This is a genomic window from Chitinophagales bacterium, from assembly GCA_020636495.1.
GTDB lineage: Bacteria > Bacteroidota > Bacteroidia > Chitinophagales > Chitinophagaceae > UBA5543.
The window spans coordinates 2,825,095-2,882,765 of sequence record JACJXQ010000008.1 but is presented as its reverse complement, the minus strand read 5'-3'; the positions used below and the strand labels follow the sequence as shown (position 1 = coordinate 2,882,765).

At 44.1% G+C, this 57,671-nt stretch carries 45 protein-coding genes (2 of these 45 only partly in view); 19 read left to right on the top strand and 26 right to left on the bottom strand.

The window, feature by feature from the left end; genetic code table 11:
- Positions 1 to 164, bottom strand: the beginning of a protein-coding gene (locus H6550_12815) for an ABC transporter permease (protein ID MCB9047007.1). Its footprint begins 580 nt before the window's first position; the window shows 164 of its 744 coding nt (coding positions 1-164); its start codon is at positions 162 to 164; its stop codon lies off the left edge, out of view.
- An 88-nt stretch (positions 165 to 252) separates the two neighbouring features.
- Entirely contained in the window at positions 253 to 3,360 is a 3,108-nt protein-coding gene (gene secDF, locus H6550_12810) for a protein translocase subunit SecDF (GenBank protein ID MCB9047006.1), read from the bottom strand.
- 218 nt (positions 3,361 to 3,578) lie between these two features.
- Between secDF and H6550_12805 the strand changes: the two genes are divergently transcribed.
- Entirely contained in the window at positions 3,579 to 7,007 is a 3,429-nt protein-coding gene (locus H6550_12805) for a T9SS type A sorting domain-containing protein (GenBank protein ID MCB9047005.1), read from the top strand.
- A gap of 130 nt (positions 7,008 to 7,137) precedes the next feature.
- Here the strand turns inward: H6550_12805 and H6550_12800 are convergent, their stop codons facing one another.
- From H6550_12800 to H6550_12785, 4 genes are all read right to left on the bottom strand, one after another.
- On the bottom strand, positions 7,138 to 9,531 hold the full coding sequence (locus H6550_12800) for a transketolase (GenBank protein ID MCB9047004.1): 2,394 nt from the start codon (positions 9,529 to 9,531) through the stop codon (positions 7,138 to 7,140).
- A 567-nt stretch (positions 9,532 to 10,098) separates the two neighbouring features.
- Positions 10,099 to 12,261 carry a TonB-dependent receptor gene (locus H6550_12795; GenBank protein ID MCB9047003.1) on the bottom strand — a complete coding sequence of 721 codons (2,163 nt, stop codon included), beginning with the start codon at positions 12,259 to 12,261 and terminating at the stop codon, positions 10,099 to 10,101.
- An 89-nt stretch (positions 12,262 to 12,350) separates the two neighbouring features.
- Positions 12,351 to 12,773, bottom strand: coding sequence for a PepSY-like domain-containing protein (locus H6550_12790; protein MCB9047002.1), 423 nt, complete (start codon positions 12,771 to 12,773; stop codon positions 12,351 to 12,353).
- A gap of 69 nt (positions 12,774 to 12,842) precedes the next feature.
- The gene (locus tag H6550_12785; GenBank protein MCB9047001.1) at positions 12,843 to 13,256 is read right to left on the bottom strand and encodes a hypothetical protein; all 414 of its coding nucleotides are present in this window, start codon (positions 13,254 to 13,256) and stop codon (positions 12,843 to 12,845) included.
- 246 nt (positions 13,257 to 13,502) lie between these two features.
- Between H6550_12785 and H6550_12780 the strand changes: the two genes are divergently transcribed.
- A complete protein-coding gene (locus tag H6550_12780; GenBank protein ID MCB9047000.1) occupies positions 13,503 to 13,931 on the top strand; it encodes a VOC family protein in 429 nt (142 codons plus the stop codon).
- Positions 13,932 to 13,948: 17 nt separating this feature from the next.
- Here the strand turns inward: H6550_12780 and H6550_12775 are convergent, their stop codons facing one another.
- The 4 genes from H6550_12775 to H6550_12760 all read right to left on the bottom strand — a co-directional run bounded on the left by H6550_12775 (position 13,949) and on the right by H6550_12760 (position 16,676).
- Entirely contained in the window at positions 13,949 to 14,542 is a 594-nt protein-coding gene (locus H6550_12775; protein MCB9046999.1) for a hypothetical protein, read from the bottom strand.
- Between the two features lie 88 nt (positions 14,543 to 14,630).
- On the bottom strand, positions 14,631 to 14,843 hold the full coding sequence (locus H6550_12770; GenBank protein ID MCB9046998.1) for a hypothetical protein: 213 nt from the start codon (positions 14,841 to 14,843) through the stop codon (positions 14,631 to 14,633).
- Between the two features lie 59 nt (positions 14,844 to 14,902).
- On the bottom strand, positions 14,903 to 15,739 hold the full coding sequence (locus tag H6550_12765) for a hypothetical protein (protein MCB9046997.1): 837 nt from the start codon (positions 15,737 to 15,739) through the stop codon (positions 14,903 to 14,905).
- A gap of 28 nt (positions 15,740 to 15,767) precedes the next feature.
- A complete protein-coding gene (locus H6550_12760) occupies positions 15,768 to 16,676 on the bottom strand; it encodes a DMT family transporter (GenBank protein ID MCB9046996.1) in 909 nt (302 codons plus the stop codon).
- A gap of 156 nt (positions 16,677 to 16,832) precedes the next feature.
- Here H6550_12760 and H6550_12755 point away from each other — a divergent pair, with 156 nt between their 5' ends.
- Positions 16,833 to 18,245, top strand: coding sequence for an arginine decarboxylase (locus H6550_12755; GenBank protein MCB9046995.1), 1,413 nt, complete (start codon positions 16,833 to 16,835; stop codon positions 18,243 to 18,245).
- A gap of 10 nt (positions 18,246 to 18,255) precedes the next feature.
- Here H6550_12755 and H6550_12750 read toward each other — a convergent pair whose 3' ends face one another.
- Positions 18,256 to 18,693, bottom strand: a complete 438-nt coding sequence (locus H6550_12750) for a hypothetical protein (GenBank protein MCB9046994.1) — start codon at positions 18,691 to 18,693, stop codon at positions 18,256 to 18,258.
- Between the two features lie 9 nt (positions 18,694 to 18,702).
- Positions 18,703 to 19,209, bottom strand: a complete 507-nt coding sequence (locus tag H6550_12745; GenBank protein MCB9046993.1) for a YdcF family protein — start codon at positions 19,207 to 19,209, stop codon at positions 18,703 to 18,705.
- A gap of 326 nt (positions 19,210 to 19,535) precedes the next feature.
- On the opposite strand from H6550_12745, the gene H6550_12740 reads away from it, so the two are divergent.
- The 5 genes from H6550_12740 to H6550_12720 all read left to right on the top strand — a co-directional run bounded on the left by H6550_12740 (position 19,536) and on the right by H6550_12720 (position 22,916).
- Entirely contained in the window at positions 19,536 to 19,718 is a 183-nt protein-coding gene (locus H6550_12740) for a hypothetical protein (protein ID MCB9046992.1), read from the top strand.
- A gap of 115 nt (positions 19,719 to 19,833) precedes the next feature.
- A complete protein-coding gene (gene carA, locus H6550_12735) occupies positions 19,834 to 20,943 on the top strand; it encodes a glutamine-hydrolyzing carbamoyl-phosphate synthase small subunit (protein ID MCB9046991.1) in 1,110 nt (369 codons plus the stop codon).
- A gap of 54 nt (positions 20,944 to 20,997) precedes the next feature.
- On the top strand, positions 20,998 to 21,957 hold the full coding sequence (locus H6550_12730; GenBank protein ID MCB9046990.1) for an NAD-dependent epimerase/dehydratase family protein: 960 nt from the start codon (positions 20,998 to 21,000) through the stop codon (positions 21,955 to 21,957).
- Between the two features lie 97 nt (positions 21,958 to 22,054).
- Positions 22,055 to 22,195, top strand: coding sequence for a hypothetical protein (locus H6550_12725; protein ID MCB9046989.1), 141 nt, complete (start codon positions 22,055 to 22,057; stop codon positions 22,193 to 22,195).
- A gap of 34 nt (positions 22,196 to 22,229) precedes the next feature.
- Positions 22,230 to 22,916, top strand: a complete 687-nt coding sequence (locus H6550_12720; GenBank protein ID MCB9046988.1) for an NAD-dependent deacylase — start codon at positions 22,230 to 22,232, stop codon at positions 22,914 to 22,916.
- Here the strand turns inward: H6550_12720 and ftsY are convergent.
- The 7 genes from ftsY to mtaB form a co-directional block, all read right to left on the bottom strand.
- Entirely contained in the window at positions 22,913 to 23,890 is a 978-nt protein-coding gene (ftsY, locus tag H6550_12715; protein MCB9046987.1) for a signal recognition particle-docking protein FtsY, read from the bottom strand. The two genes, H6550_12720 and ftsY, sit on opposite strands and share 4 nt — an antisense overlap.
- Positions 23,891 to 24,019: 129 nt before the next feature.
- Complete coding sequence (locus H6550_12710; GenBank protein MCB9046986.1) at positions 24,020 to 25,249, bottom strand: NADP-dependent isocitrate dehydrogenase; 1,230 nt, start codon at positions 25,247 to 25,249, stop codon at positions 24,020 to 24,022.
- Positions 25,250 to 25,411: 162 nt separating this feature from the next.
- On the bottom strand, positions 25,412 to 30,358 hold the full coding sequence (locus tag H6550_12705; GenBank protein ID MCB9046985.1) for a T9SS type A sorting domain-containing protein: 4,947 nt from the start codon (positions 30,356 to 30,358) through the stop codon (positions 25,412 to 25,414).
- A gap of 92 nt (positions 30,359 to 30,450) precedes the next feature.
- A complete protein-coding gene (locus tag H6550_12700) occupies positions 30,451 to 31,953 on the bottom strand; it encodes an aryl-sulfate sulfotransferase (GenBank protein MCB9046984.1) in 1,503 nt (500 codons plus the stop codon).
- 180 nt (positions 31,954 to 32,133) lie between these two features.
- Positions 32,134 to 33,846, bottom strand: coding sequence for a T9SS type A sorting domain-containing protein (locus tag H6550_12695; GenBank protein MCB9046983.1), 1,713 nt, complete (start codon positions 33,844 to 33,846; stop codon positions 32,134 to 32,136).
- A 52-nt stretch (positions 33,847 to 33,898) separates the two neighbouring features.
- Positions 33,899 to 35,425, bottom strand: coding sequence for an aryl-sulfate sulfotransferase (locus tag H6550_12690; GenBank protein MCB9046982.1), 1,527 nt, complete (start codon positions 35,423 to 35,425; stop codon positions 33,899 to 33,901).
- A gap of 89 nt (positions 35,426 to 35,514) precedes the next feature.
- On the bottom strand, positions 35,515 to 36,795 hold the full coding sequence (gene mtaB, locus H6550_12685; protein ID MCB9046981.1) for a tRNA (N(6)-L-threonylcarbamoyladenosine(37)-C(2))-methylthiotransferase MtaB: 1,281 nt from the start codon (positions 36,793 to 36,795) through the stop codon (positions 35,515 to 35,517).
- 87 nt (positions 36,796 to 36,882) lie between these two features.
- On the opposite strand from mtaB, the gene H6550_12680 reads away from it, so the two are divergent.
- The 4 genes from H6550_12680 to H6550_12665 all read left to right on the top strand — a co-directional run bounded on the left by H6550_12680 (position 36,883) and on the right by H6550_12665 (position 41,686).
- Positions 36,883 to 37,437, top strand: a complete 555-nt coding sequence (locus H6550_12680) for a hypothetical protein (GenBank protein ID MCB9046980.1) — start codon at positions 36,883 to 36,885, stop codon at positions 37,435 to 37,437.
- A 282-nt stretch (positions 37,438 to 37,719) separates the two neighbouring features.
- Positions 37,720 to 38,283, top strand: coding sequence for a hypothetical protein (locus H6550_12675; protein ID MCB9046979.1), 564 nt, complete (start codon positions 37,720 to 37,722; stop codon positions 38,281 to 38,283).
- 296 nt (positions 38,284 to 38,579) lie between these two features.
- Positions 38,580 to 41,198, top strand: a complete 2,619-nt coding sequence (gene clpB, locus H6550_12670; GenBank protein ID MCB9046978.1) for an ATP-dependent chaperone ClpB — start codon at positions 38,580 to 38,582, stop codon at positions 41,196 to 41,198.
- A gap of 128 nt (positions 41,199 to 41,326) precedes the next feature.
- On the top strand, positions 41,327 to 41,686 hold the full coding sequence (locus H6550_12665; protein MCB9046977.1) for a hypothetical protein: 360 nt from the start codon (positions 41,327 to 41,329) through the stop codon (positions 41,684 to 41,686).
- A 2-nt stretch (positions 41,687 to 41,688) separates the two neighbouring features.
- Here the strand turns inward: H6550_12665 and H6550_12660 are convergent, their stop codons facing one another.
- On the bottom strand, positions 41,689 to 41,964 hold the full coding sequence (locus tag H6550_12660) for a hypothetical protein (protein ID MCB9046976.1): 276 nt from the start codon (positions 41,962 to 41,964) through the stop codon (positions 41,689 to 41,691).
- A 17-nt stretch (positions 41,965 to 41,981) separates the two neighbouring features.
- Between H6550_12660 and H6550_12655 the strand changes: the two genes are divergently transcribed.
- The 3 genes from H6550_12655 (at position 41,982) to H6550_12645 (ending at position 43,844) form a co-directional block, all read left to right on the top strand.
- The gene (locus H6550_12655; GenBank protein MCB9046975.1) at positions 41,982 to 42,914 is read left to right on the top strand and encodes a hypothetical protein; all 933 of its coding nucleotides are present in this window, start codon (positions 41,982 to 41,984) and stop codon (positions 42,912 to 42,914) included.
- Positions 42,915 to 42,928: 14 nt separating this feature from the next.
- Positions 42,929 to 43,324, top strand: a complete 396-nt coding sequence (locus H6550_12650) for a hypothetical protein (protein MCB9046974.1) — start codon at positions 42,929 to 42,931, stop codon at positions 43,322 to 43,324.
- Positions 43,325 to 43,625: 301 nt separating this feature from the next.
- Positions 43,626 to 43,844 (top strand): hypothetical protein, encoded by a 219-nt coding sequence (locus H6550_12645; GenBank protein MCB9046973.1) that lies wholly within the window; start codon positions 43,626 to 43,628, stop codon positions 43,842 to 43,844.
- A 233-nt stretch (positions 43,845 to 44,077) separates the two neighbouring features.
- Here the strand turns inward: H6550_12645 and H6550_12640 are convergent, their stop codons facing one another.
- Positions 44,078 to 45,130, bottom strand: coding sequence for a T9SS type A sorting domain-containing protein (locus H6550_12640; protein ID MCB9046972.1), 1,053 nt, complete (start codon positions 45,128 to 45,130; stop codon positions 44,078 to 44,080).
- Positions 45,131 to 45,591: 461 nt separating this feature from the next.
- Between H6550_12640 and H6550_12635 the strand changes: the two genes are divergently transcribed.
- Together H6550_12635 and htpG are read left to right on the top strand one after the other, a co-directional pair.
- The gene (locus tag H6550_12635; protein MCB9046971.1) at positions 45,592 to 46,590 is read left to right on the top strand and encodes a hypothetical protein; all 999 of its coding nucleotides are present in this window, start codon (positions 45,592 to 45,594) and stop codon (positions 46,588 to 46,590) included.
- A gap of 533 nt (positions 46,591 to 47,123) precedes the next feature.
- The gene (gene htpG, locus H6550_12630; protein MCB9046970.1) at positions 47,124 to 49,010 is read left to right on the top strand and encodes a molecular chaperone HtpG; all 1,887 of its coding nucleotides are present in this window, start codon (positions 47,124 to 47,126) and stop codon (positions 49,008 to 49,010) included.
- 69 nt (positions 49,011 to 49,079) lie between these two features.
- On the opposite strand, the gene H6550_12625 is transcribed toward htpG, so the two are convergent.
- The 5 genes from H6550_12625 to H6550_12605 form a co-directional block, all read right to left on the bottom strand.
- On the bottom strand, positions 49,080 to 51,614 hold the full coding sequence (locus tag H6550_12625) for a bifunctional UDP-N-acetylmuramoyl-tripeptide:D-alanyl-D-alanine ligase/alanine racemase (protein ID MCB9046969.1): 2,535 nt from the start codon (positions 51,612 to 51,614) through the stop codon (positions 49,080 to 49,082).
- Between the two features lie 97 nt (positions 51,615 to 51,711).
- The gene (locus H6550_12620; protein ID MCB9046968.1) at positions 51,712 to 52,740 is read right to left on the bottom strand and encodes a DUF4340 domain-containing protein; all 1,029 of its coding nucleotides are present in this window, start codon (positions 52,738 to 52,740) and stop codon (positions 51,712 to 51,714) included.
- Between the two features lie 12 nt (positions 52,741 to 52,752).
- Positions 52,753 to 54,501, bottom strand: a complete 1,749-nt coding sequence (gene gldG / locus H6550_12615; GenBank protein ID MCB9046967.1) for a gliding motility-associated ABC transporter substrate-binding protein GldG — start codon at positions 54,499 to 54,501, stop codon at positions 52,753 to 52,755.
- 7 nt (positions 54,502 to 54,508) lie between these two features.
- Positions 54,509 to 55,258 carry a gliding motility-associated ABC transporter permease subunit GldF gene (gene gldF, locus H6550_12610; protein ID MCB9046966.1) on the bottom strand — a complete coding sequence of 250 codons (750 nt, stop codon included), beginning with the start codon at positions 55,256 to 55,258 and terminating at the stop codon, positions 54,509 to 54,511.
- A gap of 91 nt (positions 55,259 to 55,349) precedes the next feature.
- Positions 55,350 to 55,682 carry a hypothetical protein gene (locus tag H6550_12605; GenBank protein ID MCB9046965.1) on the bottom strand — a complete coding sequence of 111 codons (333 nt, stop codon included), beginning with the start codon at positions 55,680 to 55,682 and terminating at the stop codon, positions 55,350 to 55,352.
- Positions 55,683 to 56,208: 526 nt separating this feature from the next.
- Here H6550_12605 and H6550_12600 point away from each other — a divergent pair.
- Together H6550_12600 and H6550_12595 are read left to right on the top strand one after the other, a co-directional pair.
- Positions 56,209 to 57,183, top strand: a complete 975-nt coding sequence (locus tag H6550_12600; GenBank protein ID MCB9046964.1) for a M23 family metallopeptidase — start codon at positions 56,209 to 56,211, stop codon at positions 57,181 to 57,183.
- A 110-nt stretch (positions 57,184 to 57,293) separates the two neighbouring features.
- Positions 57,294 to 57,671, top strand: partial view of a mechanosensitive ion channel family protein gene (locus tag H6550_12595; protein ID MCB9046963.1) — the 5' end (the start) only. The gene runs 537 nt beyond the window's last position; only the first 378 of its 915 coding nucleotides appear in the window; it begins with the start codon at positions 57,294 to 57,296; its stop codon lies beyond the right edge, outside the window.

The window sequence follows — 57,671 nt, the reverse complement described above, 5'->3', positions numbered from 1 at the left end:
AGGAAAAATGATATGATAATTACGATGGGTAACGACCGGATGCCAATGTCATTGCATTGCTCCATAAATTCCTTCCAGTACACCCTGGTGTTTTCAGGTCTGCTCCAGGAGCCCTTCAGCATCAGGGCCATTCTGCCCATATGTTCAAAAAATCTTTCCAGCATAGTACAGATGCAAATGTAGTTATTTGAAATAATAAAAAAGCCCGGAGTAAAATAACTCCGGGCTTTAACTTATAAAGAAGATATTGTATTACGCCATATTCTTCAGCTCTTCTATCTGAGCCTCACGGTCTACTTCATTCTTAAGCTTGTCTTTTTTATCCATGTCTACCAGTACAGGGGCAGCTACGAATATAGAAGAGTAAGTACCTGTGAAAATACCTATCAGCATAGCGAATGCGAAGCCACGGGTTACTTCACCACCGAAAATAAATAATATCAGGATAGTGATAAATACAGTAAGTGATGTCATAACAGTACGGCTCAACGTATCATTGATAGAACGGTTGATCACTGATTTTTTATCCTCGTTCGGCGACTTCCGGAAGTTTTCACGGATACGGTCGAATACGATAACGGTATCGTTCATTGAGAAACCTATTACCGTTAGTATTGCCGCAATAAAGTGTTGGTCTATCTCTAATGAGAAAGGCACGACATTTTTAAAGAATGAGAATACCGCCAGGGTAACACAAACATCGTGGAATAACGCTACGAGTGTACCCAGAGAATACTGCCACCTGCGGAAACGCATCAGAATGTATATTGAAATGGCTATCAGCGAAAGCACAGTTGCCCATTTAGCCCCATTCACAAGGTCGTCAGATATGGTAGGCAATACTGTTTGAGAGCTCTGCATATACTCGCTGGTAAACTGTTCGAAAGACACATCTGAAGGTATCAGACCAGCGTTTTTCAAACCCTCATATAGCTTATCCTGTACTTTTGCTTCTACGTCCTGCCCTGGTTCTTCTATCAGGTAGGCTGTAGTAATGTTCAGTTGGTTGTCAGTACCTATTGTTTTTACGATCGGGAATTCACCAAAAGCAGGTTCCAGCTTCTGGCGTACCTCGCTTACCTGGTGCGCTTCGTCAAACCTGATTGTATAGCTACGACCACCAGCAAATTCAACACCATAGTTGAAACCATTAAATACTGATCCGATACCGGCCAGTAATACGATAACTGACACTACATAAGCGTACTTACGAACACCGATGAAGTCGAAATTGGCTTTACGGAAGATCGTTTTAGACAGTTTAGTGAAATAGTTGAAGTGACGCTGGCGGTTGGTCCAGATATCAGTAACAACACGTGATACCAGGATACCACAGAACATTGATAGCAATAAACCTATTATCTGTGTAGTGGCGAAACCAAGTACCGGACCCAAACCAAATATGAACAGGATCACAGCTGTTATCAATGTCGTGATGTGACCGTCAAGAACAGGTGCGTATGAGCGCTTGTAACCGTCTGTAACGGCTTGCTGATAGCTTTTACCACCTGCAAGTTCCTCTTTGATACGTTCAAATATGATAACATTCGTATCCACGGCCATACCAATAGTCAGCACAAGACCGGCAATGCCTGGCATGGTAAGTGTGGCATGCAGTGCTGACAGAATACCTATAGTAAACAACAGGTTCAGTATCAGCGCAATATTTGCAACAATACCTGCAGTGTTGTAATACACCAGCATCAGCAGGAATATGATAATGAACGAAATGATTATTGAGTTAGTACCGGCTGCAATAGATTCAGCACCTAATGTAGGTCCTACTACCTGCTCTTGTACGATATGTGCCGGTGCAGGCAGTTTACCTGATTTCAGGATATTGGCAAGGTCAGTAGCTTCTTCAGCAGTAAAGTTACCGCTGATAGATGTATTACCACCGGAGATCTCTCCTTCAACGCGCGGTGCTGAATATACTTTGTCATCCAGTACAACAGCAACAAATCTGCCTACGTTGTCGCCCGTCATTTTCTTCCATGTGCGGCTACCTAACACATCCATAGACATAACCACTTCAGGCTTACCTGTAAGCGGGTTAAAGTCCATGTGAGCTTCAGTTACACGGTCGCCTTCCAGTTTAGACTCATTAGCACCCGGCTCTGTTTTTAATGCATATAAGTACAAAGGAGCGTTAGGGTTGTGGGCAGCTTCTTTTCCTTCTGCACCATAAACAAATTTTACGTTGTTAGGGAACTTGTTACGAACGATATCTAACCTGAGGTAGGCATTCAGCTTGGCAGTATCCCTCTTAGATACAATACCTACCACCGGGCCGTTGTTAACGTTACCCTCCTGGGTAATGTTCGGATACCATACAGCAAACAGCGGATTCTTCTTCCGTGCTTCTTCCTGGCTCATTTTAGTAGAATCGTTCGAAGCAACTGCATTTGAATCGGTTGTGCTGCTGCCAAGTAATGATGCAAGGCTTGCAGTATCGGCACTGTTGCTCTCTGCAGCTGCAGTATTCTCTGTTGTTTCTGTTGTAGCTGCAGAATCATCGGGTAGCTCTTCTCCTGACAGGTATGCTGCAAGAGCATCATTCGCAGGTTGCAGTGTATTGATCAACTCCTCATTTGAGTAAAGCTCAAAGAATTGCAGTTTGGCAGTAGACTGCAGGTAAGTACGAACGCGTTCAGGGTTACGCACACCGGCCAGTTCTACAGTGATGATACCTTTATTCTCATCAAGGTTTACGTTAGGCTGTGCAACACCAAACTTGTCGATACGAGTAAGCAGTACCCTGTACGTACGGCCTACTGCATCTTTTGCTTCTTTGTTGATCTTGGCCAGTACCTCTTCATCTGTAGAGTTCAGCGTTATTTCTTTTTCTGAAGCTTTGGTAAAGTGCTGTGCCAGCTTTCGTCCCGGGTTGTTCTGTTTGAAGGCTTCTCCAAACAACGTTACGAAGTTTTCCTGGCTGTTAGCTTTTGCCTTATTGGCATCAGCTATGGCCTTATTCAGTATCGGGTCCGTTGGCCTGTTTGACATAGAACGTACTAACTCGTCAAGGCTCACCTCAAGTGTTACGTTCATACCGCCCTGCAGGTCAAGACCCAGGTTCAGCTCCTGCTCTTTTACTTCCGAATACGTATATTTTTTCAGAAGTGGAATGTTCATCACGGTTTCACCCTGCATGCTGTCGGTGATATCCTCAAAATATTTTCCTGTCAGGTCTTCTAACTGTTTGCCTTTGGCATCCGGTTGTTCGAAGCTGGCCCTTTTTGCTGCTTTGGCCATCGCTTTCTTCTCTATGTTGCGCGCTACGTATGTAAACGACAACTGATAAAGCGAAATCAGGATAAGTGCTACGGTAAAGAATTTTACCAACCCTTTTAATTGCATAGGTCTGCTAAATTATGAATTTGTATTATATGTTATCAAAAAACAGAGTGGGCAAAGATAGGATTTAATATAAAAAAACGAAGAATTCATAAGATGAGAGAAAAGTTTTGTTTGGGGCTTGAACAAATGATTAATAAAGGCAAAAATCTTTTAGTATTTTATTAACGAAAACCTTATTTTTACCCAACTGTACAAATATCATTAAATTAATACTAAGCATGATACGTAAAATTACGCTATTGTTTTTGTCGTGTATTGGCATATTGGGAGCTTCCTATGCTCAGCCAAGATGTGGATTCGATGGTGCGCACCAGCAAATGATGAGTCAGGACCCGTCGTATGCGCAACACGTGGCACAATTCAATTCTCAGTTGGCTCAGTGGTTGAGTACCAACAACAATATGAACTCTCTTTTGACCACTAACTCAGCCGGCGATACTATTTACGAGGTGCCGTTAGTAGTTCACGTAATGCATACCGGTGGTTCTATCGGTTCAAATTATAATATATCTGATGCTCAGATCATTAACACAGTTGATTATGTGAATCAGACCTTTGCTGCCACATGGTCTGGTTATGCCCCTGTGGGTAGCGGAGGAACCAAATTCCCATTCCGCTTCAAACTGGCTCAAAGGGCTCCTAACTGTACAGCTACCAGCGGTATTGTCCGTGTTAACGCCTCGGCTACCTACTCAAATTACACCACAGATGGTGTGAACAGAAGCTCAAGTGGTGGTGTGAGTGATCCGGCTCTTAAAGCCTTGAGTGTATGGCCTAATGACAGGTATTACAATATCTGGGTGGTGAACAAGATAGATGGTGTGGATGGTTATCCCGGTACAAGTGGTTCATTCGTTGCGGGATATGCTTATTTCCCGGGCGCATCCGCAGGTGTGGATGGTACCATCATGCTGGCATCTCAGATGAATACAGGTAAAACTACCTTACCTCACGAATTGGGTCACGCTTTCTTCCTTTACCATACTTTTGAAGCAAGTAATCCCTCTACAAACACATGCCCTACCAACACAAATTGTGCTACACAGGGCGACCGTTGTTGCGATACCGAGCCTCACTACCAGTATGGCCCCGGCACTTGTTACTCAGGACAGTCCAACGCGTGTACCAGCACTACATTTGGTGACGCTACTGCAAAAAATATCATGAACTACGCTAACTGTACAGATAGGTTTACACCTGATCAGCGTGACAGGTTCATAGGAGCAATAATAAATGATCGTTCTACATTGATATCTTCATCTGCCTCTCTACCGCTGCCAACTACTTCTCTGCCATCGGTTTGCGTTCCGGGTATTACCAATTCTTCAAATAACCGTCAATCTGGACCTCGCGAGGTATCTATAACAGATGCCAGCCCTGGTACAAGGGTATACATGGATGTTCAAGGTGATGGCTATGGTGATTATAATGCAGACGGTAATATCAGTTACAGGGACTATACATGTCAGCACAGGGTTTCCCTGGTTGCCGGTAAAAGCTATACCCTGACCATCAGATCGAACTTTAATGATAAAGGTGCTGCGTTCATAGATTATAATAATGATGGTATACTAGGTAATTCTTCCGGCGAAAGGTTGGCCATTCAAGACCTGTCTGGCGGTTCGGTGCACACAGTTACTTTTACAGTGCCCTATACAGCTACCAGTTGTACGCCTATACGTATGCGCGTAATTTCTGATAACACATCAGGTTATATAGACTCTTGCAGCAACAGACTGTATGGACAGACTGAAGATTATGAAGTGTTGATATATGGTACAAGCTCTTCAACAGCGTCTGTATCAATAGGCAACCCACCTACCGGTGGTAACCCTTCATGCTATGGTACTACACTTACATTCCATGCAAGTCCATCTTCAGGCACTACTGTGATAGGGTATCAATGGTTCATCAACCATACACTGTTATCAGGTCAGACCAATGACTCCCTGATGAGCAACATCTTTAATGATAAGGATACGGTAATGGTTCAGATGTACTACGCTAATCTTTGCGGTGTTGACACTGTGAGCGATTCAATTGTTGTTGAACGCAGAACTACGATCGCCCCGGCAGTTACAATTGGTGTGACAGGTGGAACCAACCCAACCTGTATTGATGATACAGTGACACTTTCTGTAGTTAGTAATGTGAACCCGGGGGGCTCTCCTACATACCAATGGATGTCTAATGGTACTAATATTACCGGTGCTACAGGGCCAACATTCAGAGCATATGCACGCGGCGGAGAAACGATAACGGTAAGGATGGAGTCAAGTGCTTCTTCCCCTTGTTCCGACCCCGGATATGCTATTTCAAATGGAATACAGATACAATACACGACTAAAACACCTGTCGCTAATATAGCATTGACGATAGGTACCAACCCGGGATGTGCCGGCCAGGCATTGCAGTTTACGGTAACGCCTACTACAGGCGGTACAGCGCCTACCTACCAGTGGACAGTGAATGGTAACCCTGTAGTAGGTGCAACAGGCGTAAACTTCAATACTTCAACATTGAAGCACAACGACCAGGTAAGGGTGATCATGACATCAAATTCGCCTTGTGCATCTCCGACAACAGTAACTTCTGCACCGATAGCTGTAATACACGAGAAAATCACAGCAGATATTACTATTGCGCAAACAACAGGTACGAATCCTGCATGCCAGGGCAAACCGCTTATATTCAGTGCTAACACCAGCAATGCAGGTAAAAACCCGACATTCCAGTGGTTGGTAGATGGTATCGCTATTAACACTGCTACTTCTCCGATATATGTGACAGATTCATTAAGAAATAACCAAAGGGTTCAATGCGTGTTGATAGCTACAGACTCATGTGTAGCCAACCCGCACGATACGTCTAATTTCATTACCATGTTGATCACGCCAAGTAAAAGGCCAACGGTTTCAATAGCCGTTACAACAGGTAAGAACCCGGGCTGTCTGGATTCCCTGATCGAACTTACCGCTACAGCTACAGATCTGGGTACAGCTCCTGACTATGCGTGGATCATTAACGGGTTCCAGGCTACTACGGGTAATGTGTTCAGTAGCAGCTCAATGCAGAATGGTAATATATTAATGGTACGTGCTAACCAGACGGATAATGGTTGTTACCTACCGGATACGGTTTATTCTCAACCGTTCATTATGGTTCGTTCGACTACACCTAAGGCACCGGTTATATCGCTGATAGGTAACATGATCCATACGAATTTTGATAGCTCATTTGTATGGTTTGGTCCTAAAGGCCAGGATACGGTTAACTTCAAGAATACTACCTATCCTGATACTATAGGTGCTTACTGGGCTGTGACCAACAACAATGGTTGCTGGTCTCCGCCATCAAACATCCTGCGTATCACATTGCTGGATATCACAGGTATTGACCTGAATGGTATGGAAGTATATCCTAACCCGACATCAGACAAAGTGGTACTGGATTGGCATGGAAAATCAGTTAGCTACAGGATAGATATCCTGAACTCAATAGGCCAGGTGGTGCTCCGCGACCAGGTAACAGGTGTCTCTAAGAAAGAATTGAGCCTTGGTAGCATGCCTGCCGGCAACTACTTCCTGCTGCTGAAAGATGCTGAAGGAAAAGTAGGTACTTTCAAAGTGACTGTTGGTAATAAATAAGAACAATTGAAACAGAGATAACAAAGCCCGCTCCCGGAGCGGGCTTTGTGTTTCCAGGACATAAGATACCACCAATAAAAAAGGAGCCACCGGGCTCCTTTTTCTATTAATAAGTATTCTGTGTTATTTTCTATTCTGCCATCATTTCTTCTATCACCGTGGCTATGTCTTCAGCATTGGGCTTTGAGAAGTAGTCACCGTCAGTAGCGTAAGCGGGGCGGTGGGCCTGTGCGCTAATGGTGCGTGGTGCTACATCCAGCCAGCGGTAGCCACCTTGTTTTTCCATCACATGCTGGAACATGTATGCGGTTGCTCCACCGGGAACGTCCTCATCAACAAATACGATCCTGTTGGTCTTTTTCAGCGACTCCAGTATCATATGGTTCACATCGAAGGGGAGGAGCGTGCGAACGTCAATTACCTCGCAACTGATACCTGCCGGCTCCAGGTAATTGTCAATGGCCTCTTCTATTACCCTGAGGGTAGAGCCATAAGATACTATGGTCACATCATCGCCCTCGCGGATAACTTCGGGTATACCCATGGGTATGGTCATTTCGGCCATATTGGTGGGCACCTGCTCTTTCAGACGGTAGCCATTCAGGCATTCTATTACTATGGCAGGCTCGTCGGCTTTCAGCAGCGTATTGTACATACCTGCTGCCTGTGTCATATTGCGTGGCACGCATAGGTACATACCCCTGATGCTGTTGAGTATCATACCCATAGGTGAGCCGCTGTGCCAGATACCTTCCAGCCTGTGGCCACGTGTACGCACTATCAGCGGGCATTTCTGGCCACCGCGTGTACGATACAGCATAGTCGATACATCGTCGCTGAGCGGCTGAAGGCCATACAGCAGGTAGTCCAGATACTGTATCTCTGCTATAGGGCGCAGTCCGCGCTGTGCCATGCCTATGCCCTGGCCTATGATGGTATTTTCGCGGATACCAGTGTCAAATATGCGCAGCTCGCCGTATTTGTCCTGCAAACCTGCAAAACCCTGGTTCACGTCGCCTATTTTACCCAGGTCCTCACCAAAGGCAAATACAGCCGGGTTGTTCTCAAAGGTCATATCGAAGAACTGGTTGAGTATCTCGTACCCGTTCAGCGATTTTTCGCTATCCAGCACCGGTTTTACCTCCGGTACTTTCATAGCGCTGTATTGTGACTCAGAATAAAGGTGCGAAGAATAACGCTCCTTTGATTCGTTAAGTAATGTATCGTAATAGTTGCGCAGCGTGCGTGATGCCTGGCCGTTGCCATCAGCCAGTCTTAGTGCCCTGTTGATGGTTTGTAGAATGTCTTTACGTATAGGCTCTCGGATAGCATTCAGGTCCTTTACCAGTTTAGATATCTTCAATGCATTATCTCCGGCTTCATATACCAGCTGGTTGCACAAAGTGCTTGCCTGCTGCACCTCCTGCATGATGGGGGTGATGAATGCGTCCCATGCCCTTTGTTTTGCCTTGCGTGCTTCTTCTTTAGCTTCTGCTTCTATCTCTTCTACCTCAGCTTCTTCTGCTATCTGGTTGTCAAGGATGAATTTGCGCATTTTCAGTATACAGTCATGCTCTTTTTCCCATTCCAGGCGCTCCTTGCTCTTGTAGCGCTCGTGCGAGCCTGAAGTAGAGTGGCCCTGAGGCTGTGTAACCTCCTGCACGTGGAAGATAGCCGGCGTATGTGTTTCGCGGGCTTTGGCAATACCACGCTGGAAGGTCTCAACGAGCCCGGCATAATCCCAGCCTTTCACTTTGTATATGTGCATACCACCTTTGTTGTCCTCCCACTGCATACCAGCCAGGGCATCAGAAATAGAGTTTTTAGTGGTTTGATATTTACGTGGTACAGAAATTCCGTAGCCATCGTCCCAGACAAATATGGCCAATGGCACCTGTAATACGCCAGCTGCATTTACTGTTTCCCAGAAAGGACCCTCAGAGGTAGAAGCATCGCCTATGGTACAGAATACTACTTCGTTGCCGCCATTTGAGAATTTCTCAAAACCTTTTTCCAGCTCTTTTACATTGCGGTAGCATTTTGAAGCAAATGCCAGGCCGAGTGCACGTACCATCTGACCCGCCGTAGGCGAAACGTCGCTGGACGATTGCGGCGCCTTTGTCAGGTCTACCCAGTCGCCTTTTTCGTCTATCCACCTGGTGCCGTAGTGGCCGTTCATCATACGCCCGGCGGAGGCGGGCTCTTTATCTATATCTGTAGTGGCATAAAGCTGGGCAAAGAATTTGTCCATATCACTCATGCCTGTGGCAAACATCAGGGTCTGATCGCGATAATATCCCGCGCGTATGTCGCCGGGCTGCATACATTTTGAAGCGGCTATCTGCGCCAGTTCTTTACCATCGCCGAATATGCCGAACTTGGCTTTTCCCGTCAACACCTCTTTACGGCCTATCAGGCTGGCCTCGCGGCTGGCTACTGCCAGTCGGTAGTCCTGCAACACTTCGCTCTTGAACTCGTCGAACGAGAGCCTGTTATCTTGTTGTGTAGTAGCTTCCTGCAACATATTCTATTCGTCTAATAATTAGTACAAAGGTAACTTGTAAGAGGTATAAATTACAAAACCTTTGGCAAAAGGTGAAGGGATAATTTTGATCTCCTGAAGAAATGTTGCATGTATTGACCCTGTTCTTTTCATGGTTGGTATTATTTGTAATGTATAACTAAGCTACAACAGCGTATCTCCCCGGTAACATTGCAGCCAAAGAATCGTGTTGTTTTGTATCGTTTTGTATCGTTTTTGGGTAGGGGTGTACCTTTTTTCTTTCACTAATATTGTAACGTTCTCATTATCAATTGCTGTTTGTTTTCCAGGTTTTGACGTTGTCATAGGTGTTTTTTCATGCATTGAAATGCGGTTATGTATTGTTAATTGCTTAATAGGTAATATAGCCTGAGTAAATTATTGTTTTGATAATTCGTTGTCCATATATAATTGCCACAAATTCATACGCTGTCAATTGCATCAAATATACATAAAATTATTGTTATAAACAAATGTTGCAATGGCAAAAGAGCAGCGAACTCCTACGCCCGCTGCTCTTTGCATTATCGGTATAGTTTGCCAATATGGCTATAGTTTCCACCTGACAGACAGGTTTACCACACGACCGTCTATGGGTGCCCATAATGGTTTGAATGTGGGGTTGGATATTGTACCCGTATATAACGATTCCACCCTGCTCATCCTGTAGTCGAGCAGGTTCTCGCAATTGAGTACTATCGTAATATGTTCTGCAATATTGCGGGATATCATTAATGCAAGGAACATATAACCGGGTGTTTTGGTATAATCATACCTGTATTGACTACCTGTGTAAGAGCCCTCGAGCCCGAAACGCCATGCCTCACCGATCTCCCTGACCACAACAGCCGCGGCACGGTTGCGCGGCGTTAACGGTATAAAGTTGTTGCCTGTAGCATATGTGTTTTGTGCATCGGTATAAGTATAGCCCAGGTACAGTTCCCAGCTTTTCAGTCCGACTTTTACATAAGTGTCAAAACCTTTGGTGACAATTGGTTTGCCTGCATTCACCAGGCCAACATTGCCGATGGCATCTGTGATGAACAGTATCGGCTTATTGACCTGCGTAAGAAAGAATGATTGGTTGATGAACAGTGATGTGTGTTCGCTCCATTCTTTTTTATAATTCAGGCCGGCATTGTAGCCTGAAGATAATTCAGGGTTGACCGTGCTGCTGAGCGGCAACAGGCTTAGTGTATTATACTGAAGTGTTTGCTGCACCAGGGGGTTAGGGTTTTTGTAACCCCTGCCATAACCTGCGCGCATAGCCCAGTGTTGGTTGAACCTGTGAAACACAGCCACACGCGGCAACAGGAACCAGCCATACCGGTTGTGCCTGTCCAGCCTGAGCCCGGTTTCGATAGTAGTGTTTTCCTTTATGCGCAGGCTGTATTGCCCGAACATACCGGCTGTAAAGTTGCCGTAAGTTTTGAGCATAGCTGTGTCCGGGGTTACAGTCCGGTAGTTGTTGCCTACAATGTTGACACCTGCCACCAGGTCGCTGCTGCTAAAAGGCTTATATACCGATACTTCATCGTAATAGCTGAGTTGATCGCCTTGTACCGCATATTTCTTTTCATCCTGTTCCATGTTGAAAGAACTCATGTTGCCTTTTACCGTTAGTTTGGCCTGGTTGGCGTAGAAGTGTTCAATTATATATTCGCCTGTATGCCTTTGCGACTTATTACTTTGGTAATAGCTGTGTACAGCATCGGCATGGCCACTGAGCAAGTTCATATCTCCTCCTTTGCGGGTATCGAAAGAACCGGTGTAGCCAACCAGAATCAGCGTTCTATCAGACGGATAGTAGAACAGTTTGGGATGGACAACAATACTATTTCCATCCGGCAGGTCGCTGAAACCGTCTTTATTCACGTCAACCGGTTGTTGGTTAGTATACCCGGCAAACAGGTTATAGCCAAATTTCTTACCCCTCTTTGCTGTATACATGTTCACATTGAACTCTTTCAGCGACGTGTAATTGACCAGCGCATCCAATTCCTGTTTATATGACGGACGTTTGGATATCAGGTTGATCAATCCGGCAATTGCACCCCCGCCATACAGTGTACTGGCAGAGCCTTTTATCAGCTCCAGTTGTTTCAGGTCGAGCGGAGGAATGGTTAGAATACCGAAGCCTCCCGCAAAACCATCAAAGAGTGGCATACCATCGCGCAGTATTTGTGTATACCTGCCGTCAAGCCCCTGTACGCGCACATTGCTGTTGCCTGACGTAGCGGATGTCTGTTGTATCTGCACACCACTGACATCGCCCAGTATACTGGCAATATTACCGGGCTTAATGCCTGACTCTTCGTTCATTTCCTCCAGCCCCAGTACTTCTATTTTCATGGGGCTGTTTTCTATTGCCTGGTTGTTGCGGGTAGAGGCGACAATTGTTACCTCGTCCATAGCATTACTGCCCGACGAAATATACAGTTGCAATGTGCCTTTAGCAGGAGTTGTTATGGTAGTATCCAGGTCGTTGTAGCCCAAAAGGGTGCAATGCAGCTTATGACTACCTTCCGGTAGTTTTATCTGTGCATTCCCTTTGCCGTCGGTAGTACCCAGCCATTTATTGCCTGTTGCTATGATGACAAGCTCAACGGGTTCATTTGTATTCTTGTCTTTTATATTAACGGTTATTTGTTCCTGTGCTGTGACGGTATTGACTACAAGGCACAGGAATATCCATATGAAATATCGTTTCATTTAAAATTGTTTTTTGCGGGATAAACACATCATAATAAGTGTAACCGGGCTGCTGTATGCAGCCCGGTATGATCAAAACATGTTATACCTTATTCTTTGTCTGTTTTTTCCTGTAAGAAATTGCCGTTGTCGTCAAAAATAAGATCGCTCTTGCCTACCTCAGCTTCATAGGTAACTGTGCCATCGGCACTGACGATCTTTGCCGCTTCTTTTACCTTGCCTTTTCCTGAGGCATATTTGTAAGCCTCTTTTGGCAGGTCAGTAACAGGTATCTCTGTTTCAGTTTCGGCTACGGTGCCATTGGCATTGTAGAGGACGGACATTTCCTGTTCTTTATATTCGAATGATGCTTCGAAGCGCCCGTCTTCTTTATCCCATTTCAGCTTTTCGGCTCCCGGGTACGTTTTTTGGAATGCTTCTCTTACTGCTGCAGGGACATTTGTTTTTTCGCCCGCATATGTTGTACCGGCCAGCATGAATATAGCTGCCAATACCATTAATATTGATCTCATTGTTATTGATTTAATTGTGTAAGAAATAATTATAGCCGCAAGTGTTTGCCGCTTGTTGAAATGACACAATTAAACAATGGGAGGGTGGAAAATACGTGACAGGTAGCCGGATGCAAGATGTTTGTCGTTTAGTATCGGGAATCCGCTGTCATCGCCATCTGAGATAATTTGTGGTATACAAATGACTTGTATGGGTTGGCTCAGGGCAATAACAACCTGTGGTACCGGCTGCGATGAATGGTAAGGCTGATGCGGTAGTTCAGTCTCGTTGTTATCGTCCTCATGTTCAAAATGGCTGATAACATCTTCCAGATTGAGTAAATGCTCAAAAACAAAATCAGCGGGGTTGATGTCTGGATCTTCTGCTCTGCATTGCTCGTACATATCGGGCAGGTGGCAGAGGTACGCAAAGTCGCTATCAGGCAGTATAAGTGTGCCTAAACCATAAATTGACAATAGCAATATGACCGCGATCTTGCGCATGCAGTGGTGAAGGTACAAAATTGTGCACTTTATGTCTTTATCAGTGTGCGTTGCGGATCAATATTAATATGCCCTTAACATGGAAGCTTGTGCAATGATATGGATGCCGGATGCATTCGGTTTGTTGCTTAATGGTATATTGCAGTCGTTTTTAAACGAAAAACAAGCCCGATGAAAAGGTCATTGATATTAATCCCGTTTGCCATATTTTTGGCCAGCTTCAGGCCAGCTATTAATAATTACGATATGGAAGAGCATAAAGAAACAAAAGACAGCTCAGCAACAGATACTACACCCAAGGTGACGGGCATAGGAGGTATCTTCTTTTTTTCAGACAACCCGAAAGAGACACGCGCGTGGTATGCCAAAAACCTGGGTATGGAAATAAGCGACTGGGGGTCTGTAAGTTTTGAATCGAGGAACATCAATAAACCGGAAGAGGTGAACAGCCTGCAATGGAACCCTTTCAAAACCGGGGATAAATATTTTGAGCCATCGAAAAAGGAATTTATGATCAACTATCGTGTGCAGAACCTGGAGGGCCTGCTGGCCAAACTGAAGGAGAATGGTGTGACCATACTGGACAGTGTGGCCAGTTACGACTTTGGTAAGTTTGTACACATTATGGATGCCGATGGCAATAAGATAGAACTCTGGGAGCCTAAGGATGAGTAAGGTAGACAATGGGTTTGTCAGAACCTGTAATTTATGCTCACGCCATTGGCTGTTGGATAAACCGACTGTAATAGTTTGGCCCATTTAGTCGCGTTCTTTTTGTGAGCAGAATACACCAGTTGATCGACCAGGAACATGACCACACCCTGTGTAGCTGTAGCAAGACCAAAGGCAGAAACCATCTGCCTGTCGTTAAGGATATCAGGAGCGGCTGCGTAAAGTATGAATCCCGCGGCTGTAAGTCCGATGTCGAATGCAGCACGTACTTTGTATGCATGCAGGTTTGCCTCGAATTCTTCATAAGACAGGTCGAAGTCGTTGATGTCGCGGCTTTTAATTCCGGCAGTCATACCCAACGCAAAAATGCCCTCTACGACGCCGTAACCGGCAGTGAAAAAAGAATACTGGTGGCCAAACTCGCCGGGGAAACTGGTGGTATATCCGGCGATCCCCGCACCTATATCTACCAGTGCAATAACTCCAAGTGCTGTGGCACCTCCACGGCTGGTTCTTTCTCTTTGGGTGTTCAGGTCAACCAGGTTGATATCCTGTGCCTGGATTGACGTAATGGATAGTACCAGTAAAAGGGCGGTTAGGATACGGCGTATCATTCTGTATATCGGGTTTTTAAAAATTTTTCAGGCTGCGAAGCTATATTTTTTCACGGTAATAAAAATATACACTGCAAAAAAATGCCCGCTATAGAGCACATGCTCCCCCGTTCTGCCGTGCGCCGTTATTTAGTTTTGTACATGTTTCCTGCGCGTCGTTCCGGTTATATGCTTTGATGGTCGTTTTGGTAGTGCCGGCAGCAGCCCCGGGATATACACAGGTGCAGGTAAAATTCCTTTCGCACGAGGACATAGAAGTCATGGCTATGGCTGCAGCCATAGTGATCAATAGCTTTTTCATCGTTGTATAGTTTGAGGAATTGTAAAATGCAAATAGCGTGCCAGTAAGGGGACAGTGCATTAGTCAGAATTCATTTTGTTAATCGTAATCTGCAAATTGTAAGCTACATTATGAACCGATTGTCTATTATATAGTGATAACTCACAGGTTACGTTGTTTTGGTAGAGAAAAACAATTTTGTAAGAATTTCTGACTTTTTTTAGAAGTTTTATATACTCAGATATTTCGTTTTTAATACTGTTGGTAATGTCGAGAGTCGGAAAGTTATGATTAATGCTAATAGTATCTTTATTATGATAAGGGAATGGTACTCGATAGATAGTGTCTCGGGTATTACTTGACAGATAATGGAGATAAATAGTTTCTGAGTATTCACCTGTGTCATGATGTTTATAGGTAAATGCAGTTATTGTATCATTAATGGTATAAGTTGAAAATGAATCTTGTTTTATCTCATTAAACCAAGTATTAATGATTTCAACTACTTCACTCTTTTGGAGTTTTGTGTGTTCATAAGTAATGTTATTGTCTGAATTGTATACTGTTTTGCGTACTGATTGTAGTTCGCCATTACTATAGGATGTACAAATATTTGTGTCTTTCGAAGGACTCCTGTTGATAAAGCCATAAAAAGATACAGAGTCTTGTTTAACTAAGTCGTAGTGGTGATTGGAGAAAAAAGTGATACTACTGTCTGCAGAAGTGTAAAGAGTGTCTTTCTGGGTGAAAAATAGTCGTAGATTAATGTTGGAAATTTCCGCTGGCCAATAATCAAAATATATTTCATAGTTGAGTTGTTCGTATTTCATAGTATGCTGCTTACCATTAGCTAGGAAAATAGTCTGACTCAGGCAACTAAACGGTAGCAGCACTAACATGATGAGTATTGCCTTCATGTGCTAAAGATAAACATTTACCTATCCTCTAATCTATCCCGCCTTTCTCTTTTACGTAAGAGGTAGGTTTGCCGGGGCGGAGCACGCGCAGCATCTGCAGCAGTACGGATAATAATATCAACAGCATGCCTATATAGAACTGGGTATTCAGCATTTCATATTCTTTAAAGAATACAAAGGCCAGCAATATACCGTAAACAGGTTCCAGGTTCACACTGAGGGTTGAAGTAAATGCACTGATATGCTTCAGGGCGTTCAGTGCCAGCGACTGCGCCCATACGGTACAACACAGGCTCAGGATAACCAGCCATAGCCAATCGTAGCCGTTAGGTAGCAGGTCGACTGTCTCTGTTGAGTATATGACCTGGAAAGGTATCAGCAGGGTGATAAGTGTCCAGCCGGCGGTCATCTCGTAAAACACCATGGTACGCGATGGGTATTTGTGGGCTATCTTCTTATTGAGCACTGTGAACCATGAGCTAAGCAGAGCGGCAATTATGCCAAACAGTACGCCCAGCCCGAAAGACCGGTCGAAACTATAGATAAGATACACCCCGGCAATGGCCAGCAGTCCCAGGAGTAACTCAGTAATGCTGTGTTTTGTTTTGTTGACGAAGGGGTCGAGCAGGGAGGTAAAGATGCCGGCAGTAGACAGGCAGACCAGGGCAACAGAGGCGTTGGCAAACTTGATAGAGCCATAAAAAGCCACCCAGTGAATACCGATGAGGCAGCCGATCCATATCAGTCGCCATTTGTCGCCCCGGGGTATGGGCACCCATTCTTTACGATAAAATAATATTACGGACATGAAGCCCGCCGTCATGAGCATACGGTACCAGACAAGGACGGGTGAACTGAGGTCTATTGCGCGGCCTAAAACAGCTGTAAAACCCCAAAGGAGTACAGCCACGTGCATCTGGAATAACGCTTTCTTCATATACGTTGGAACGAAGCGACAAACTTAGTGCAAAAAAAGACCCTGAATGAAAAATAATTACAGAACTTTGTTGCTTGTGTTTTACATGAAACCAATTAATTATAACTTTATTCGCCTGAAAGAAAAGGATCAAATAAAAAACTGTTCTATAAGTTGATGAACAACAGCTATACTGACCTCGTAAAACAAACCTTCGATTTTCCGCAAGAAGGTTTTGAAGTAGTAGATAACTACCTGCAGTTCAATGGAGTGGATATAAAAAAGCTGATAGACAAGTACGGTACGCCCTTTAAGCTTACCTACCTGCCCAAGATAGGCCAGCAGATAGCTACAGCTAAAAAGTTGTTCAACGATGCGATAAAGAAAACCCGGTACGATGGTAATTATTACTATTGTTACTGCACCAAGAGTTCGCATTTCTCATTTATAGTAGAAGAGGCGCTGAAGCACAATGTGCACCTGGAGACCTCTTTTACTTATGATATAGAGATCATCAAACAGTTATACAAACGCAGAAAGATAACCAAGGATACATTCATCGTGTGTAATGGTTATAAGACCAAAGCCTACACCCGCAGCATCGCCCGCCTGATCAACGAGGGGTTCAGGAACGTGGTGCCGATACTGGATAATAAAGAAGAGTTTGAGGATTACAAGAGACTTATCAGGTCAAAAGACCCGGTGAACATAGGTATCAGGCTGGCAACAGAAGAGGAGCCGACCTTTGACTTTTACACGTCGCGCCTGGGTATACAGAAGAAAGATGTGCTGGAGTTTTACGTGGACAAGATAAAAGGCAACGATAAGTTCAGACTGAAAATGCTGCACTTCTTCATGAATAAGGGTATCAAAGATGATATCTATTACTGGAGTGAGCTGAATAAGGTGTTGAACCTGTATTGCCAGTTGAAGAAAATATGCCCGGAACTGGACAGTATCAACCTGGGGGGCGGTTTCCCGATCAAACACTCTTTGGGTTTCGACTATGATTACAAATACATTGTTGGCGAGATCGTATCCAACATCAAAAAAGTCTGCAAGCGCAACAAGGTTGACGTGCCCGATATCTATACGGAATTCGGTTCGTATACAGTAGGGGAGAGCGGTGCCGTGATATACAGCACACTGGGCGAAAAGATGCAGAACGACAGGGAGATATGGTATATGATAGACAGCTCTTTCATTACTACGCTGCCCGATACGTGGGGTATAGGTGAGAAGTTCCTGCTGCTGCCCATCAACAAGTGGGACAATGAATACCAGGAAGTGCACCTGGGCGGGCTTACCTGCGACAGCCACGACTTCTATACTTCAGAAGAACATATCAATGCTGTATTCCTGCCCAAGACCGATAAGGAAAAAGGTGCGGAACCACTCTATATGGGCTTCTTTCACACAGGCGCCTACCAGGACCAACTGGCGGGTTATGGAGGTATCAAACATTGTATGATACCATCGCCCAAGCACGTGGTGGTAGAACAGGATAAGAACGGTAATATGGTAGACTGGCTGTATGCAAAAGAGCAGACCGCACAAAGTATGCTGAAACTACTGGGATATACTAAGTAGGTGTTAGTGATTATTTAGTTGATTTCTTGTTTCTCACGCCTCGTTTTGTTACTTCACGCAGACGGTTATTTTCTACACGCCAGTATCCGTACACCTTGGTTTCTGTGTACTTGCGAATAGTGATGCCAATCTTCTCGGCTATATACCAGCATAGTTCATAACCGAAATCCTTGTTCTCTATATTTACATCGGTGTAAGATATCAGGTCCATATACTTGATGATGATACTTCTAACAGTAGCCACTGTGGGCTTTTTTTTGCCTGAATAATGGCGTATCAGCTCAGTACAGCAATCTTCCACCAGGTTGTTAACAATGTCCTTCACCTCGTCGGGGCTGTGATCTACACCGGGTACGACCTTGTGAAAATTATGATATTTGTCCAGCCACCGTATCCGGCGGAGTTCTTCAATAATGGCATCGGCCTGTGCTTTATCTTTCTTATTCACAGGCAAAACTTATTGAATGGAGTACCTGCTGTTGAGCAGCCCCAGTTTGAACAATACCAGGATAATATATTCTTTTAACAAAAGTATCATGCGCTGTATCACAGGGAACTTATCCGGGAAAGGTGCGGGTACTACAGTCACCTCTTTCAGCTCTCTTGAGAAAAATTGCTGCGCCCTGAGTTTATGGAAGCTGGATGTGACCACAATAGCTTTTTTATAGCCTTTCTCTTTCATGATGCCTTTCACCAATCGTGCATTTTCGTAGGTGTTCTTAGCGTTAGACTCAATATAAATATCTGTATCAGGTACTCCTTGTTTTATGCAATATAGTGCCATTACCTCTGACTCTACAAACTGATTGTCTACTGCTGCGCCGGTAACGATGATCTTGCCTGCAGCCCCTTGTTTGTATAGTTCAACAGCCTTGTTCAGCCTTGCCTTGAGTATAGGGCTTGGCTCTCCATTCTCATCTACGGGGTATCCCAGTACTACCAATATTGTATCGGAGGTGCACATTATGGTTCAAATTTACTCAATTATTCAAATTGAGGGATAGCGGCATTTGTTCATATCATGGATAGAAAATGTGGATAGCATTATGCAAAAAAATTTCCGAAAATGCTATTTTGGCCTCATATTTGCCTGAAGAGAAGTTATTAATAAAATAGCAGAGGATTTACAGTTTTGTAACAAATAAGTATGATAGGTGTTAACTATTCATATTACATACATATACCAGGATATCAATGATACGGAATCTTATTATTGAATTTGCACCAATGTTGGTCATATTATTAATAATTATTTTTACAATTATTAAAGTTTCTATTATCTCTATTAGTATGAATAAGAATTACTTTTCGCTTTTTCTGAATTCATTCTGGTTTTACAACAGGGTTACCGTACGTAATACCTTTCATGAAAAGCTGAAAGAGTTTTACAAACGCAGTAATCGGATCAACAAGATCTTCTATATCATTTTTGCAATTGTAATAGTCGTCTACCTGCTTATGAAAGCCATATAACAGGCTTCACAACAAGCATTAGCACTCCATTTTTTACAACTTATCCTCCACCGGCTGATACTATTTCTGGGTTACAACCCAAGTTTTTATTACATTTGCGCAATTTGTTTTTTTTATGTCTGCACAAAATGAATTTGCACCTGCGTACCTGTTGTTAGAGGATGGAACTATGCTGAAAGGAAAGGCTTTCGGCGCCAAAGGTACCAGCGGAGGTGAAATATGTTTCAATACGGGGATGACCGGCTACCAGGAGGTCTTTACAGATCCGTCCTACTCAGGACAGGTACTGATCATGAACTCTGTGTATGTAGGTAACTACGGGGTGAAAGATGAGGATACCGAAAGTTCTTCTGTAAAGATCAAGGCGCTTATCTGTAAGAATATATCATCGCGCTACAGCCGGATGATTGCAGATGAGGGGTTGGAAGAGTACCTGGTAAAGAACAATATCGTTGCCATACACGATATAGATACCCGTGCGCTGGTGCAGCACATCAGGAGCAAAGGTGCCATGAACTGTATTGTCAGCACAGAATTATCAGATATAGAGAGCCTGAAAGCGGAGCTGGCCAAAGTGCCGTCTATGGAGGGCCTGGAGTTGTCATCAACGATCTCTACCAAAGAACCATACTTCTATGGTAATGAGGATAGTAAAGTAAAAATAGCCGTTCTTGACTACGGTGTTAAGCGTCATATACTGCAATGTATGGCCGAGAGGGGAGCATACCTGAAAGTATTCCCTGCAAAGACCAGCTACGCTGAACTGCAATCGTTCCAGCCTGATGGCATATTCATATCAAACGGCCCAGGTGACCCGGCTACTATGGACTATGCAGTGAGTATGGTAAAGGAAGTGCTTTCAGAGGATAAACCTCTTTTTGGTATATGCCTGGGGCACCAGATACTGGCACGCGCCAATGACATACCTACATTTAAAATGCACCATGGGCACAGAGGCCTGAACCACCCTGTGAAGAACCTGCAGACCGGGAGATCGGAAATAACTACACAGAACCATGGTTTTGGTGTAGTGGCCGAGGCCGCACAGAATTCTGATAGGGTAGAGGTGACGCATGTGAACCTGAACGACGGCTCAATAGAAGGTATCAGGGTAAAAGGAAAGTCGGCGTTCTCTGTACAGTACCATCCTGAGAGCACCCCGGGCCCACATGATTCACGTTATCTTTTTGATGACTTTATCAGTATGGTGAAAGCACGTATGTAGTTTTTTCTGCAATACGTATGTTGAATATATCTTTTCCGGAAAAAACACATGTTCATGAAAAATGAGAAAATACTGATCATAGGTGCCTGCGGGCAGATAGGTGTAGAACTGACGCTTGCCTTACGCTCTGCCTATGGTGCATCTAATGTAATAGCGACTGATATACGTGAGGAACATGCCTTGCTTGCCGGTACAGGTCCATACGAAGTACTGGATGCCATGGACGGACAAGCCATAACAGATACGATAAAGAAACATTCTATAACCCAGGTATACCTGCTGGCAGCATTGCTGTCTGCAACGGGTGAAAAGGCCCCTAAGAAGGCCTGGGATATCAATATGCAGAGCTTATTGCAAATCCTGGATATTGCAGTAGAGCAGAAGCTGAATAAACTGTACTGGCCAAGCTCGATAGCTATATTCGGATCTACTACACCGAAGCAACAAACGGCGCAAAAAACGATCGTAGAACCTGAAACAGTTTATGGTATCAGTAAATATGCAGGTGAGCTGTGGTGCCAGTATTATCATAAAAGGTGGGGGCTGGATGTACGAAGCCTGCGTTACCCAGGCCTGATAAGCTGGAAGTCTGAACCCGGAGGTGGAACTACTGATTATGCAGTAGATATTTTTTACGAAGCTCTGAAGACAGGCAAGTATACGTGCTTCCTGGAAGAGCATACCTATCTGCCCATGATGTATATGGATGATGCTATAAGGGGTACGATAGAACTCATGGAAGCTCCGGCAGAACAGGTGAAGAACAGGCTGGGTTATAACTTCTCGTCCATGAGCTTTTCACCAAAAGAGCTTGCAGCTGTAATAAAAGACATCATCCCCGGGTTTGAAATAAGTTATTCACCCGATTTTCGTCAGCAGATAGCCAATGGCTGGCCACAAAGCATTGACGACACCGAAGCCCGCAATGATTGGGGCTGGGAGCATGCCTACGACATTCGCCGCATGAGCGAATCAATGTTGCACAACCTGAAAGAGAAGCTGCAACTGGCTTAGTATTAGCTGTTTATGTTATCCTGTAGTTAATCAGGCTGTGTGATATTCGGGGTGTCATTTCCGTGGTGCATATTTGTGCCCGGAAATACCTAACAGAGTGAAATCAGAAAGACAAAGAAAAATAGAGAAGCATGCGAACATGCTGAATAAGGAGAAAAAAAGGAAAAGGATCGCATTGACCTTATCCGGTCTTATCATCGCCATTCCCATCTATCTCAAGTATAAGTACGGCGGCTAATTCTTACTATATTTGATGCCCATTCAGTTACATTATGGGTAAACAGAGATTAGTAGTATTAAGCGGAGCAGGCATAAGTGCCGAAAGCGGGCTGAAGACCTTCAGGGATAGTGATGGCCTTTGGGAAGGGCACAATGTGCACGATGTGGCCACCCCCGAAGCATGGCATCGCGATCCGTCACTGGTACTTGATTTCTACAACATGCGCCGCCGAAATGTAAAAGATGCACAGCCGAATGCTGCACATACCGTGTTGGCAGAGCTGGAACAGCACTATGACGTATGGGTGGTGACCCAGAATATAGACGACCTGCATGAGCGTGCAGGTTCAACAAAAGTATTGCACCTGCATGGCGAGATATTTAAAATGCGCAGCGAGCAGAACGAAGAGCTCATCTATCCTGTCTGGGATGATATATCTATTGGTGATATAGCACAGGATGGCGCACAACTAAGGCCACATATTGTGTGGTTTGGCGAGCCTGTGTATATGATAGAAGAGGCTATACCTATCATGCAGTCGGCAGATGTGTTTGTACTGGTAGGTACATCTCTGGCTGTATACCCCGCTGCTGGATTGGTAGACTATATCAGGCCCGAAGTAAAAAAGTATGTGCTGGACAGGGTGATCCCACCTGTATACAGGTATGCCAATGTGCATCCAATTGAGATGCCGGCCACGCAAGGTGTGCTTGAATTAATGAAGCTGTTGGGTAGTTAGCGTTCTAAGTTGAACAGGCTGTCTACAAACTCTGCTTTGTTGAAGAGTTGCAGGTCTTCCATACGTTCGCCCACTCCAATATATTTTACCGGTATTTTGAACTGATTGGCAATGGCCAGCACCACGCCGCCTTTTGCAGTACCGTCCAACTTAGTGATGGCCAAAGCTGTTACATCTGTAGCAGCGGTGAATTGTTTGGCTTGTTCAACGGCATTTTGTCCGGTGCTGCCATCCAGCACCAGCAGTACTTCGTGCGGAGCTCCGGGTATCTTTTTGCCAATTACACGGCGTATCTTACTCAGTTCTTCCATCAGTCCGGCTTTGTTATGCAGGCGGCCTGCAGTGTCTATCAGGGCTATATCCACCTCCCTGGCCAATGCGCTTTGTGCTGTGTCGAAAGCAACTGAACTGGGGTCACTGCCCATTTCTTTTTTTACGATAGGCACGCCTGTGCGTTCACTCCAGATGGTCAACTGGTCAACTGCGGCGGCGCGGAAAGTATCTGCAGCACCCAGTAGCACCGATTTGCCGTTCTTTTTGAAATTATATGCCAGCTTACCGATGGTGGTGGTCTTACCAACACCGTTCACGCCTACTACCAATACGATATATGGTTTTTTATCAGCAGGCAGGTTAAAACTTTCATGGTCATAACCCGGAGAGTTGGCTAAGATCGCCATCATCTCTTCCTGTAATATTTCGTTCAACTCTTTGGTGCCAACGTATTTGTCTTTTTTTACCCTTTCTTCAATACGTTCTATTATAGTTACAGTGGTGTCTATACCCACGTCAGCGCTTACCAGAGCTTCTTCCAGGTTGTCCAGTACTTCCTCGTCAACAGTATCCTTTCCTGCAATAGCTTTGGTGATCTTTGAGAAGAAACTGGTCTTTGTTTTTTCCAGTCCCTGATCCAAAGCATCTTTCTGCTCCTGTTGCTCTTTGTTGCGTTTAAATAGTTTATCGAAAATACCCATTGGTAAACGGTTTTGTAAAGGGTAAAATAATCCGGCTCGGGTGCGAAAATACGGTTTACTGCCTAATATTTCTTGTTAAAAGAAAAGGGCAGGCCTAAACCCACCCTTTTGTATTGAAAATTCAGTTATTTATTTGCTGAGCTTTGCTTTCAGGTTCTTGTCCAGAGCATCCAGGAATTGCTCCGTGTACACATAATGTTCACCTGCGTTCACCTTATTGCCATGTATACATACGGCCAGGTCTTTGGTCATGATACCGCTTTCTACGGTTTCGATACATACTGCTTCCAGTGCATGTGTGAAATCTATCAGCTCCTGGTTGTTGTCCAGCTTTCCACGGAAAGCCAGTCCCCTTGTCCATGCAAATATTGAAGCTATCGGATTGGTAGAGGTTGGTTTGCCATTCTGATGGTCGCGGTAGTGCCTTGTAACCGTTCCGTGTGCCGCTTCAGCCTCCATAGTGCTGCCATCGGGCGTAACCAGGGTAGAGGTCATCAGGCCCAGTGAACCAAAACCTTGTGCCACTGTATCGCTCTGTACATCGCCATCGTAGTTCTTACAAGCCCATACAAAGTTGCCATGCCATTTTAATGCGCTGGCTACCATGTCGTCTATCAGGCGGTGTTCGTAGGTCAGGCCCTCTTTATCATATTCTGCTTTGAATTCGTTTTGGTACACCTCTTCGAAAATATCTTTAAAACGTCCGTCATATTGTTTCAGGATGGTGTTTTTAGTAGACATATACAGCGGCCATTTCTTTTGCAGCGCCATATTGAAGCAAGAGCGTGCGAAACCACGGATAGACTCATCAGTATTATACATTGCAAGCGCAACGCCGTCACCTTTGAAATCATATACTTCATGTTCTATTGTCTGCCCGTCTTCTCCTTCAAATTTAATGGTCAGCTTGCCCTTACCTTTTACCGTAAAGTCAGTAGCACGGTATTGGTCGCCGAAAGCGTGACGGCCTATGCAGATAGGAGCAGTCCAATTGGGTACCAGGCGAGGGATGTTATCTATTACTATCGGCTCGCGGAATACAGTACCGTCCAGTATATTCCTGATAGTACCATTAGGGCTCTTCCACATTTTCTTCAAACCAAATTCTTTTACGCGTGCCTCGTCGGGAGTAATTGTAGCACATTTGATACCTACACCATGTTCCTTTATTGCATTCGCTGCATCTATGGTTACCTGGTCGTCAGTAGCATCTCTGTGTTCAACACCAAGATCGTAGTATTTAATTTCTACATCAATATATGGGAGTATCAGTTTGTCCTTAATGAACTTCCATATAATTCTTGTCATCTCATCACCGTCAAGTTCTACAACCGGGTTGGCTACTTTAATCTTACTCATATATTTACTATGTTATTTTACGGGGCTAAAATTAAGAAAAGACGGCATAATTGCACCATTATTCATAAAATACCTCTTTGCATGCTGTAGTGTGCAATGCACCTTAAACAAAAAGCCTGCACCATTTGGTGCAGGCTTTTTAACCTTATTATCTCTTATAGTTTACTTACTGATAGTAAACCTTCTGAAATCTTTATTGCCATCGGCTGTAATGTGAACAATGTACACACCCGGAGCCACGTCATTCAGCAGTATCCTGTGTTCCAGTTTACCACCTCTTATTTTATCGTTGGCTATGTATACATTCTGGCCCAGTGCATTTACTACGCGTATCTCAGCATCGGCATTGGTTGTGATGTTGTAGTCGCCTTTGATGGTAAATGTACCTGTGTTCGGGTTAGGATATACATTCAGGTAGCTGAAGATATCTTTCACCTCGCTTACGGCGGTTGTTACATACCTGCTGAGCGCCGGTACCAGTGACGGTCTCGGACATACTTCGTTGCTGGTCATCTCAACATGTATCACATCGCTGTTCACCAGGTCGCTGGCTGTAAATGATGTGCCGGTTTCACCCGGTATAGCAGTGAAGTTCTTGAACCACTGGTAGCTCGGGCCTGAACCACCATTTGTCGGAGAAGCAGTGAATGTATAAGTGTTATTACCACTGTAAGATACCGTCACGTTAACTGATGGGTCAACCAGAGGTGTAACGTCGAAGGTGATCTCATTACTTGTATCAGGGAAGACGCAAATTTCAGTACTGAAGAATTTGCAGCTGATCACGTCATTATCGTTCAGTGTTGAGATTCTCAGTTTACCACCTACTTCACCCGGAATGTCTACGCCATTCAGCATCCATTGCAGGGTAGGGTTAGGACCACCCAACTGGAACTTAGAGTAGATGAGTACCTCAGCTTCGGCACAGATATTACTGTCAGGCGTTACGCTGATAGAGATACCTGAAGAACGGGTAGGGTTAACGATCATTGGCAGTGCATTGCTACCTGCCACAGCAGGTGCCAGGCACTTCAGGCTGCTTATCAGGTTACATGTCACCACGTCACCATTGCTCAGAGTAGTAGTTTTGTAAGTAGTTGAGTTGGTTCCTGCATTTACACCATTCACTTTCCATTGGTATGTAGGTGCAGTACCTGCATTCTTCGTGCTGTCAACTGTAAATGTTACTTCTTTGCCTGAGCATGCGCTATCGCCAACGCTTGAGCTGATGTAGATAGCCGGCGTTACATACTGGCCTACCAGTATCGATACCGGTGCACTCCACAGCACTTTCGGAGCCGGGCAGGCAACGCTGGTTGTCAGCCTGCACTGAACGAGGTCTTTATCGTTGTAAGAACCATATGTGTATGTACTGCCAGTACCTACTGTGTTACCATTCCTGGTCCACAGGTAGGCAGGGCTGCTGCCCCCGTTGGTTATAGTAGCAGTCAGTGTAGTAGACTGTCCGGTACAGATGTCGATATTACCGGTAATGGTAATGGTCGGGTGTACCAGCGGGCTCACGGTCATAGTAGCAGCCGATGATGTAGCTGATGGCGTACATGTGCCGCTCACTACGCAACGGTATTGATAACCGTTCATTGAATACAGCGCCAGGCCTATGCGCATAGCATTGGTAGTTACCCTGCTGTAGGTGCTGTTGTTAGACAGGTTCTGCCAGCCGGCACCGCTATTCACCTGCCACTGATAGCTCAGGTTTGTACCCGTAGCCGCAACAGTTATGTCAACATACTGTGTGCTGTCACATACTGTGAAGCTTGGCGGATTAGTAGTAATGGTTGGTTTGGCATGTACTGTCAGGTACAGTGTATTGGTAGTTGCGTTAGAGCAGGTACCTGATATCTGGCAGTAGTAAGCTGTTGTAATAGTAGAGGTCGGAGCCGTCATACCATTTATATTCAGGGTACTTGTAGTCGCTCCTGAGTATATACCGCCGTTGGTTACCTGTACATAACCTGTACCTGTGCTCCTGTACCATTTATAAGAAGCTCCTGTGCCGGTAGCGCCAACTGTAAAGCTCGCATTACCACCGCTGCATATAGTCACATTGGTAGGTTGCGAAGTAATAACGATCGGAGTATTTACCGTCAGTGTTGCACTGCCGGAATTGATAGAAGGGCTGCAATATCCGCTGATAGCGCACCTGTACTTATAAGTGTTCAGTGAAGCCGGCGCATTCAGCACAGTAAGCGTTTTGGTGGTAACACCTGAATACTGGCTGCCGTTTGAAATATTGCTCCATGAAGAACCACCATTAGTGCTCACCTGCCACTGGAAGTTGAGTAGGCTGCCTGTTGCATTCACAACAAATGCTGCATTCTGTCCCTGGCATACAGTAGTGTTGCTGGGGCTGTAATCCAGCACCGGTGGTATACGTACTTCCATGCTGGCACTGTTGGTTGTTGTAGCAGGTACACAACCTGTATTCAGTGCGCAACGGTACTGGCCGCCATTCATACCGGCAATGGCATTGGTTACGGTCAGTGTTGGTGTAGTAGCGCCCGAGTAGTTAGCATTGTTCACAACGTTGGCCCATGATGTGCCGTTGTATGTTACCTGCCATTGATAAGCAATGGTAGACGAACTGCTGGCAGTTGTAGTGTAAGTAGTATTATCTCCTATGCAGAGTATCTTGTTGGTAGGCTGCACGGTAATAGTTGGCGATGTAGCCACTGTAAGTGTGGCGGTACCGGAGGTAGCGCTAACAGTACAAGCTGTGGTAGCCACGCAACGGTATAAATAACCATTCATGGTCAGCGGCGGGTTAGCTATTGACAGTGTTGTTGTATTAGCGCCGCTATATACACCCGAGTTGGTCACATTCGCCCATGAAACACCATTGTGTACCTGCCACTGATAAGTATTGTTATATCCTACTGCTGTTACTGAGAAGTTACCGGTGCTGCTGGTGCACATTACCGTAGACGAAGGATTGGTTGTAAAGCCCGGGGTTGCGGCTATGGTCAGCGTAGCCTCTGTTGTAGTAACTGAAGGGTTACATGTACCCGTAGCCCTGCAACGATACCTGTAGCCATCCATGCCCGCGGTAACACCTGTCAATGTCAGTGTACCTGTATTAGCACCGGCATACATACCGCCATTGGTAATATTACTCCATGAAACCCCGTTAAACTGTTCCCACTGGTAAACCAGCCCGTCGCCGGTAGCGGATGCTGTAAACGATGTATTACCACCCGTACAAACTGTTACAGAAGATGGATTACCTGTAATGGCAGGTTGTGAAAGTATGGTCAGTGTACCCGCACTTGATGTTGTTGTACAAGGGTTGGTGATCACGCAACGGTATTTGTAGTTGTTCATACCGGAGGTCAGGCCGGTTATTGAAAGTGTAGTTGTTGTTGCATTGTTGTACACACCGCCATTGGAAATGTTATTCCACGTGCCACCGCCGTTGGTGCTCAACTGCCATTGGTAAGACATAGATGTACCTGTAGCAACAATAGAGAAGGTGAGGCTGCCATTCGGGCAACCATTGATGCTGGATGGTTGTGTAGTGATCACTGCAGGCGTATAGAAATTCAGTGTGCCTGCGCTTGAGTATACTGAGTTGCCGCATGGATTATCAGCTACGCAACGGTAAGTATAGCCGTTCATCGTATTAGGCGCGTTGGTCAGTGTAAGTGTAGATGTGGTAGCACCACTATATACACCTGTATTGGTAACGTTGGTATAAGCGCCACCCGTGCTTACCTGCCACTGGTAAGTAGCTGTAAGGCCGGCACCGGTTGTTGATGCAACCGTGAAAGATGCATTGCTGTTAGGGCATATGGTAGTGTTAGAAGGATGTGTAGCTATGCTGATGGCAGGGCATACCAGGTTCACTTCATAGTCTTCTGTTTCGCCATAGCTAAAGTTGGTACAAGCCTGTGTAGAACTTGGAGGAGTACTACCATAGGTACAACGTACCCTCATGGCTGTGCTGCCTGTCAGTGCTGTTGCCGGTATCACCAGGTTGCCGGTGATGGTAGTTCCGCTACCGGTGCCTAAGTAAGTATATTCCGAAGCATCGAAAGTACCGCTGTGGTCATAATCTACCCATACAGTCACTTTCTCATTACCACCTGCACCTACCGTTACAGACATGCTGTTGGTAGAGCCGATATTGATACTTGGTGCCGCTACAGACCCGATATAGCTTACATAGGCAGGTGCTGCGGTACAACCTGTTGAATTATTTAAAGTACCCAAGGTAACGTTAGATATATCATCACTATAAATACAGCCACTTGATGTAGTGGCCGTACAATAACATGCCAGGAACGAAGTACTTACCAGTTTTGAATTAGATGTACCTGTGTTACCACTGCAGGTTACATTGCACCTGTAATAAGTTGATGCTGTTTGAGTAGTGGTTAATGTAGATGAGGTAGCGCCGCCTATGTTGCTCCATGTGCTGCCATTGCTGGACGATTGCCACTGGTAGGTAACGCCTGTACCGGAGGTAGCATTCTGCAGCGATAAGGTAAAGCTGGTACTGCTATTACAAACTACATTGGCTGTTGATAATGTATTGCCGGGAGAAGGTGTGCCACTACATGGTGGAGGAGCGATCAGGTTCACATAATAATCTTCAGTCTCACCATAGGAACCTACACTGTTTGTACATGCCTGTCCACCGGTCATAGTAACCAGATATGCACAACGAACACGCATTCTTACATTGGTTCCCGCTGTTGCTGTTACAGGAATTGTGATAGAACCACTGTGCGATGTACTGGGACTGGTACTGGCCAGCATTTCAGATGATTCATATTGGTTATTGCCATTCAGATCTATCCATATTGCAACACCTTCGTCGTAGCCGTAATACCCCCCTACACTTGCAGACCAAGAATACGTGCTGCCGATGGTCAGGTTCCTCACAGGCGTACTATAGAAGCTGTATCCTGTTGCAGTATTTGAGTTACAACCGCTATGGTTACTTGAGGTGCCGGCCAGCGTAAAAGCATCGATGGCATCTCCATAGCTACAGTTGTTGGTTGGTGTTGATGTTGTGGAACATTGCGAGTAGCCAATACTACTTAAAGTTAATGCTCCAAGCAAAAATAAGAGTCGCACTAGTTTCATATACTTGTTGTTTATTATTATGTGTATTTGGGTAATGTATTAATAGTTGTAATACGTGAAGGTTAAGTTAAATAAAAAAAATGACAACAATGCTATTTTTTTATATCTGAAGTGTATTTCGAATTAAAAATGATTTCATGTATACTGTCGGTATTGCTTAAAGGACTAACTCTGTAACTCAATATGTTTTGCCAATCGCCGTTAATTTTCTTGTTTTGAACATTTGCTTCCCATACTAAGTCTTTGTTTTTCATTAAAATAAATAGCTTACTAGCCGATCCCATTGATACCAAAAAAGCATCACCAGGTAGTTCGGTCATATTGCCTCCGCTACTTCCTTCTGAATTCGAATTATTGTCAAATTTGCACCTGAATTCCCAAAAAAGCTCGGGATCGTCATTGTTAGTGTTAGGTTCCTGGATAAGGAGTAGTGACGCTGTTTTATCAGAGTTTGGGTTGTCTAAGATATTGTTGTTGTATAATGAGAGCTGACCGGAATTGGTTATGCTGCAATTGTGCTGACCATAAAATGTGCCTTTTACTTCATTGTTGGTTGAATCAAGTTGGCCATATATTCTGATCTTTTGCCCTGAGGGGTATTTAATTTTAATGATGCTACTAACATCCCTGTAGCTGAGGTATACAACCTGATTCTTCTGATCAAAGTAAAATGCATTCAGGTGGGTACGGATACTTCTCCTGTCTGTGCTTTTATATGCATGTTTAAGAAAGAAGTCATTCGTGAATATACCCGAAGATTTCCATGACCATACAACTTTGCCTGAGGGTGAGTATTCTATCAACGTGCCACATTCTGTTTTGATATTGGGTTTGTTATTTATGAATGTAAATGGTTTAAACGCTTTGTAGCTATCAGAGTCTGAGGCAGGTACAGGAATCAACAAGTGTTCATTTCCGGCAACCATATAGTTGCCGTTTTTAAGACGTGTAAACTCATGGTGGTAATATTCTATGCTGTCTCCGCTCACAATTCCATTGTTGGGGGCTTTCCATAAAACATCGCCATTATAATCTATTTCATAAGCATTTTTTTCAGTCAGAAATGTGATGGTGTTTTGAGGTGTTATTTTCAGGTCACGGATATTGGTATTATCATCATTCACTCCGGGTATTTCAGGTAAGTACCATATTGGTGTGCCGTCCAGATCATAAATGGTTTTAGTCGCATCTACCAGAATATACATATTATTGTCTCTTGTTTCGTTTTTCGTTACATGAAGTCTGTATTTTGAAGTATCTGTATACATACTATACCCCGTTGAGAACATGTATTTGGGAGATGTTTCAGCTATTTCTTTGCCTTTGTAATAATGTACTTCCCACCGGTATGTTTTACCAAAACCAGGTACCGTGGCTATGAGTTGGTGGTTATCAGACATTTTTTTGAAAACAGGTTGATATACTGTCTTTCCCGTGTCTGTAATGATCACCTCCTCTACATCAAATTCATACCCGGTTACTCCTTCTTTTTCAGGTACTGAAAAGCCTATCAGCCTGTAGTTTAGTTGGGTCCTGTTGGGGGGTAATACCTGCGCCTGCGCGGTTTGCAGCATTGCCAGCAGTAAGTATGTCATTAAAATATACCCGGTTCGCATCATTCAATATTTATATTGCTTATCAGTAATAGTAATAAATAAAGGGCTATAAAGATAATATTTACCATGTTTTAAGTACATCCGGTTTCAGAAGGTGATGCAATATAAAAAGCCCGTCCATCCGGACGGGCTTTTTATTATTTGCCAAACTCAGTATGCTTACTGCAGCTTGGTGAATTTTATAGACCTTACCGGTTGTTCTTCCACATCCAGTATGGTTATGAAGTATACATCGGGGCTCAGCTTGCTGATGTTTATTGTAGTCGTATTACTGTTGGCATCCAGGTTGCCTACGCTCAGTGTCTTACCTGTTTTGTCGGTAATGGTATATTTAGACACGTATTCGCTGATGCTCTTATCGGTTTTTATCACTACCTGTTCGCCTTTGGCAGGGTTAGGGTAGATGGTGATGTTGTTATCACTTGTTATGTCGTTTACTGAGTTCATCGGTTCAACAGACAGCAATGCAGATTCGCTGGTATCAGCAGCACCGGCGCAGTTGCCAGAGCCTTTTATCATACACTTGAACATAAAGCCATCCTGTATCCTGGATACTTTACCTACCCTCAGGATGTTTGTTTTTGAGCCTGAGTAGATGCCGTTATCATTTACATTGGCATAGTTGCCCGTACCATCAGACACTGCCCACTGGTATTTTACACCAATGCCGGTAGCGCTTACGTTGAAGAAGGCGGTACCACCCGGTTTCAGGTTCTGGTCAACAGGGTCTGATACTATAACAGGTATCGGGTTGATCACCATTTTTATGTCGTTGGTAGTAGCCGTGCCGCATACACCGTCAAATACGCACCTGATCAGTGCGCCATTCAGCGTATCTGATACGTTGAAGGCATACAGGGTGTCTTTGTTTTGCATGAATGCAGGCATTGTTACATCTACATATCCACCTGCAGATTTGCTGTATATCTGCCACCTGCCTGCTTTTACGGTATCATCAGCTTTGAAAGTAATGGTTGTATTCAGGCCCTGGCAAGATGAATCTGATAATGGCTGGCTTACCAGTTTTATATCCGGGTGTTTGATGAGCATGGTCGTGTCAGACGGGTTGGTAATGGTAGAACCGCAGGTGGGTGTTACCAGGCAACGGAATTTTGCCCCTATCAGGTTCGACGGAATATTGCTCATACTCAACGTCTGTGTGGTTACACCGTGGTAGGTAGCATTGTTGCTCAGGTTAACAAATGAATTACCCTGCATGATCTGCCATTGGTAGCCGGCGCCGTTGGTAGCATACACATTGATGGTACCTGCACCGTTTTCGCACACTTCGGTAGTAGGCCCGATCTTTTTGGCGAATGACGTTGAACAAGCCGCAACGATCACGAATCCATAGTCTTCGCACTCACCATAGTAAGCACTTCCACAAGGTTGTGGCGCCGATGCGTACTGGTACGTACTCCTGATACGCAGGCGTGAGTTGCCCGGTGTAGCAGTAAGCGGAATGGTAAAAGAACCGGTAGTGCTGGAACCGTAACCCAGGGTGCCTGCATATACCTGCTCACCCGCATCCAGGAAATCACCATCCAGGTTAAAGTCCACCCAAATGCGGAAGGCCTGGCTGTAGTAAGGAGTGTTAGCCAATGTAAAGTTCACAGTCTGGCCTTGTATACCTGTATGAACCCTTGTATTATAATAGATATAACTGCTTGTGTTGCTGCAACCTGTATTATTACTGGTAATGTTGGTACTCCCGCCCGTAGTGGAGAATGAGTTGATGTACAAGTAGTACCAGTTACATGGGTAATAAAACGTTGGGGTACAATACTGGGCGTTGGCCTTTTGTATATTGGAAAGACCCGCTACCAGTAAGCATATCAGCATCAATGATGATCTGCGTAAAGCTTTTTTCATATCGCCTGGTTTAATTTTTTTTTAATATTTCAGGCAATATAAGATAAAATCATTAAAATTTGTTAAAAATAAATTTTTCCAGCTCTTCGCGGGTCAGGTAGGTAGCCCGGTACTGCCCCAGGGGATACCAGTTGTTGTTCGCATCGCCACTCTGTGGCAGTACATTCCACACCAGTTTTTTCTTGGGGTCTACGATGAATATTCTGCTGGCCGAGCCCATGCTTACCAGCAGGCAGCCATCCGGCAGTTCTTCTACACTGCCGCCGGCGCCACCATGCGCTTCGGCAAAGGTGTCTATGTCGCAGGTAAATTCCCATACTTTTTTCAGGCCGGATTTGCTGCTGTCCTCTTCAAATACCGATACTTTTGATACAGATTTCATTCTTTCAGGACCAGACATCAACAGCATGGGGTTAGAGTTGTTGTTGAACATATATAAGCGACCGTTGTCGCTTTTGCGCACGCAGTGCTGCCCGTAAAACATCCTCTTGTCGCTCAAGGTGCTGTCGTTGATCCATATATCCCCGTAACGATTCAATATTTTGCCTGAAGGGTAGGCTATCTTCACTATTTCATTTGTGTTGCGGAAACTCATGTATATCACCTTGTTCTTTTCGTCAAAGTCAAAGGCGTTCAGGTGCATGTCTGTATTCAGGCCGTTCAGTGCACGTTTCCTGAAAAAATCATCATCGGTAAAATGGTCTACCGATCGCCACGACCATACTACTTCTTTCTTTTTGTTATACTCTATCAGGTTGCCCGCTGTGATCTTTTTATAATAATGCCCGTCACGTTCTTCCAGGTAGTCTTTGGTCAGCGTTTCGGGTTTTATCTCTATCCCGTCGGGTACACGTCTCATTACATACTCCAGTGATGCTACCATGTAGTTACCATTGTCCAGTTTGGTAAATTCGTGGTGGTAATATTCCATCGTGTCACCGTTCACTTTACCGTCATTGGGGGCACGCCAAAGTACCTTACCGGAGTAGTCCATCTCAAAAGCGCCGAAGTTGGTAGTGGCGGTAAAGGTGTGGTCTTTGGTAGGCTTCAGGTCCCTCATCTGCAGGTTCTTGTCTTTCACCAGCGGTATGTCCGGCAGGTACCATACAGGTTTGCCGTTCATGTCAAATATCACTGAGATAAAGTCCATAACAATGAACAGGTCTTTGTGATGTTTTGCGCTGTCTATGATCTTCAGCCGAAACAAACTGGTGTCGATGGTTGAGTATTTACCCGTTCTGAAATGATAATATGGAGTAGTGTGTTTTACCTTGCCTTTCTCGTTCAGGTAGCCCGCACGCCACATATATCCTTTGTCAAATTCGGGCAGCATCACAATGGTCCTGTTGCTGTCACTCCTTTGGCTGAAGAGTTCTTTGGTTACGATATCTCCTTTGTCGTTCAGGTCATACTCCGATATCTCGAAAACGTAGCCGGTGGCTTTATCGTCTTTTGGAGCAGTGAATCCTGCCAGGCGGTAATTGAGTACATCACCTTCTCCGGGCAATTGTGCGTAAATGGTATTATCGGCAAGAAAAGCAATGGCAAAAAAGAACAAAAAGACATGTACTTGCTTCATCTGGTAGTAGTATTATTCAAAATTATTTTGCGCAATGGTAACAATAATACGGAATAAAAGTATCAAAAGCGGGTCTCGATCTCACGGCATCAGCTCAATGTCCAGTCTATTATCTCGTTGGCCCATTCGCTGCGGTATGGAGTAGATACTTTGATATAGTTGTCTGTATAACCGTCCATCATGCCGTTCTTGTCAGCATGTTCAAATAATACTTTGCGGTTTTGCCCCAGGTGCTGATTGGTGAAGTACTGCATCTTCTGGTACGACAGGTTGCGCAGTATTTTGTTACGCTCATTACGCACATGCATAGGCACTACTTCTTTCATGTCGAAAGCCAGGGTGTTGGCACGCTCTGAGTAGGTAAATACGTGCAGGTAAGATATATCCAGCCCGTGCAGGAAGTCGAAAGTTTCTTTAAAGTCCTCGTCCGTTTCCGACGGGAACCCCACTATTACGTCCACGCCAATGCAGCAATGCGGCATCAGTGCTTTGATGCGTGCCACACGTTCTTCGTACAGTTCTTTCTGGTAGCGGCGACGCATCAGGCCCAGTATCTTCTTGCTGCCGCTTTGCAGGGGTATATGAAAATGCGGCATGAATTTCTGCGATGATGCTACGAAATCTATGATTCCGGTAGTCAGCAGGTTAGGCTCAATAGATGATATACGGTAACGTTCTATGCCGTCTACTTTATCCAGTTCCTGTATCAGTTCGTAAAACGATTCCTCTCTTTTCTTACCGCCGTTGTCACCCTTGCCAAAATCGCCCAGGTTGATGCCGGTAAGTACTATTTCTTTGGTGCCACTCTGTGCCAGTTCGCGCGCATTGGCCAGTACGCCTTCTATGCTGTCGCTGCGGCTGTGCCCGCGCGCCAGCGGTATAGTACAAAAGCTGCAGTTATAATCGCACCCGTCCTGCACTTTCAGGAATACCCTTGTGCGGTCGTTGACAGAGTAAGAACTGTGAAATCCTTCCACGGCTTCTATCTCGCATGAATAGACCTCGGCTTTGGCTTTGCTTTTGGTCAGTTGGTGCAGGTGTTGCCCCAGGTTGAATTTCTCTGCAGCGCCCAATACCAGGTCCACGCCCTCAATCTCTGCTATCTCCTGCGGTTTCAGTTGCGCGTAGCAGCCTGTTATCACCACCATCGCCTCGGGGGCGCGGCGTTGTATGCGTCGCACCAACTGGCGGCACTCTTTATCGGCATTGTCGGTTACAGAGCAGGTATTGATAACATATACATCGGCCTGCTCGTCAAAAGCACGCTTCTCAAACCCTTCTTTTTCCATCATCCTGCCCAGGGTAGATGTCTCTGAAAAATTGAGCTTGCAACCTAATGTGTGAAATGCTATGGACCTGTTTTCCTGCATGGGGCGCAAAATTAGGGATAATTACGCACTATGTGTGCTTACATATTCTTTATTTCGTTTATTTTTGCCCCGATATATACACCCCATATGAAGAAAGTAATACTTGTAGCGCTCAGCGTATTCATCCTGGCTTCCTGCAAAAAGCTGGAAGATCTTATCAAGGTCAATTTTGTTGTCCCATATTCTAAAACAGTAGCTGTAACGGGCTTGCAGGATAATCCTGTGATTCCCCCGGTGGTCGGGCTCAGGGCTTCTATTCCACCTATCGGGGTAGCTACCAACTCTACAGAAACAATGAGCAACTACAACACCAGTGGCGACCTGGTCAAGTCTGTGGTTTTCAGTTACCTGAATGTTGACGTAAATGAACCCAGCAGCCAGACACTGGACATGGTTGACTCCCTGTGGTTATATGTTTCAGCCTCCGGTTTGCCCGAGGTATTGGTTTCCCACTATTACGACATCCCAAGGGGCATACGTTCGCTGGAACTGGAAACTACAGATGATAATATGAAAGAGTATTTCCTGAGAGATTCTATGTACTTCAGGATAGAGGGGCATTTTTACAACGCGCCTGATACAGCATCGGTATTCACCTTCACCAGCAAGTTCGATGTCGTAGCCAATCCGCTTAAGAAATAAGTCTCTTCGGGTTTATTAACTCCCGGTAAATAGTTTGCAAATAAATGCTGCGGCATTACAAGATATCTTGTAATGCCGCAGCATTTTTCTTGCCCCGGCGCAGGTGTCAGGTTTAAGTTATGCAGAAAAAAGTCGGTAAATTTTGTTATTTAGTTGTTAACGTTTGCTATATTTACGTTCATAAAGGCTTCCCGGCCGCATATACTTTATAAGAGAGAAAAAATCACGATAAGCAATTTTATCGTCAGCTATTTTATTGTGTAATACATAAAACTAGAAACTATGTATATAAGGGCTTTTATTCTCTCTGCACTGGCTATTACGCTGGGCTTGGCAAGTTGTCAGAAATTCAAAGACATCTTCAACATTACTATTACGGTTCCGTATGATGACGCAGTGGCTATTACCGGCATTCCTGGCGACCCGCATGTGCCTTCTACCGGGCTAAAAGAATCTCTGGGTCTCATAAAAATACCCACCAACTCTGCTGAGATACTCGCGGATAACCAGAGCGCACTCGACCTGGTGACCAGTGTCAGCCTCAGCCAGATGGGTGTAGACCTGTTGCTGCCTACCTACCAGGATGTAAGTATGGCCGACTCGATATGGTTGTATGTTTCTGCAAATGGTGTGCCTGAGCAGTTGATAGCCTACAACTACAATGTACCCGATACAGGCAAAAGACTGGACCTGACACCCAATCCGAGTGTTGAGTTGATGGATGTTTTCGTTAGCGATACCATGACCTTCCGTATCGAAGGTTTCTTTGTAAAAGATGTGGCTTACAACTCCAAGATCAAATTCGATATGAAGTTCAAAGTAAAAGCCAGCCTGATAGGCAACTAAGTTGTTAACCTTGTGGGGGTACAACCCCTTTGTTTGACCATAAATAAATAATAATCGTCCGGAACAGCACGCTTACGAGCGTGCTGTTTTGTTTATAGTTTGGTTGCACATGAAAACACTGCCCGGAATTTCCGCCATTCAGTCACCTTATGAAGATAAAAACTGAAATAAATTCAGTTGATTATCAACGGATAAGACAAAGTGTCTCTCTTGTTTTTCTTTCCCTGCCATAAATGCAACTTTTCTGTTTTGGAACAGTTTTTAGGGTTTATCTGTCGAAGGAGAACACAACAATTATGAATCTGAACAATTTTACGATCAAAGCGCAGGAGATACTGCAACAAGCGCAGCAACTGGCATACAATCACCAGAATGCCAATATTGAAACTGCGCATATGCTCAAAGCATTATTAGACGATAAAGAAGGCCCTATCTCTTACCTGTTGAAGAAGAACGCTGTGAACACCACCATGGTAGAGAACAAGCTTAAGGAACTGATAGACAAACTACCTAAGCTCACCGGTGGAGAACCTGCACAATCTGTAAGCAGGGATGTGAACAATGCGATACTCAAGGCAGGAAGCATCATCAAGCAGTTTGGTGATGAGTTTGTGACACAGGAGCACTTGCTGATTGCGATACTCCAGGTGAATGACGAGGTAGGCAAACTACTGAAAGACGCAGGCCTGACTGAAAAAGGTTTAACTGCGGCTATAAAAGAATTACGTAAGGGTAGTACGGTAGATTCACAGACCGGCAGCCAGCAATACAACTCGCTGGACCGCTATGCCAAGAACCTGAACGAACTGGCCCGCTCGGGCAAGCTCGACCCGGTTATCGGTCGCGACGAGGAGATACGCCGCACACTGCACATATTATCACGCAGGAGCAAGAACAACCCCATATTGGTGGGTGAGCCCGGCGTTGGTAAAACAGCGATCATTGAGGGTCTGGCGCATCGTATCATTAATGGTGACGTGCCTGATAACCTCAGGTCAAAGATCATTTATGCACTGGATATGGGTGCGTTGATGGCTGGTGCCAAATACCGTGGTGAGTTTGAAGAAAGGCTGAAAGCAGTGATAAAAGAAGTGACCGAGAGTGATGGTAATATCATCCTGTTTATAGACGAGATACACACGCTGATAGGTGCGGGCGCTATGGAAGGAGCCATGGATGCTGCCAACATACTGAAGCCTGCATTGGCAAGGGGAGAGCTGCGTGCCATAGGTGCCACAACCCTGAACGAATACCAGAAATATTTTGAAAAAGACAAAGCCCTGGAGCGTCGTTTCCAGAAGGTGTTTGTCGATGAGCCGAGCGTTGAGGATGCTATCAGTATCCTGCGCGGGCTGAAAGAAAGATATGAGCACCACCACCAGGTGCGTATAAAAGACGAAGCTATTATTGCAGCGGTTGAATTATCCAACCGTTACATCACAGACCGCTTCCTGCCCGATAAGGCTATCGACCTGATAGATGAGAGCGCAGCCAAGCTGAAACTGGAACTGAACTCCATGCCGGAAGAGCTGGATGAACTGGAGCGCCGTATACGCCAGCTTGAAATTGAGCGCGAGGCGATAAAAAGGGAGAATGATGATGCTAAGTTGAAATCATTGAACCAGGAAATATCGCTGCTGAATGTAGAGCGTGACACATTGAAGGCTAAATGGCTGGAAGAGAAAGATATTGTTGAAAAAATAAACACGGCCAAAGGTGCTATTGAAGACCTGAAGCTGGAAGCGGAACAGGCGGAACGTGAAGGTGACTACGGAAAAGTAGCTGAGATACGCTACGGCAAAGTACAGAAAGAAGAGGCCGTTGTGGCTGAATACAGTAAGCAACTGGACGAGATGGGCACCGAACGCAAACGCCTGCTGAAAGAAGAAGTAGACGCAGAGGATATTGCTGAGAATGTGGCCAAAGCAACAGGTATACCTGTACAACGTATGCTGCAGAGCGAGCGTGAGAAACTGCTGCACCTGGAAGAAGAACTGCACAAGCGTGTAGTAGGCCAGGACGAAGCGATAGAAGCTGTTGCCGATGCCATCCGCCGCGGACGTGCGGGCCTGCAAGACCCGCGCAGACCCATAGGTTCATTCATATTTTTGGGTACAACAGGTGTGGGTAAAACAGAGCTGGCCAAAGCATTGGCAGAGGTATTGTTTGACGACGACAGCATGATGACCCGTATTGATATGAGTGAATACCAGGAGAAACACAGCGTGAGCCGGCTGGTAGGAGCGCCTCCGGGATATGTAGGCTACGATGAAGGCGGACAACTAACTGAAGCGGTAAGGCGCAAGCCATACTCAGTAGTGTTGCTCGACGAGATAGAAAAAGCGCATCCTGATACATTCAACGTATTGTTGCAGGTGCTGGACGATGGCCGCCTGACCGATAACAAAGGCAGGGTGGTGAACTTCAAGAATACTGTGGTCATCATGACCAGCAACACGGGTAGTCACATCATACAGGAGAACTTTGCCAACATAGAAGGTAAGGATATTGACAAGGTGGTAGAGGCTACCAAAGAGCAAGTGATGGAAGAACTGAAGCACAACATGAGGCCGGAGTTCCTGAACAGGGTAGACGATATTATCATGTTCCACCCGCTGATGAGGGCTGATATCAGGAACATCATCAAGATACAATTGCAGGGACTGCAAAAGCAACTGAAACAACAGGATATAGAACTGCAGTTCTCAGACTATGCACTGGATTACCTGGCAGAGCGTGGTTTTGATCCGCAATACGGCGCAAGGCCGCTGAAAAGGGTGATACAGAAAGACATCATCAACTTGCTGAGTAAAAAGATAATAGCCGGCGAAGTAGATAAAGCAAAACCGGTAATGATAGATGTGTTTGATGGTGTTGTGGTGATACGCAACAACGGAGAAGAAGTAAAAGCATAATAAAAGTTAGTTTTTCATAGATAGGTTTAGTTTAAAGTAGAAGCCCCCGCTGTTTAGCGGGGGCTTTGTTGTAGTGATATTTTACATATTTAGTGTTATCTTTATGATACATCAATAAACGACAGGTTATGTTACCCATACCGCATGATATTGATCTGAACAGCCTGAGGGAAAGAACCGTGACGGAAGTGTGTTATTCCACCACTACTATAACTATACACTTCGAAGATGCGGCATATATAAGTATTGATGGCTACTTCGCCTTCCGCTACAAAAAACAACGGCACGAATACTACAAACTGGCTCCCATAACTGACGATTACAACCTGCTGAAACTATTGGGTGCTGAAGTAACTGAAGTATTCCTGAACAACAACCGCGACGGTATGACCCTCGAATTCAACGAAGGTTCCCGACTCGAGCTGATGGGCCATAAAATAGAGGACAGCTACACCATCCATATCAAAGACAAGGAAGCAGTAGTGTAATACTATGCATTCAAAGCCTTGTATTGCAGGTACATTTTTCTATGCCACTGCAAAGCGATGATAATACAGCCGATAGCTAAAATGGCATAAACGATGGCAGGCTCGTGGTATTGTTTGTAATAATTTCCTGTATGGTTGATGAGCAGCCACATGGCTGTAGATATGATGCCTACAAAAGCAAGCCCGGGTGCCATAACATGCCCCAGGTAATGGTTCTTTGTTGCTTTCTCCCTGGATAACAGATCGTGGCTATACAGGGCATGAGCATATCTGGACAAGAACTACATTAAGCGGAATGGTATATTATAACAATAATGTCATCAATATGAATGGGAGGATTTATGATCCGCTGGTTGGTCGTATGTTTAGCCCTGACCCTTTTATTGGTGATGCAGCAAATTCTCAAGCATATAACAAGTATTCTTATGTACTGAACAACCCGTTAAAATATACTGATCCAAGCGGAAATTTATTTGTAGGTTCTATATCAGCTATGTTTAGGGAATTTGCGTCAACAGCATTTACTAAAGGCGGATTAGAGTTTTGGAATAGAGGGACAAGTGGACAGGCATGGTCAGAATTCAGGAACAGTTTTCGTGAAGGTGGTCGGGTAAATAATGCCCTTAGGATAGATTGTGGAGTTTTTGCATGGACAGACAATAAAACAGTTTTCGGAAATTTAGGTTCTATTTTTTCGCGCTTGACATGGGAAAGTCAGCAAACTGAATGGGGTAAAACTGGGGCTCACGTAAGAAATAATCTTGGACGTATCGACAATATAGAATATTATGAAGGGGCAACAATAATAAATGAGGATAGAGGTAAATGGCGTTGGGGAATAACATTAGGAAGCTATATACATTCACACAATATTGGGCCAATAGATGGATATCAGAATCATCTTTTAAGACATGAATATGGACACACTATGCAAAGCCGAATGTTAGGGCCATTATATCTTACACAAGTTGGTGTTGGGAGTTTGTTGGGATCAGCAATTAGTGGTGATCATAAATCAGAATGGTATGAAACCCAAGCCAACAGGATGTCTCATAGATATCACAATTCCGGAATGAGAAGAAAAATTGGATATTTGAATCCTGACCAAGGCGGCAGTCCTTGGCTTAGAGAAAATGAAAGAGGCGAGCCAGTTTATCGTTTGGATTACAATCCAAATTGGTATTGGATATTTTTTCATCCGATTAATCCATTTTGGTTCGCTTTTTGATAACGTTTATTAATATGAAAACGATAGTTTGTATTTTAGCATTATTTCTTTGGGGTTGTAAAAAACCTCCTGTCGAAATAATCTACACTATTTATGTACAAAACAACTCAAATAAGTTGGTATATCATCAGGAAGTGGATATATATCCCAATCCTACAATCCCGGACAAACCTCAGGGTGTAGGTGGCATTTTGCCTGGGGCAGTAGCTATGTATGACAGTAGGGTTCCATGGAGGGAGGTTATAGAAAAATTTCCATCTGATACAATTAGTATTATCCTTTTTGATCCTGATACTGTTAAATTTTACGGGTGGGAGACTGTCCGCAAAGAACATATGGTGTTAAAAAGATGGGATGTAGATGCCGATTATTTAGAAGAAAGGAATTGGACTTTTGTGTACCCAGAATAGATTTTATTCTTCTTTAAAACGGAACTGTGCTAAAGTCGATATCTGATTGTGTAATTAATTCTTTGTCTTTTTGTGGTGTTTAGCCTAATCTTTCTCATAATGTATAAAAGAATACACCTGCCAGTGTACACAAGGAAACCTTACCATGAAAGCTATAACAAAAACAGCAGTGAAACGTGATAGCGAAGCATCAGGAGGGCAGGACCAGAATGGTAATCCATATTGCACACTACCATAACTTTTTTAAACGATTTCAAATTAACTTCCGGGCACAAATTTGATTTATAAAACACATCACAAAATGAAAAAGACAACAGCGATCGCATTACTGGGTATATTGATTCTCGGCATCACGTCATGCAAAAAGGATTGGACCTGCAAGTGTGCAGAAAAAAATACAGGTAAGCCACAGGAGACACTCTACTATAAAAAGCTCACAAAAAAGGATGCCAAAGTTGCATGCAAAGCTGCCGATGGCCTTGCCGCAAAGGTTGCCAACGGTTATTGTGTCCTTGAGTAAGAGCAGTTTGCTTTTGTTCCGCAAGGAACTTCCGCACGAGACCCTAACGGAATTGTGAGTTCAGTTTTAACGTTGCTCCCGCGGGTCTGCGACTGGTGGTTATAAATAAGTTCAGTTTATAACCGGACTAATCCCTGTACTCACTGTTTTTGCCAAATTACAGTGTGCATTCGGGTTCATTTGTATTAGTGCCAATCATAGGGAACCTGCAATAATTATTATACTAAGTAGAATCAAAAATCGGATTTTACTACTTTCTGGTTCCACACTTCCCCATGGGATGAAATGATCTGGAAGATATATAATCCATTAGAAAGGTCTGCTATGTTTAGGTTCCCGGGAAACTCAGTATTGCCGAAAGATTTGATTTTTTTACCTGATAAATCGTACAGGTTGATTGTCCTGATCTCTGTATTATCCAAATTAGTATTCACACGTATTATATCCTTTACGGGATTGTATGCATCTACATACTTCGTCTCTCTGTAACTTTTTAGTGTAGTTACAGAATTAGGCGTGTACGGACACTGAGTACTATCTCCTGTAAGGTTGTAATAAGTTGCAGCTCCTCTGATTGAAAAAGGGTATGTACATAGTGTTTTTAAGATTTTTCGATTGTCCATATCGATTTCCACCAATAAAGATGAATCATAATTTGGCTTAATAGCTGGTGTAATAAATGTCCTGGTTGCATTGTTATCATTAATGCAAAATGCGCCAAAAGGTATTAGTGTACCAAGCCCCATATAATAGCAACTTTGTTCCGGTGCAGGGATCACTATTTCTGTAATGAACCCGGTATCCAGTGTTTTGTAATATGAGGTCATGAACAACCTGTATTTATAAAAAAACAGGTCGCCGGCACAATAGACTCCTCTGGGTAAGTAGCCTAATACATGAAAGCCCGTACTGTCATATTTGTATAGCGTGCAGGTATCTGTGAAATTACCCGCAGCATAAATATTCCCTGCCGTGTCGGCAACTAACCCGGCAATCTGTTTTGTTGTAAAATCACCTAAGAACTGACATGATGTTGTGTCGTTTAGTTTCCTTTTATAAAGGTGTCCTCCTTCTGTTACATACCAGATGTTACCTTGTTTATCGATAGCAATGTCATTGTACACACTATCAATACTGGTAGGCACACAAGAGTATATTGTGTAATTCGTTGTATCACTGATTACATTGCATGTATCAATATCCAATAAATAGGTTTTACCTGGCTCCGGTTGCAACCCTACTTTGCCGGTATTTACATAGAACTTTTGAGCAGATACTGTTTGCATTATGCAGACACATACAAGGGTGAAAACGGAACGATATATCACGGTTAGCATTGGGCTGTGTTTTTGATTAAATATATTCTTCGGTCGTGAATTTAAGTTTCGACCAAAGTATTCACTAAAATACTAACACAAGTCATGCAAAGGTTAATTTAAGGAAAAGAATTATTCGAATATTTATTGTTTCCCCCTCACTTGTCGTGGTTTGCAACGAGGATGCATTGGTATGGCGATTGTATCGCCACGCTCGCACATCATGACAATTCTTATCCACCACAATGTGTTTTGCAACGTTAAACCTCCACATGTCTAAAAAGTATCATAGCCTATCAAACAATCACACAATTCATAGTTCCTTTTTTGGTCATTGTTTTAGCTAAATTACAATACGCATTTTTGCTTTTGTGACAATGTCGATTAAAGTTGGATAGTTGTTCGTTTACTCTTTTACTTATAAGGAAATCATGTTGAATTTAAATAAATGCTTATTGCTGTTGTTGATAACAATGACCTTTGTCGGTTGTAATGTTGATAACATTGAAATTACATTGAACGATAAGATCAATCAGGATGTCAGGTCTGAGATAGATGAGCTGACAAAAAAAATAATAAATAGTCTACAAAGCGATAATTGGGCAGGCATATCAAAGTTTTCAAGCACAAGCTTAAAGGGGAATATATCATCAGGTGAAGGTAAGTTTGAAGATAGACTTTTTGAGAATTACGGAGCTATATTTAAAATGTTAGAAGCGCATGTGACACATGGTAAACCCGGAATGCCGGTTCAATTTAAAGAAGCAATCAACTCATTTGGATACACGTACTATCTCCGTCCTCAAAGTCAGAATACTTATGTATGTCTAATGACCATACCGGATAAAAGTGGGAAGGGTAGGGTATTGGTTAGTATGGTGTTTGAAGCAACCAATAATGGCAATTGGGAGCTAAATATTTTTAATCTCGAGTATATTTTATTCAAAGGGATGTTAGGACCTGATATATTCAAGCTGGCAAATGCAAAATTAAATGAGGATAGTTTAATGCAGGCGTATTTGTATATGCAGGCTGGTAAGATATTATTAGATCCGTCCAATGGTGCCTTAATGTATGATGTAATACCTGATTTTAATGATTTTATGCAAATTGTGACCAAACGTATGGAGGCGAAATATACTCTTCCTAAACAGGTAATGGCAAGCCCGAATAATACTAGTATTGTTGGGTTAAAGGCTACAATCAGTCAAGGCAATATTTACCCGGTTGTTTCATGTATTACAGATATTCCAATAACTAATTCAGGACTGTTAGAACAAGAAAATGACTTGTTAAACGAGGAAATTGAAAAGCTGTTCCCCGGTTTGACGTGTTTGTCAGACTCTGTATTCTATGTTTGGGCCAATGATACGAATTCAAAAAAAGTACGTCACATTCATAAGTATAAGCCATCACTTATCGGGGAGTAATAATTCCATAGATAAAGGTGCTTTTGAACAGCATACGGGTATGTCCGAAAATATCATAGCCCATGAAACAATCACAATAATCATAGTTCATGATAAATAATATTTGATAAATTAAATATAATTATGTAAATTTGTTTTATTAAATAAGATCAAAAACCATGTACCCCCGGCACCAATATCATCATATAGCACAATATTCAGCCCCGCAAATAGCGGGGCTTTTTCATCAATTGTTAAGTACGGCACGATTACCATTTTACTTAACAATACTTAACAGTTTGTGTCGTAATGCACTTACAGTCAATCAGTTAGTAATATCGCATAGTAACTTTCAGTTAAAGCACTTTTCCCCTTTACTTAACAGTTTTAGCGGTAAACTGTTAAGTCGCCATCCTGCCAGCTCTGCTTACCTGCCGCACAGAATTGCAGAAGACAGGCAGAATGATGTCTCCTACGCTGTCAATATGGCATTTTTGCCCCGGTTGGAACGTGAGTTGATAAATATAGTATCAGAGATAAAATACATGAACACTATGCAAGAAAAAGGTACGATTTCCATACATACGGAAAATATATTCCCCATTATCAAGAAGTTCCTCTATTCAGACAACGAGATATTCCTCAGGGAGCTGGTGTCTAACGCTACGGACGCTACCCAAAAGCTGAAAAGGCTGGCATCGCTGGGCGAGTTCAAAGGAGAACTGCCGCCCGCGCTTGTTGAAGTAAAACTGGACGAAGCGGCTAAGACCATTACCATATCCGACAACGGTATCGGTATGACGGCTGAGGAGATAAAAAAATACATCAACCAGATAGCCTTCTCGGGCGCCACTGAGTTTGTTGAGAAATTCAAGGATGCAAAAGATGCTAACGAGATAATAGGCAAGTTTGGCCTGGGCTTTTATTCAGCCTTTATGGTGGCCGATAAAGTGGAGATACAGACACGCTCTTATCAGCAGGACGCACAGCCAGCGCGCTGGGAGTGTGACGGTAGCACCAGCTTCGAAATTTCAGAAGGTGAGCGCGTTATGGTGGGTACGGATATCATCCTGCATATCAACGAGGATTCTAAAGAGTTCCTCGACGAATACAAGCTGAAAGAGATATTAGAGAAATATTGCCGTTTCCTGCCGGTGCCTGTTAAGTTTGGTACCGATACCATACAGGAGCCGGATGGTGAGGATGAAGAGGGTAAGCCAAAGACCAAACCGGTTGAGGTAGACCATATCATCAACAATACCACGCCGATATGGACCAAAGCGCCTTCTGAACTGAAGGACGAAGATTACCTGGAGTTTTACAGGGAACTGTACCCGATGACGGAAGACCCGCTTTTCTGGATACACCTCAACGTGGATTATCCGTTCAACCTGACAGGTGTGCTGTACTTCCCTAAGCTGAAGAAAGACTTCGAGATACAACGTAACAAGATAAAATTATACTCCCGCCAGGTATTCATTACCGACGAGGTGAAAGAGATAGTTCCCGAATTCCTGATGCTGTTGCATGGCGTTATCGATTCTCCGGACATCCCGCTGAACGTTTCGCGCAGCTTCCTGCAGGCGGATAGCAATGTGAAGAAGATCAACAGCTATATCACTAAAAAAGTGGCAGACAAGCTGAGCGAGCTCTTCAAAAAAGACCGCAAGGTGTACGAAGAAAAATGGAACGACATCGGCCTGTTCGTGAAATACGGAATGGTGACCGATGAGAAGTTCTACGAAAAAGCAAAAGACTTTGCACTGCTGAAGAACAGCAAAGGAGAGTTCTACACGCTGGATGAATACAAAACAAAAGTAGAAGCGGCGCAGACAGATAAAGACGGCCAACTGGTGTACTTATACGCTACTGATCCTGAGAAGCAAAACTTCTACATACAGGGTGCTGAGAAACGTGGTTATGATGTATTGCTCATGGACTCTCCGATAGACAAACACTACGTAAGTTACCTGGATTATAAGCTGGAAAAGACATCCCTGAAGCGTGTGGACTCTGACGTGATGGACAACCTCATCAAAAAAACAGATGCCATTGAGCATGTGCTGACGGAAGAGGAGAGCAAGCAGGTGAAAGAGATATTTGAAAAAGCGGTAAATAAACCGAACATGCAGGTAGAGGTAGAAAGTATCAGTACCGATGAACTGCCTGTTACCGTGACTATGGACGAGATGAGCCGCCGTATGAAGGAGATGGCCGAGATGAACGGTATGGCTATGTTTGGCGCAATGCCTGAGAACTACAAGGTAGCTGTTAATGGCAACCACGAGCTCATCAGCCGGATTCTCAAGGCTGCGACCGAAGAAGATAAGATACGCATCGCCCGTCATGCCTTCGACCTGGCACTCCTCTCGCAGGATATGCTCAAAGGCGAAGACCTGACCAACTTCCTGAACAGGAGTGTTGCGATGATAAAAGAATAGTTGAAAATAAAGGCTGTCCGATTGCCGGACAGCCTTTAAATATTTGTGTTAGCTCTTTTTATAAGGAATTTAGATCTCGTTCTCGTATACGCGTTTTACACGTTGAGAGATGCCGGTCATCAGTTCGTAGGTAATAGTACCTGCCCATGCTGCAAGTTGTGTTACAGATAGCTCATCGTTAAAGATTATGACATCGTCACCTTCCCGGGCTTCGGGCATACTGGTTACATCTACCATGCACATGTCCATACACACCTTGCCTGTTATTTTGGCTTTTTTGCCATGTATCAGTACATAGCTTTCGCCATTGCTCATGGCACGTGGGTAACCGTCAGCATAACCGATGCTAATTGTAGCAATGCGTCTTTCCCAATCAGCAGCGTCAGTATGGCCATAGCTAATACCTTCGCCGGCCGGTACGGTTCTTATCTGGGCAATGGTGGTTCTTAAAGTGCCTATCTGTTGCAGCTCTTTTTGCAGGTCGCCGCTGCTGTCTATGCCATACAGGCCCAGGCCCAGGCGCACCATTTCGTAGTGCATTTCAGGATGGCGGGCTATGGCAGCCGAGTTGCATATATGGCGGACAGGCTTGTAAGTGAGTGCTTTGTTTATCTCGGCACACATGGCCTCAAATTTTTCTGCCTGCCCACGGGTGAAGTTGTCTTCCTTGGGGTCCTCACTGGCAGCAAGGTGGCTGAATATGCTCACCACTTTCAGCAGTTCACTGTCCTTGATAGTGTTGGTCAGCTCGCCTATCTCATCAGGATTGAAGCCCAGGCGGTGCATACCCGTATCCAGTTTGATATGTACCGGGTATTGTTCGATATGTAATGTCTGCGCTATTTGCAGGAACGCCTGCAATGAGCGCATGTTGAATATTTCAGGTTCCAGCTTCCAGGCTATCATCCTGTCGAAAGTCTGGGTGTCCGGGCTCATCACCATAATGGGCATGGTGATACCTCCTTTGCGCAGTGCGATACCTTCATCTGTATAAGCAACAGCCAGGTAATCAACGCCGGCATATTGCAGCCTGTGGGCTATCTCGTAACTGCCACTGCCATAAGAGAAGGCTTTGACCATTGCCATGGTTTTTACGCCCGGCTTCAGCCTGCGCCTGAACACATTCAGGTTGTGTGTCAGCGACGACAGGTTGATGGACATGACCGTCTGGTGTATCTTTTGCTCCAGCAAGGTACTTATCCGTTCGAATTTGAACATACGGGCACCTTTCAGGAGTATAGCCTCGTTGTTGAAAGTTATCAGGTGGAAGTTCTTCAGAAAATCATCCGTTGATTTAAAAAAGATGCTCCTCATCCTTTTATGCTTACGGAAAGGGGCTTTGTTTTTATACAATGCAGGTCCTATACCTATGAACCTCTGAATATGTTTGCTACCCAGTATGTCGGCCACTTCTTCATAAAGCTCCCCGTCAGGGCGTGCTATCTGCAGCATGTCAGATAGTATCACAGTATGATGCTGGTGCTGGCGTTGTTGTTCCAGGTATTCAAGTGCAATAAGTAGTGAAGTAAGGTCAGAATTATATGTATCGTTGATGAAGGTGCAATCATTAATGCCATGTTTCAGCTCCAGGCGCATACTTACCGGGGCAAGGTGTAGCATACGTTCAGTTATCTTTTCCTGTGGAACCCTCATGAGCAGCAATACGCACCAGCAATGAATTGCATTCTCAATAGATGCAGGATCTGAAAAGGGGATAGTTATAGATATGTCAGTACTATTATAGCGGGCTTCAATAGTTGTTGAGCCATTATCCTTGTTCACAGCTATTATGTGCAGGTCAGCATCGTTTTTGTATGACCATTTAAAAGGCTGAATATTGTCTTTTTCATCTTCATTCCTTACCTGGTGCAGGTATTCTACAATGCTTTGATTCAGCTCTTGGTGATCTTTGCAATATACCAGGTGTTTGGCATAGCGGAACAGCAGCAGTTTTTCTTTTATTTTCTGCCTGTTGTTCAGGAAACCTTCGCTATGCGCCTCGCCAATGTTGGTAAATACTCCGATGGTAGGATGTATGATACGTTCCAGCTTTTCCATTTCCCCCGGTTGGGAGATGCCTGCCTCGAAAATGGCCAGTTGGTGTTGTTTGTCCATCATCCATACAGACATAGGCACGCCTATCTGTGAATTATAGCTTTTGGGGCTACGCACCGTATTATAATCGGCAGACAATAACTGGTATAACCACTCTTTAATGATGGTTTTGCCGTTACTGCCTGTAATACCTATGCAGGGAATGTCATATCGTTTACGATTGGCCGTTGCTATTTGTTGCAGGGCAGCGACAGTATCTTTTACTTTGATAAAATTGGCATCAGGGTATGCGCCGGTATCTACATCGGTTGTTACCAGGAAGTTTCTTACTCCTTTGTCGTATGCGCTGCCTATGAATGAATGCCCGTCACGGTGGCGGGTGGTTATGGCAATAAAAAGTGCTGTTTCAGGATGTGCTATCTTGCGGCTATCTATACACAATTCCTCTATGTTATTGTTGCCACATTGTTGCAACCATGTACCTTGCGCCCACAAGCATACTGTTTGTATATCTTTTTTTTGTTCCGTTGCGGGTATTGTTTTGAGCATGTTACGGCTATTGTCTGGTGTCAGGGACAGTAAATTACTGATTTCGTACCGTTAATAAAATTATTACGGCATTAATATTGTTAGGCATTCACAACCCCTACTCCTGATCATCTTCGTAGAATTCATACCCTTTACGGAGTATCTTATCAAAGGTCTGCGACTGCAAAATGACTGTATCTTTGTAGTCATTGATCACGCCGTAAAAGCGGTCAGCATCATATTCGTCGGGTGTGCCGGGGCTGGATGTAGCCAGGTTCTTGCTGCGTTTATTCACCGGCATCCAGTACACATCTATTTTGGTGTCCTGCCCGTTCATATCTTCAACAGATATCTCGCAGCGTTTCGTGGCCGAAGCAATTATAGAGTCAAGACCGGTAACACCGGCAAGGAATCCTTCAAAACCAACTTGTTGAAAAAATCCTGAATATGCAGACATTCTTTTTTTATTCTGTTCACCTCGTATGCTTAGTTCCGGGTGCAGTTGTACTGTAAATGTGCCATCAGTGCTGCGTGTCATGCTGAAACTGTTCAGGTATTCTGATTCAGTGAGGTATTTTATTTCTACAGACCTTAGGCTTTCGGGTGCAATATTTATTGCCGTTCTATCTCTCCACTCTTTCAGGTTGACACTATACCTGGGAGTAAGGTAACCTGTATATGCGGGTAATTGTACAACATAGGGACGTCTTGCGCCTTCCATCAGCATATAAGTTCCTGTATTGTTCGTAGCCTGTCCTCCAACATAAAATGTGCTGATCATTTTACCATTTTTGTTGAACACCTGGGCTTTTACTGCACTTCCGGCAAGTGATTTGATAACATGGTTATGCGCATTTTCCGGTACCGGATATGCTGCAAATTGCTCATGAAAGGTAGATAGCAGATTGTCTGTCATGCGTTTGCTGGCTTTGTAGGTATCATTCACCAGCCAGCCGTTATTACCTCTCCGGAGTGATATGGTGTGTCCACTTTGGTCGGCAAGAAATATTTTATATACGTCACTGGTGTCAACTATCGTGAAGCCTGCTTCTTTCTCACCGAATATATTGTTGTCCTTAAATAAGAAATACCATACCCCGAACCCCAATATGCCTAATATAGCTATGTATATAATTGTCTTACGCATCTTCCTGTTCTCTTACTTTTGATTATTTGCCGGTTTTTCATATTTCCTTTTTCGGAAGAACAGGTAGGCTGAAGCAAATATCAACACCAGTATTACCGGTAGGCCTATATTGACAAATTGCCATTTCTGTCCTTCAGTTTTTATCCTGTTGGCATCCAGCAGGCGAAGCCTGGTATCCTTTGTCCTTGCGCTTAGCAGTCCGCTATTGTCTGTCAGGTATTCAATACAGTTTAGTACAAATGTTTTATTGGCAAATCTTGTGTCGGTAAACTTCCAGAAGCCCATCTCCATAGGGCCTGTTTTTGACGAAAAGTCGTTCTCAAGCATGTTGCCATCAGCGATCACTATCATGCTGTTCTCTGTATCGCAGGCATGAATAAAGTTACGTTTCAGGGAGTCCTGTAATACCTTCAGAAAGTTAGGGTGTAGCCTGTTGTGGAACAGCGACTGGAATTTCCCTTCCATAAGTATGGCAACAGGTAGCGGTGTTTTCGGTGTTTTGAACATTGCATCCAGTGGGTACTGCAGCATGCTAAGGCTGACACGTGCGGGAGCACTGGTCTTCCTGCTGTATTTGGAAGAATGTAATAATACAGTTTTATGTACCTCAGGGTTGGTTAGTGTATCTATGGTACTTACATACATTCCTAATACCCCGTCCAGGTTTTTTACGATCGGGTGGTTGGCATCAGGAATGAACACGGGGAAGTACATCCATTCCCTGAGTTCCATTCTTGGTTGGTTGTCTCCCGGCTGGCCATACATGATCGGCATCGGGGCGCATTGCCTGTCTTCTACCAGGGTACTGTTGATACGCGCCCCATATTTGAATAGCTGGTCGTCGAGATTCAAACCATAGTCAACCGAAATAACGGAACCATTCGCCTGCAGGCTGTCCATTGGTGTATTCAACTGGTCTATCGCCCACAGCACTTTGCCCCCATTCATCACATACTGGTCTATTTTGAATTTGTCTTTATCCTCAAAGGGAGCAGTTGGACGATTGATGATGATCGCTTTGTAGAAAGAAGGTATATACAAGTTGCCGGTCAGGTCAAAAGTGTCAACAATGTATTGTTCAGCTAATGAGTTGAGCAGGTCATAGCTGTTTAGTCCTAATGTTTCGTTATGGCCGACAATATAGGCCAGCTGTGTTTTGGTAGGGTTTTTAAGTTTATGTATGGCACTGGCAAACTTATATTCCAACTGCGATTCGGAATAGTTGAGGTTGGCTAGTGCGTCCATGCCCAGTTTGTTTTCCAGCAACCTTATGGGAGCTTCCCTGCCTGCATATTGAACTAATGCCCATGGGAAAATGAAACGCTCTGAGTAACCTTCTTCTTCGCCCTGTACCTGCAGGTTGACAGGGAATATCCCTTTCTCGGAAAGTTTAACATAAACGGCCTCTTTTTCCTTGTCAGATTTTCCGGCAAACGGGTCCATGTACTGGAACTTGATATTGCTGCCGGCAACATCACGGAATGCCTGCAACTGTTCACGGGTAGCTTCTTTCAGCCTTTGGAAGCCTGCCGGGAATTTACCATCCAGGTATACTGTGATGACTGCCACATCATCCATATTCCTGAGCACCTGTTTGGTCTCATTCGTTAGGGTGAACTTCTTTTCTTTAGTCAGGTCAAGCCCCCAATGGAACCTTACTGCCAGCATATTAACACAGATAAGTATGGCAGACAGAATGACAAGTCGGGTGATGGCCTGCCTTTTTTGTAACTTTCTTTTTTTCGATTCGTTTGTTGCCATAAAAGAATTAATCCTGGGTTGCTGTATCCCAGGTGCGACTGTTCAGTGAAAAACGTGTTAATGCCATGAATAGTGTTATAATGGACAAAAAGTAAATGACATCTCTGCTGTCCACTAATCCGCGGCTGATAGACTTGTAATGAAATGCCATGCCCACCATTGACAAGTAATAGTCTATGCCTTCTGCAAAAGAGGGCAGTGCTGCCAGTGAGTCGAAGCCGCTGTACAACAGGTAGCAGGCAAATAATGATACCAGGAATCCAACCACCTGGTTGTTGGTCAGTGAAGAACAGAAAATACCTATTGCGGTAAAACTGCCTGCCAGGAACAATAATCCGAAATAAGAACCTGCTATGGCGCCAAAATCTACTTTATTATCAATTAAAGCAAGGTTGTTAATGGTATAAGCATATATAAGTGTGGGTAACAGTGCAAAGGCCACTAAGGTGAAACATGCCAGGTATTTACCCATTATTATGTCAAAGTCAGTAAGAGGTTTGGTAGACAGCCATTCTATGGTGCCTCCCTTGAACTCATCGGCAAACGAACGCATGGTTATGGCGGGTATCAGCAGTGCCAGCAGCCAAGGTGCCAGTTCAAAATACCTGTCCATAGTAGCATACCCGTAAGCCAGGATGCTTGAGTCTTCGAATACCCATAAAAACAGGCCGCAGGCTACCAGGAACACCAGTATGGCCACATAGCCTACAATTGAGCTGAAGAATGAGTTGATCTCTTTTATGTAAATACTGCGCATTTGTTTGCCCTATCGTCTTGAAGTTGGCAAATATAACAAAATGGCAGTTGTTTTACTGTCACGCCAATGTGTTAAAGATTAGTTTAAGCTTTCAGAGAGATGGCCGGATAACAGTGACATTATACAGGGCAGGCCCGCCTTCGGCAGAATAATGCAGGTCTTCCATCAATACAATGCACTTTTGTTCTACCCGTTTGTCTAAATCAACTATGGTACTGACTAATATATATTCTTCTCCGCTATTTGTTGTGAGTATATGTGTACCGTACTGATAGGTAGTAGGCCCCTGTCGGGAAATAACACCTGTTTTTGTCACGCAACCGCCCTTGCATGCAGTGCTGGTAAAGCCACTTTCCTGTTTTGTGCAGGATGATGAGAATACAAGCAGAGTGGTAGCAAATAAAAGTAGCATCAAATATTTCATAAATGCGTATTTTCTGATATAACGTATATAGAACGTAATCTGTCGCTATTTTATTATAAGGCTTTTATCCGTGCTGCCACCTATGCATATTTACCCTATGTGTGGTATAGTGTTACCTCTGGAGCAAGAGTACTTTTGTAGCGGGTAGTTGATACACCCTGCTACCCCTTAGCGAAAGCAAAGCGGCCCTGTTTGCGGGGCCGTATTTTTTTGCATTATTTCGGAATGCTCATTGTGGCCGGACATATATGAGGATATTTGACAGCCTATTCAACTATCCTGCCGTACTTTTTTTCAGCATCTTTAAAAACAGGCAGGGGCATGGTGGACAAATAAACAAGTAGTTTGTACTTGCTCCTATCAGCGTTTTGAAGTATATAGTTACTATATATTAGTAAAATATGGCTAAGTATTGATGGGTGGAATAAAGTGCGTTTTTTTTGTTTTGTTAAAAGGTGAAGCAGGAATTGTATTTTGTTCTGAATTTATGGGCATAAAAGCTATTTTTACCTGTTAATCAAGGGATTTGAAGCGGGTCAGGAAATATTATTATAACACAGATACACATCGTTTTGAGAAACTGGAACTGTCCTGGAAAACCAGGCTTTTGCGGATAGGTGGTTTTGTGTCTGCAGCGCTGGTAACAGCGACAATCATCGTGGCTATTGCATTTCAGTTCTTAGATTCCCCTAAAGAAAAGCAGCTTAAAGACGAAATGCAGGTGTTGCGTCAGGGCTACACCGATCTGCGCAATGAGTTGGATGACATCAACAAATCGCTTACTCATTTAGAGCACCGGGATAACAATATTTACAGGGCCGTATTTGAGGCGGCGCCACTACCTGATAGTGTAAGGTTGGGTAAAGACTATAGCAATACTGACCCATTGATGTATGCCTATGCTAACCCGAATGAGCTGATAAGCAGCATGCAGGATGCTATTGGGCATATGCGCAAGCGACTGGAGTTGCAGGCAAACTCTTACGACACGTTGCAAAAGCTGGTAGAGACCAAAGAGCGCATGCTGGCATCTATACCAGCCATACAGCCTGTTTCCAACCGTACATTGGATCGCGTTGCATCGGGCTTTGGATATCGTATTGACCCGATATATAAAACACCTAAGATGCATACCGGGATTGATTTTACTGCAGCAACCGGAACACCCATATACGCTACGGGTGATGGCGTAGTAAAAGAGTCAGGGTATGACAACGGTGGTTATGGCAACAATGTGGTCATCAGTCACGGTTACGGCTATAGTTCTTTATACGGGCATATGAAAAAGGTAAAAGTGCGGACGGGAGACCGTGTAAGGAGGGGAGAAGTGATAGGCTGGGTAGGCAGTACGGGAAAAAGTACCGGTCCGCACGTACATTACGAGATCATCAAGAACGGAGAAAAGATTGATCCGATCCATTTCTTTTTTAACGACCTTTCTGCATCGGAGTATGAAAGGCTCACCAAGATCGCTGCAGCTTCCAACCAGTCTTTCGACTAACATATTTTACCAGCCGGAATATCTTTCCCTTAATTTATTCAACATTTGTTCGGGTAAATCGTTAGTTTACTATATCAATATTCTTGTGTTTATTCATAATCTACTTGTATATGAACTTTGATGATTTTATCAATAAGTATCTCTACAACGAAACAATAGGTAAGCTGGCAGTGCTTATTTTAGGTGTCGCTATTATCTGGACCATTATCCGGTTCATTAAAAGAAGGCTCGTTGGCCATATCAGTAACAATGATTACAAGTATAAAACCCGGAAGATGCTGGACTTTGCGGGTTATATGCTAATGGTCATTCTGCTGACTATCATATACAGAGATAAACTAGGTGGCCTGACTATTATGTTTGGTGTAGCAGGTGCGGGTATCGCTATTGCGTTGCAGGAAGTAATAGCTTCGGTTGCGGGCTGGCTTACTATCATGTTTGCCGGTTTTTATAAAACAGGCGACCGTGTGCAGGTAGGAGGTATAAAA

What these genes read in the sequence shown, in the direction of transcription:
- secDF (MCB9047006.1), bottom strand. Translation starts at nt 3,360, where the DNA reads ATGCAATTAAAAGGGTTGGTAAAATTCTTTACCGTAGCACTTATCCTG.
- H6550_12805 (MCB9047005.1), top strand. Translation starts at nt 3,579, where the DNA reads ATGATACGTAAAATTACGCTATTGTTTTTGTCGTGTATTGGCATATTG.
- H6550_12800 (MCB9047004.1), bottom strand. Translation starts at nt 9,531, where the DNA reads ATGTTGCAGGAAGCTACTACACAACAAGATAACAGGCTCTCGTTCGAC.
- H6550_12795 (MCB9047003.1), bottom strand. Translation starts at nt 12,261, where the DNA reads ATGAAACGATATTTCATATGGATATTCCTGTGCCTTGTAGTCAATACC.
- H6550_12790 (MCB9047002.1), bottom strand. Translation starts at nt 12,773, where the DNA reads ATGAGATCAATATTAATGGTATTGGCAGCTATATTCATGCTGGCCGGT.
- H6550_12785 (MCB9047001.1), bottom strand. Translation starts at nt 13,256, where the DNA reads ATGCGCAAGATCGCGGTCATATTGCTATTGTCAATTTATGGTTTAGGC.
- H6550_12780 (MCB9047000.1), top strand. Translation starts at nt 13,503, where the DNA reads ATGGAAGAGCATAAAGAAACAAAAGACAGCTCAGCAACAGATACTACA.
- H6550_12775 (MCB9046999.1), bottom strand. Translation starts at nt 14,542, where the DNA reads ATGATACGCCGTATCCTAACCGCCCTTTTACTGGTACTATCCATTACG.
- H6550_12770 (MCB9046998.1), bottom strand. Translation starts at nt 14,843, where the DNA reads ATGAAAAAGCTATTGATCACTATGGCTGCAGCCATAGCCATGACTTCT.
- H6550_12765 (MCB9046997.1), bottom strand. Translation starts at nt 15,739, where the DNA reads ATGAAGGCAATACTCATCATGTTAGTGCTGCTACCGTTTAGTTGCCTG.
- H6550_12760 (MCB9046996.1), bottom strand. Translation starts at nt 16,676, where the DNA reads ATGAAGAAAGCGTTATTCCAGATGCACGTGGCTGTACTCCTTTGGGGT.
- H6550_12755 (MCB9046995.1), top strand. Translation starts at nt 16,833, where the DNA reads ATGAACAACAGCTATACTGACCTCGTAAAACAAACCTTCGATTTTCCG.
- H6550_12745 (MCB9046993.1), bottom strand. Translation starts at nt 19,209, where the DNA reads ATGTGCACCTCCGATACAATATTGGTAGTACTGGGATACCCCGTAGAT.
- H6550_12740 (MCB9046992.1), top strand. Translation starts at nt 19,536, where the DNA reads ATGAATAAGAATTACTTTTCGCTTTTTCTGAATTCATTCTGGTTTTAC.
- carA (MCB9046991.1), top strand. Translation starts at nt 19,834, where the DNA reads ATGTCTGCACAAAATGAATTTGCACCTGCGTACCTGTTGTTAGAGGAT.
- H6550_12730 (MCB9046990.1), top strand. Translation starts at nt 20,998, where the DNA reads ATGAAAAATGAGAAAATACTGATCATAGGTGCCTGCGGGCAGATAGGT.
- H6550_12720 (MCB9046988.1), top strand. Translation starts at nt 22,230, where the DNA reads ATGGGTAAACAGAGATTAGTAGTATTAAGCGGAGCAGGCATAAGTGCC.
- ftsY (MCB9046987.1), bottom strand. Translation starts at nt 23,890, where the DNA reads ATGGGTATTTTCGATAAACTATTTAAACGCAACAAAGAGCAACAGGAG.
- H6550_12710 (MCB9046986.1), bottom strand. Translation starts at nt 25,249, where the DNA reads ATGAGTAAGATTAAAGTAGCCAACCCGGTTGTAGAACTTGACGGTGAT.
- H6550_12705 (MCB9046985.1), bottom strand. Translation starts at nt 30,358, where the DNA reads ATGAAACTAGTGCGACTCTTATTTTTGCTTGGAGCATTAACTTTAAGT.
- H6550_12700 (MCB9046984.1), bottom strand. Translation starts at nt 31,953, where the DNA reads ATGACATACTTACTGCTGGCAATGCTGCAAACCGCGCAGGCGCAGGTA.
- H6550_12695 (MCB9046983.1), bottom strand. Translation starts at nt 33,846, where the DNA reads ATGAAAAAAGCTTTACGCAGATCATCATTGATGCTGATATGCTTACTG.
- H6550_12690 (MCB9046982.1), bottom strand. Translation starts at nt 35,425, where the DNA reads ATGAAGCAAGTACATGTCTTTTTGTTCTTTTTTGCCATTGCTTTTCTT.
- mtaB (MCB9046981.1), bottom strand. Translation starts at nt 36,795, where the DNA reads ATGCAGGAAAACAGGTCCATAGCATTTCACACATTAGGTTGCAAGCTC.
- H6550_12680 (MCB9046980.1), top strand. Translation starts at nt 36,883, where the DNA reads ATGAAGAAAGTAATACTTGTAGCGCTCAGCGTATTCATCCTGGCTTCC.
- H6550_12675 (MCB9046979.1), top strand. Translation starts at nt 37,720, where the DNA reads ATGTATATAAGGGCTTTTATTCTCTCTGCACTGGCTATTACGCTGGGC.
- clpB (MCB9046978.1), top strand. Translation starts at nt 38,580, where the DNA reads ATGAATCTGAACAATTTTACGATCAAAGCGCAGGAGATACTGCAACAA.
- H6550_12665 (MCB9046977.1), top strand. Translation starts at nt 41,327, where the DNA reads ATGTTACCCATACCGCATGATATTGATCTGAACAGCCTGAGGGAAAGA.
- H6550_12655 (MCB9046975.1), top strand. Translation starts at nt 41,982, where the DNA reads ATGGTATATTATAACAATAATGTCATCAATATGAATGGGAGGATTTAT.
- H6550_12650 (MCB9046974.1), top strand. Translation starts at nt 42,929, where the DNA reads ATGAAAACGATAGTTTGTATTTTAGCATTATTTCTTTGGGGTTGTAAA.
- H6550_12645 (MCB9046973.1), top strand. Translation starts at nt 43,626, where the DNA reads ATGAAAAAGACAACAGCGATCGCATTACTGGGTATATTGATTCTCGGC.
- H6550_12640 (MCB9046972.1), bottom strand. Translation starts at nt 45,130, where the DNA reads ATGCAAACAGTATCTGCTCAAAAGTTCTATGTAAATACCGGCAAAGTA.
- H6550_12635 (MCB9046971.1), top strand. Translation starts at nt 45,592, where the DNA reads ATGTTGAATTTAAATAAATGCTTATTGCTGTTGTTGATAACAATGACC.
- htpG (MCB9046970.1), top strand. Translation starts at nt 47,124, where the DNA reads ATGCAAGAAAAAGGTACGATTTCCATACATACGGAAAATATATTCCCC.
- H6550_12625 (MCB9046969.1), bottom strand. Translation starts at nt 51,614, where the DNA reads ATGCTCAAAACAATACCCGCAACGGAACAAAAAAAAGATATACAAACA.
- H6550_12620 (MCB9046968.1), bottom strand. Translation starts at nt 52,740, where the DNA reads ATGCGTAAGACAATTATATACATAGCTATATTAGGCATATTGGGGTTC.
- gldG (MCB9046967.1), bottom strand. Translation starts at nt 54,501, where the DNA reads ATGGCAACAAACGAATCGAAAAAAAGAAAGTTACAAAAAAGGCAGGCC.
- gldF (MCB9046966.1), bottom strand. Translation starts at nt 55,258, where the DNA reads ATGCGCAGTATTTACATAAAAGAGATCAACTCATTCTTCAGCTCAATT.
- H6550_12605 (MCB9046965.1), bottom strand. Translation starts at nt 55,682, where the DNA reads ATGAAATATTTGATGCTACTTTTATTTGCTACCACTCTGCTTGTATTC.